This window comes from Halobacterium sp. MBLA0001 (genome assembly GCF_049705385.1).
Lineage (GTDB): Archaea > Halobacteriota > Halobacteria > Halobacteriales > Halobacteriaceae > Halobacterium > Halobacterium salinarum.
The window spans coordinates 947,841-1,000,672 of the sequence record NZ_JBNAMQ010000007.1 but is presented as its reverse complement, the minus strand read 5'-3'; the positions used below and the strand labels follow the sequence as shown (position 1 = coordinate 1,000,672).

Here is a 52,832-nt window from a genome sequence, read left to right as displayed (position 1 = left end):
CCCCGGGATCCCGGCCGGGGCGCGGTCGCGGCGGTGCGGAACGTCGCCGCGTCACGGGACGACTGGCAGACCACCCCCGAGGACATCGAGCAGTACGCGTACGACGACCGCTTCCACGGGTTCAAACTCGACCCCGCACAGGACGGGCTGCCGGATGCGGATGTGCTGGACGTGTTGGACGACGTTGGACTGCCGGTGCTCGTCGACGGTGGCCGCCAGTTCACGCCGGCCGCGCTGGCGGAGACGCTGCTGGATCGCGAGTTCCCCGTCGTGCTGGGGCATTTCGGGGGCCATCCACTGGATCGTGAGTTGATGACGGCCGCGGTGGAGCTGTTGGAGTCGCACGAGTCGCTGTACGTGGACACTGCGGGCGTCCGGTACCGGGAGATCCTGGAGCGCGCGATCAGGGAACACCCCGACCGGGTGGTGTTCGGGTCCGGCGCGCCCGCGACACACCCGAACGTCTCGCTGATGGAGGTGTTGACCCTCGATGTCACCGAGGACGCCATGGCGAAGGTGCTCGGCCAGAACCTCGCGCGGATCCTGCCGGCGGCCGCCAGCGGCTAGTCGTGGCGGGCGTGCACACGGTCCATGCGGGTCGACACGCCGTTGGGATTGCGGGTGGTGGTGCGGTCGGCGACGCGCGCCGACAGGCCGGCCTGGCTGCCCCGCCAGAGCCCGGGGAGGACGGCCAGCCCCGCGCCCACCCACGTCGAGAGGTCGGCGTCGCCGCGCAGGACAGCGCCGCCGACGCTGGCGGCGTCGCCGACCGCGTGGCGCAGAACGCGGGCGGTGATGGCGGCGGTTGCGCCGTAGTTCTTCGTGAGGCGGTAGGCGAGCGCGCGGTATTTCAACCCGCGGGCGGAGCTGTCGGCGTCCTCGGGCAGCCGGTGGATGACGTCGTCGGCGTCGGTGCGGAGCACGCAGGCGTTGGGGGCCCACGCCACCCGGCGATCCATGCCCGCCAGCCGGTGTGCGGCGTCGCGGGCGGCACCCGTCTGGAGCGCCTCGTCGAAGCCATCGAGTGCGCGCAGCGCTCGGCGAGTGATGGCGACGTTTGCGCCGTCGAAAAACGTCACGTCGCGGCCCGAGACCGTCGCCTCGTCGACCGATTCGGTGGTGACGCCGCCTTCGACAGTGCGGTGGACGGGGCCGGTGACGGCGTCGGCGCCGTCGGCGATGGCGTCGGCGACGGCGTTCGTCCACCCCGGCTGGATGTGTGTGTCCTGGCCGATGAACGCCACGACGGTGCCGTTGGTGGCGGCGATGCCGGCGTTCCGGGCGGCGTTGAGGTTGCGCTCAGAGAGTTCAAGCAGCGTGTCGACGGCGTCGTGGTCGCGCACCGTGCCGGAGGTGCCGTCGACCGACGGGCCGTTCGCGACGACGACCTCGGCGGCGGGTGCGTGGGCTGCGAGCGCGTCGAGCGCGTCGAGGAGGGCGTCGCGCGCGTTCAGGGTGGGCACCACCACCGAGAGGTCCATACGGTGTCAGTTCGGAGCCGGCGGTAAAAACACCCCGCCTCGCTGGCGCGGGTCAGAGGCGAACGTCCCAGTAGGAGACCGACGCCAGCGGCTCGCCGAGCGGCGTGTCACCGAGCGTCACGTCGGCGTTCCGGAAGGGGCGCGCGATCCAGTCCGGAACCTCCCGGTAGAAGCCGTAGGGGGCGATGAAGTCGTGGTCGGCGTCGGCCAGCGTGAGGCCGGCACCCGACACCAGCGCGCGCACCTCACGCGAGCCGTACAGCCGCGACCCCATGGGGAGCAGCCAGTTGTACAGCGACCGCGTGCTGAACCTGTTGAACGTGTCGAAAAACACCTGTTGCTTGGAGACACGCGCCATCTCGCGGAGATACGTCGCCGGGGAGTCCGCGAGGTGGAAAAACCGCATCGCGAAGACGCTGTCGAAGTGGTTGTCGGGGAACGGCAGCCGGCCGGCGTCCCCGCGCATGAACTCGATGGTGTCCGCGACTCCCGCCTGTGCGGCCTTCTGGCGGCCTTCCTGGAGCATCGGCCCGGAGATGTCGAGCCCGGTGATGTCCGCGCCGCGCTCCGCGAGCATCACGGTGAACCGACCGGTGCCGCAGGCGATTTCGAGGACGCGGTCGCCGTCCACGCGTCCGAGCGCGTCAAGTACTGCCCGCTTCTCGCGGCGGTCGATGTAGCGGCCGCCCCGAGAGAATCGCTTCTCGTCGTACTCTTCGGCGACCTCGGTGGCCTGGTACCACTCCTGTCCCTTCACGCTTATACGGCCACGTCGTGGGCGGGGATGTAAAACCGTACTGGAACGCCGCGGGACTCGTGGCGGGTCCGTGAGTCGGCGACTGCGGGGTGCTGAACGGCGGCGGGCCGGCCATAATATAATATAAGGTGTTTAGTTGCACGGGGGGACAACACTTACCTGCGACGGTGTGTCACGTCCTGACATGAGCGCGTCCGCGACCGAAGACAAGCCGGCCCCTGTCGACGACGAGGAGTTCCGGAGTCGACTGCAGGAGCTCCCGCCGAGCGCGAAACTCGTTGCGAAGGTCCTCGAAATCGACTCCCCGCTGTCCCAGGGCGAGCTCGCCGACGAATCGCTGTTGCCCGACCGCACAGTCAGGTACGCGCTCAACCGGCTCGACGAACAACACCTGGTTGACTCCCGGTACAGCTTCGAAGACGCCCGCAAGCAGGTGTACTATCTCGCCGGCTGACCCAGGGTTTTCCTCGCTGCCGCCCGTGAACGCGAGCATGATCGAGCGGTACCCAGTAGACGGTGCCACTCGTGCACCCCACGGCACGACCAACGCGTACCTCGTAGACGGCCAGGCCCGCGTGCTCGTCGACCCCGCCGGGCGGACGGCGGCCCTCGATGCAGCCGTCTCGCGGGGAGTGGATCACATCGTCGTTACGCACGCCCACCCCGACCACGTCGGTGCCGTGGACGCGTACGCGGCCGCGACCGACGCCACCGTGTGGGCGCACGCCGCGTTCACGGCGCGCTTCGAGCGCGAAACCGGCGTGGCACCCGACCGCGTGTTCCGCCCGGGGGACGCGATTGGCGACACGGCGCTCACCGTCACGGACACCCCGGGCCACGCTCCCGACCACGTGGCGGTGCTCGCCACCGTGGACGGCGAGTGCAACGCCATCAGCGGGGACCTCGTGTTCGCCGACAGCAGCGTCTTCGTGGGTGCCGTCGACGGCGACATGCGCGCGTATCTCGCGTCCCTGCGCCGGCTCGCAGCCGGCGCGCCGGCCCGACTCCAGCCCGGACACGGCCCCACGATCGAGCAGCCGGCCGATCGCCTGCACGCGCTGTACGCACACCGCCGCGACCGCGAGCGCCGCGTCCTCGACGCGGTCGCCGCGGGCTGTGAGACGGTCGACGCCATCCTCGATGCGGCCTACGACAAGGACCTGGCGGGCGTCCGCGACCTCGCCGGGCAGACCGTGCGCGCGCACCTCGACAAGCTCGCCCGCGAGCAGCGCATCGACTGGAACGGGTCCCGCGCGACCCACCAGCCTGCGTGAGCCGCGGGCGCGTGACTTTTGCGCGTCGGTGCCCTGGACGCGAGCATGCAGGACCTCGAAGCCGAACTGGAGCGCGCACGCGAACTCGACGTGGCCACGCTGGCGGACGCCATCGAGACCATCGGCTTCGAATGCACGCGGTGTGGGGCGTGCTGCAAGAGCGAGGCCGACGACCCCCACACGGCGACCGTCTTCCCCGACGAAGTCCGAGACGTGCAGGCCGCCGCCGGTGCTGAAACGGACCGCGACTGGCGGGACGTCGCGCGCCCGATGCCGTACGGCCTCGACGAGGACGGCGCGGGTGAAACCTTCGAGTGGGCGCTGCAGGCGGACTCCTGTGGCGACTGCACGTTCTACCGGGAGGACGACGACGGCACCGGCGCGTGTTCGGTGCACGGCAGCCGCCCGCTCATCTGCCAGACGTACCCGTTCAGCGTGGCCCTCGGCGGAACGAGCCAGCCCATGGGCGAGGCCGTCGACGAGGCGGGGATGGTGCGCGCACACGAGTGTGAGGGGCTTGGCCGCGACATCTCGCGGGCGGACGCCGAAGAGCTCGCCGGCGCGCTCAAAGCGCGTGCGATCCGCGAGCTCGAAGAGGCAATCGACGTGCGGGAGGCGTACGCGCCGGCGAACCCGGAGCCCGGCGCGACGGTGGTGCACGATTCGGAGGGCGCAAAACGGCCGGACGGGTCGGCGTACCCCAACTGAACACCCCCGTGCGTCGCCGTCGCTGTGACAACGACTAAGTGGCGAGGGGGTGACACACCGATGGAGGTATTCGACATTGGAGATATCTGACGAACTGCTCTGTCTGTTCAACGCCGAGGTAACGGTCAAAGACGACGAGTACGTGGTTGAAGTGCCCAAAAGCGAGATCGAGACGGGATCCGTCGATCCGGGCGACGTCTACCGTGTCGCGCTCATCGAACGCCATGGCGACGCGGACAACACCTCGACGACGTCTTCGGCGTCGTCGTCGTCATCCTCGACGTCGACTGGGGCGTCGTCGGAACCCCAGCCGCCGGTCGAGGAGGGTGAGATCCGCTACGTCGAGATCGAGGACATCGGCAAGCAAGGCGACGGGATCGCGCGCGTCGAGCGCGGATACGTCATCATCGTGCCGGACGCCGAGATCGGCGAGCGCGTCAAAGTCGAAGTGACGGAAGTGAAGTCGAACTTCGCGGTCGGCGAGATCATCGACGAGGAGTACTGACCGCGGACGCCACGCGTCCCTCTCGACATCCGCGTCTGACATCCTCCCACGGCTAAAGCCGTGGGGTTCCCCCACTGGGGGTTGAATCCACGGAAACGGAGAGGTTCGCAGGTTCGTCGTCACGGTGGACGATGACCTGCGTTTCGGGCTGTGCCAGTACAGCCCCCGCCTCGGACAGCGGTTTCGAGAACTTGCCCAAGGCTCGTTTGCCGATGTTCAGCGCACCGTTCTTGTCTGCGTTATCATCCAGTCCGCACTCGGGACACTCGAAGCGTCCCTGCGTTGCTCGGACTCCCTCGCAGGCACAGCGGTTGCACGTCTTCGACGTGTCGTACTCGTTGACCAGCTGCACGTCGATACCCGCGTCGTGGGCCTTGTACTCGATACAGTTGAGCAGGCGGGCGAACGGCATCTTGTGGGTCTTGTCGTTGACGTACCGCCCCTTGTCGTTGTCCTTGCGAATCCCACCGAGGTCGCCCACGACGATAACCGCGTTCCGCTCCTCGGCATCCTCTACGATTTGCCGAGCAATCTTGTGGAGCCGGTCGTCCACTTTCCGTGCCTCGGCGTCACCGATACGCTCGACCACCTGCTGTCCTTGTCGGGGTTTCGCCTTCCCGATAGACTTCCGCAGTTGTTTGTAGTGTTCGCGGATGCGGCGAACTTCCTCGCCGTAGAACGTGGTTGTGCGGTCGGAGAGGAACGCGCAGGTGGCGACCCATCGTGCGCCCATGTCGATAGCCAGTACGTCGTCGTACTCGTCGGCCACGGTCACAGACCGTTTGACGACGAGATGGACATACCAGTCACCGTCACGGCGCACTAACTCGCTGTCCCGAACATCGCCCTCACGGACGAGTTGTTCGTCCTTCCGGGGGATGTGGGCAGGACACCAAATTGAGTTCCCCCGTCCCCGTTCGGGATCGTAGACGGGGACGTTGACCCACCACGACGAGAGAACAGTGTCCTCGTCGTGAGACACGTCGAACACGTCGTTGCGGAGAACGACAGGCTGTTCAGTGCCGGGATTCGGGTCTTTTTGTCGCTGAACTTTCGACGCCTGCTGGTCGGTCGCAGAGTAGAGGTCGGCGTCTCCGTCGTGAACCTCAGTCTGGAACGCCTCGTACTCGCGGGCGAGAAGGTCGGCTTTCCTGTTGGTCAGCGAGTGGAGTTTGACCCGCACCGTGGTTGAGACGTTCCGCTGCATACTACTCACCTGCTTGGGCGTCGATGTACTCCTCGATGACCTCGCTGGACACGTCACCCGCACTTGATACGAAATACGAGCGCGTCCACAGTGACGGCAAGCCGAAGTCGAACTCATCACGCAGGTGGCGCGAGGAGTAGCCCTTGATCTGTTGCATGATCTTGTTCGGAGCGAGCGTTGGATCGCCCGTGATGAACAGGTGTACGTGGTCGGGTCGAATCGCCAACTCCAGTATCTCTACACCGAGTTCGTCGGCTTTCTCCTTGATGAGTTCTTCGAGCCGGTCGCGTACCTCGCCCGTTAGTACCGATTTGCGGTACTTCGGACACCAGATGAAGTGGTACTGGAGTTTATGGACGTTGGTACGTTCCCTGTCGAACCCACGAGGCATCGTCAGTATATAGAATAGCTTCACCTAAAGATATTACGCAAACATCCAACCCCAGCCGTGGCTACGGGCGTGTATAGATTCCCAGTTGTCGGCTTCATCCCACCCGTAAACGGGTGGGCTTTCGCCTTGCTACCGCTGTCACTGTGTCGGAGCCACGCGTACGACGACCCGAGTCGCCCGTCCTGTGGGTCGTATTCTCCGGCCTGGCGCGGTGGCGCTCGCCTACTGCGTGAACTTCGCGAGGTCCGCATCGGCGACAGGCGGCGCGGAGTCGTGTGGGCGGGCGACCAGGATGTCGCCGGCAGTGCTGGAGCCGATGCCGGGGATCGCAGTGAGTTCGTCCATCGACGCGTCGTTCAGGTCGAGCGGGTGCGGGACGCCCGTGACGGAGCGGTAGCCGTGGTCCGTGATGGCGACGTCGATGGTCTGTCCGAGTTCGCGCTCGCCCGGGATCGCGACCAGCAGCGAGTACGTGCCGAGCTGGCGGCCGAACGTCTTGCCGTCCTGGTGGTATTCGAGGGTGACGTCTTTCAGCACCGTGCCCGGCGGGACGACGCGCTGGAGCATCGCGTTGTCGATGGTCTCACGCACGTCGGTTTTGTACTGTTTGAACAGCTGTTTGTGGTTCTGCGCGAGGTCGACGCCGGTGTCGGCCATCTCGGTGCCCTCGAAGGCCATGACCTGCCGGATGTTGATGCGCCGCACCATCAGCCCCTCGTCGAGCAGGGAGTGGAGGAACTGCTTGTTGTGCTCGAAGGTTTCGGCGCGCTCGCCGGTGAGGCCGTGGAGGAGGTTGATGCCCGGCAGCAGCTTCGGGAGCCGGTCGGGCGACCCCTCGCCCCACGACGGCGCGTCGGCGGGGGATTCGCCGGGCCGCCACCCGCCCACCTCGTTGACGATGCGGACCGCCTCCAGGCATTCCTCGGCGCTCACCAGGAGGTGGTTCTCCTCTTGGACCAGCGGGTCCGCGGACTCCAGGCCGAAGGCCGCGGTGTCGCCGGGCGTGTTGTGCTCGGCGATAACGCGGATCGCGTCCCGTGATTTCTCGGGGTAGTCCACGATCGTCACCGGGTTCATGTTGTCGAGGTGCAGCGTCCCCAACTCGGGGGCGACCTCTCGGATGCCGCCGTAGAGGTCGCGGAGCGCGTCCGGGTTGGGTGCCTCGCCGTCGCCGCCGAACGCGAGAATGTCGGCCTGCCTGCCGAGCCGGAAATGCCGGGCGCCGTGGGCGTAGAGTTCGCCGACCTCCGTGACGACGGCGTCCGCCGACCGGAACGAGGGGTCGCCGTACATCGGCTCGGTGCAAAACGAGCACCGGTACGCACAGCCCCGCGAGGTCTCCATCTCGCAGATGAGGTATTCGGGGTAGTTGGGGTGTTGTTCGACGACGAACGCGCCCTTCGCGGCCCAGCGGTTGATCTCCTGGTTGTCCCGGTAGCGGTCCTCGAACCCCTCCAGTCCGTTGTCCACGAGGTCGTAGGCGGCCGCCTCGATGTCCGCCATCGCGAGGAAGTCGAAATCCAGGTCCGAGCGCTCCATCTCCTGTGCGCCGGCGTTCTCCTCGCCGACGCCGAACCGGACGGGGCCGCCCATCACGCTCGTGCCGTCGGCCAGCCACGCCAGCTCGCGGACTTCGTCGGGTTCGGCGGGCGTTCCGCCGACGTACTTGCCGGGCACGGTCATCCCGCCCACGTAGACGAACAGGTCGGCGTCGGCAACGTCGTTGAACTTGGCGGTGTCGCCGCGGAGTTCGTCGATGGTGTGGTAGGTGACGTTGGCGGGGTCGACGCCCGCGTCGACGAGCGCGCCGGCGGTGTACCGGGGGTACGTCGAGATGTACGGCGGCACCCCGAAGTGGGCCGGCTCGTCGACGTAGCCGTCCACGAGCGTCACGTCGAGGTCCTCGGGGGCGATCATACACCGGGGTTCGGTGTCGATCCGTAAGAACGTGACTACACGTAGATGTGGCCGGTCAGTGAGGACGGCTCGTGGCCCCAGGCGTCGCGGCACCCGGAGACACCCAGCGCCGCCAGCAGGCTGTCGAGGGCGTCGCCGCCGGTGTCGTCGCGGTAGGTCGCCCGGATGGCGTCCGGGATCGCCACGCTGGACTGGTCGGCGAGACCGTCGAGGATGCGCACGCGGCGCTGTGTGTGGGCCTGCTCGGTGCCCTTGTACTCCGTTCGGGGGAGGCCACGCGCGTCCAGCACGCCCGCCGGATACGTTTCCGCGACCACCGGACCGCCGGCGGCGGGCGGGTCGAACGGAACGATCCGGGCGGCATCGTCAAGCGGCGCAAGCACGCTGGCGATGCCGTGGTAGGTCTGGTGTGCGACGAAGAAGTGGTACGGGGAGAGGGCGTCGTGTTCGCGGTCGGTCGCCCGCCGCAGGTAGGTCGCACCGTCGGCGTTGGCGGTCGCCCACTCGACGCACGTCGCGGCGAAGTCGTCCCCGTCGTCGTGGGCGGCGACCGCGGCGACGACCGCCCGGTGGGTGGTCGCGCCGAGGGCGTCGGTGGCGATGGCGCGCGGAACCGCAAACGGGAAATCGAGGCCGAAGACGGCGTCGGGATGGCTGCGGATGAACGAGACGAGCGCGGCCAGCGTCGGCGCCCGGTCGGTCGTCGGGGGGCCGTCGTAGTGGGCGGCCAGGAAGTCATCGGCGCGCGCGCAGTCCCGGACGCGGAGCGTGCCGGCGTCGGCGTGCGCGCTGGTCACCCAGATGGTTCGGCCCGCGGTCGCGGCGCCGCTGAAATCCACGCCGTAGCAAGTGTGGGCAGCCACAGCGCCCGCTTCGGGCTGGCGCGGCGTAGCTGTTGTGGGCCGGAGCCGCCGCAGCCATCCCCTTTTTGGCTTCGACCGCCCAACGTGGAGGCATGCCCGCTACCTTGGAGGTTCGCTGCGACAACGGCGACTGCGAGATGGACATGTTCGAGTTACACTACACGTACGACATGCCTGACAGCGTCGGGGTGTCGGATTTCTCGTGTCCGTACTGTGGGACGACCGAGGAGCTCGCGGAGATCCAGCTATGAACGGTCGGGAGTTCGCGGACTGCGTGGGCGCCGGGCTCTTAGAGCGGGCGGGGCGCGCCGCCGGCCGGGTCCAGGAGAACGCGCCGCTGCCCGTCGACGTGCTGGAGAGCGACGACGAGTACCTGCTGGTGTTCGATACGCCCGGCGCGGACGCAGGCGACATCGACGTGACCTACGAGGGCGACAGCGTCCACGTTCGGGTGGATCGGTTCCGCGAGTTCGACGCGGACTTCGAGGTGGTGTTCCCGGGGCGCGGGCTCACCCTGGAGGGGCACGCGACGCTGCCCGCGAACGCCGTGGTGAACGCCGACGCGGGGCGCGCGGAGCTGAACGAGGACGGCACGCTGCACGTGTTCCTGCCGAAACACGGCACCGCCGAGGCGGACATCCACGTCACGGCGACCGACGACAGCGACGACGAGTCGGCGTAGGTCACTCGACGACCATGCCTTCGGCGATGGCGAACTGTTCGGTGCCGTCGAAGCGCGTCGGGTCGAACGCGGGAACGCCGTCGCCGCCCAGGACGTCGTCGGCGAGCGCCGCTCCGGTCGCGGGGGCGCGCATGAACCCGTGGCCCTGCCAGCCGGCGGCGACGTAGAGGCCGTCGCGGAGCTCGCCGAGCAGCGGGTCGCGGTCGGGTGTGGCGGTGCAGAGGCCCGCCCACGAGCGCTCGACGGCGGGCTCGTAGCCGGGGAACCGATCCCGGAGCCGGTCGTCCATCGCGTCGACGAACCAGTCGTCGCCGTCCCGGCCGTAGTCGTCGGGGTCGGCCTCGACCGGTTCGGTGCCGTCGCCGGCGAGCACACCCTCTGGGTGGGGGCGGACGTAGTAGCCGGCCGTGGCGTCGTACACCGTCGGCAGCTCTGCGGCGGGCGCATCGGCGGTCAGCGCCTGCACACGGTAGGGTTTCAGCGGCACCGGGACGCCGGCGTCGGCGAGCACGCGGGCGGTGTGCGCGCCGGCCGCGACCACCACGTCGTCGTACGCGGTGTCGTTGACTCGAACCGGATCGGTGGCGACGCTGGCCGGTTCGTGTGTGCGGATCTCGACACCGCGGTCGCGTGCGCGGTCGGCGATCAGGCGGGCGTACGCGGTCGTGTCCACGACCGCGGCGTCCCGCGCGATCGCGGCCGCGACGATGTCCGTGGTGTGGAGCGCGGGGACCGCCGCCGCGAGCGCGTCGGCGTCGGCGTGCTCGACCGCGCGCCCGTGGCGCTGCATGGCGGCCACCTGCTCGCGGATGGCGTCGGCGGTCGCGCCGGGTTCGGTGGCGAACCAGACGTACGGCGTCTCCGCGACGGTGAACGCACCGTGGCCGGAGAACTCGCGGAACCGCTCGATGGCGCGGGCCGCCACGCGGGCGTCGACGGCGTCGGCGAACGCGTCGTAGCAGATGCCGGCCGCGCGCCCGGTGCTTGCGGCGGCGACGGTGTCGCGCTCGTAGACGGTCACATCGACGCCGCGCTCGGCGAGGTCGTGGGCAGCCGTCAACCCGACTGCGCCGGCTCCGATCACGGCGACGCGGCGATCCGACGCAGCGTCGGTGCGTGTCATACTCGCGGGTGGACACCCGACCCGGATAACTGTCGGGGAGGCGGCAACCCGGCCGGCGGTTTCACTTTCACCGTGGACGGCTGAGGTTGAAGCATGTCGGGGCTGCATCCACGAGCATGCCAGTCCAGACGCGCCACGCACGCCCGGAGGCAGCGACCAGCGGCCGCCGCGTCGAGGTGTCGGCGATGACGACCGCCGGTGTCGCAGCGTACGCGGCCACCCACCGCACCGAGCACACCTACATCGAGCGCCGTGGCGGCCGCACGTACGTGGTCACGCGCGAGTGAAGGCGTCGAGTCCGCGGGCTGGGTACGCGACCACGTGGTCGGCGCCCGCCGCGCGCAGTCCGGCGACGCGCTCGCGGACCGTCTCCGAGTCCCCCACCAGCGCGAAGTCCCGGACGGCCGCCGACAACACCTCGCGAGCGCGGCCGGTGGCGGTGGCGTCGGTGGCGGCGTCCTCGGGGAGCGCGCGCCGCACCGGCCCCCGGCGGGCGGTGTACGCTCCGACTGCGTCCAGAATGGCGTCCTCGTCGTCGGTCAGCACGGTGGGCGCGTACACCGCGATGTCGCCGTCGAAGCCCGCGGCGCGCAGGCCGTCGAGGTCGCGCTGGGTGCCCCGGGAGAGGAGTTCGAACTGCGTCCCCCCGGTCGCCAGGGCGGCGCGCTCGACGCCCTCGGTGCCCACCCAGGGGTCGCCATCGAGGGCGTCGACGGCGGCACCGAGGCGGGGCGCGACGGCGCGCTCGGCGGCGTCGTCGGAGAGGTATGCGCCGTGGCCGGCGACCAGAACCCGGCCGAGCTCGGGGGGCATGTCGGCGGCCAACGAGTCGTCGCCCAGTGGGTCGAAGCCGTCGACCCGGACGGGCGTCGTCACGCGGATGGCGCGGCCGTCGTCGACGCACGCGGCGAGCGCGTCGAGGTCGGGCATGTGGGCGTGGCCCTCGTAGTCGACGGTGACGGTGCTGACCCCCGCCACGAGGTCGGTGATGCGCCGCCAGTCGTGTTCGGCGGGTTTCACTGCGACTGCGTCAATGCCGGCGACCGCGGCGTGGGCGTCGCTGCTGGAACTCAGCACGACGACCCACCCCCGGCCGCGAGACAGAGTGTAGTACTAGAACAGTGCCGGAACTCGATCCATCGTCTCTGCGACCATACCCGCCGTACCACGCCCGCGGGCAAAAGGGTTGCTGTCAGGGGCGGAGTGTGCGCGCGAACGCCCAGGCGTCGTGGCCCACCTCGCCGGGATGGGGCAGCCCGAGCTTGAACCGCATGCGGTCCTGGCGTTTCAGGGGGTCGAACGCGCGTGGCTCGGACAACCCCCAGACGTCCACGCGGGGCGCTGCCGCGCCGGCGGCGTCGAGCACCGCGTTGGCGGCGCGCCGCCCCGCCTCGTTGGCGGCTTCCATCGTCGCGAGATCCGTCTCGACGCGGGCGTAGTCGCCGGCGACCGCGAGGTTCGGCGCGTCCGTGTCCGGCCGCGGGCGGTGTTGGAGGCTGCCGACGGTGTTGATCACGAGCGGGGCGTCGTTGCGCAGCCCGTCGTCGGTTTCGGCGAGCTCGGGGTCCAGGAAGTGCGCGACGCGGGCCTCGTCGGGCAGCGTGTCCGCGCCGAGGTGGGCCTGGAGTTGCGCCCAGATCTCCGCGACGGCTTCCTCGCGGGTGCACTCCCGGCCGGGCTTGTCGTAGAGCACGCCGGGCGTGTCCCAGTCGGAGGCGATGACCGACACCACGCCCTGCACGTCGCCGTCAGAGCGCGCGCCGAGGTCGTGGTCGGTCCAGAACTGGCGCTGGCTCACCGACGTGATCGCCCACGGCGAGTCGGCGTAGACGGCGTGCCCGTTGACGATGGGGATGTCCCGGTCGAGGTAGAACTGGACGCCGTTCATCCACGCCGTTCGGATGCGGTCGACGCCGCGCAGCGAGGGGGCGGCGCGCCGTAGCGCGGGCGTGAGGAGGGCGGGCAGCACGTCCACGGGGAGCGCGGCCACGTAGTGGTCGGCGGTTACTGACTCGCCGTCGATCACAGCCCCGGTGACGCGGTGGCCGTCGCTGTGGAGTTCGGTCACGGGGCTGTCGAGGCGGACGTCGACGCCTTGGGCGTCGAGGTAGTCGTGCCAGTGATCGAGCCACACCTCGCTGGTGGGGCCGTCGAGGACGCGCTCGGCTGGCGCGCCCGGGTCGAACTGGCCGAACAGCAACTGCAGGTAGATGGTGCCGACGGTGCGCGCGCTGCCGATCTCGGGGCGAAGCGCCACCAGCGCCTGCGTGGACTGCGCGAGGTGTTTCCGGTACGCCGGCGACATCGCGTCGGCGTCGATGAACTCCCACCACGACTGGTGTTCGAACGCCTGCTCGCGGCGGTCCTCACAGCTGGTCAACAGCACCGCCAACCGGGAGACGAAATGCGCGAGTTCCCGCCGGGGGACCTCCCCACCGGCGATCTGGGGCTGGATGGCGGACACCCACTCGCGGGGGGTGTCGGGGGACTCCGTGGACGCCACCGCGCCGTCACCGTCGGCGCTCGCGATCAGGGTTTCGCTGGTCGACACCAGGTGGTCGGCGACGGAGCCGCCGGTGCCGTCCGGGATGCGCGCCATCGTCTTCACGACGTTCGTGTAGTACGCCGGGAAGAACCGGAAGCCGTGCTCGCCGAGCAGGCCGTCGGAGCCGTCGACGGGTATCGAGCGCGCTTTCCCGCCGAGGCGGTCGTTGGCCTCGTAGACGGTCACGTCGAGGCCGCGCTCGGCGAGCTCCTGGGCCGCGGTCAGTCCTGCGATGCCACCACCAAGCACGGCCACGCGCTGGGACGCTGTCATGGCCGTCTAGTGGGCCTACCCGGACTTCAGGCTACCCCTCACGAGGTCTCCGGGTAGTCGGGGTCCAGCTCCACGACCGTCGGGTCGCGGTCCGGGGGCGTCCAGCCCGCGGCGAGATCGAGGAACTGCACGAGGATGCGCGCCGTTGCTCCCCAGACGGTGTATCCGTCAACGTGGAAGAAATGCACCAACGCCGTCCCGTACTCGGGGTGGCTGCGTTTTTCGAGGTCGTAGTTCGACGGGTCGGTCAGCGCCGAAACCGACAGCACGGCGACCTCATCGACTTCGCGCTCGTCGGGGTCGAACTCGCGGTCCGGGACCCGGCCGACGAACGGCGTCACCGCGTACTCGGTGATGGTGGCGATGTCGTCCAGTTGGCCGGCGAACGCGACCTCGTCGCGGCCCAGGCCGATCTCCTCGTTGGCCTCGCGGGCGGCGGTGCTGCGGCAGTCGGGGTCGCGGGGTTCGCAGCCGCCGCCCGGGAAGCTCATCTGACCCGGGTGGTCGCTGAGGTCGGCGGCGCGCTTCGTGAACACGAGCGCCGCCCCGTCGGCGGCGTCGACGACCGGCACGAGCACGGCGGCGGCGCGGTCCTGGTCGGTGACCCGGACCGGCCGGTGTGCAGCCACCCCGGAGAGGTCCATGGTCGACGCCACGGCTGCGACGAACTTAACTCACGCGCCCGCGGCGGCGGCCGGTTCAGGCGTCCTCGGAGGGGCCACCGGTGTGGTCGGTGAGGGTGTTCCGGACGCCGGACAGATCAACGGCCACCCAGGCTTCGGCGTCGTACGTGACGTCGACGAGCCTGCGGGCGTGCTCGCTGCCCGGGTCGGCGTCGGCGGCCGCCGCGGTGAGGCGCCGGCGGACGGCGTCGGCGCGGGCGGCTGCGGGGACCGTGCGGCGCTCGGTGTCCGCCAAGATGTGTGGCAGGTCCTCGGCTCCCGCAGGCGGCTCGGGAAACGCTGTCGGCCCGGGGACCAACACTGTCGTTCCGTCGTGGGCGACCGCGAGCAGTTCGTAGGCGTCCTGTGCCGCGTCGATGGCGTCGTCCGGGTGTTCGGTTCCGTCGCCGTGCCGGCCCGCGTGCTCGCGGACCGCAGTGCTGAGCTCGGCCCGCGTGAGGCCGCCGAACAACGCCACGATGCCGGCCAGTGCGTCACCGTCCATGTGTCACGGTGGCTGCCCGAAGACGGGTCACTCTTCGGTGTCGGCGGCGTCGGCGCGCGCCGCCGCCGCCACGTCGCCGGGGGTGAGCGAGACCGTCGACCACGCGGGCAGTCGGGTGTCAGCGCCGGGCGGCTGTACCGCCTGTGCGTACGTCGTGATCTGGTCGCGCTCGCGCTCGGCGTCGTAGCTGAGATCGTTGAACGCGGCGTCGGCGCTGTAGGCGTCCACGAGGCGGGTGGCGTGCTCGCGGTAGCGCTCCCGGACGGTGTCGTAGGCGATGTCGACGCCGGTGTCCGCGACGGCGCGCAGCAGCGCCGCGCCAACCCCCCGGCTCATCTCCGAGAGCCCCGTCGGGCCGGAGACCGCGCGGTGGTCGTGCTCGTACCGCCCCAAGTCGACCTGTGCGACGCCGGCCGCGCCCGCCAGCCGGAACGCCTCGCCGAGGGTGCCGACCTCCAGGCCCCACTCGCGTTGCACCCGCAGTCCGCGCGCAGCCTCGCTGGTGAGCCCACACTCGCCGGCCAGCGCGTACCGGAACGACCCGAGGAAATCGAGCACGTCGTGGTCGTGGGTGTCCTCAAGCGCCGCCACCAGCGGCGTGTAGAACAGCCGGAACAACCGCCCGTACAGCCGGTCGTTCTCCACGCGAGCGTAGTAGCCCTTCGAGAACTCGAAGCCGTCGGCGAGCGGGAACAGCAGCTTGTTGACGTCCCGGGCCTCGTAGGTGTCCGTGTCCGCGTCGTGGAGCACGACGAAGTCGTGGCGGGCCGCGACGCCCAGCGCCAGCCAGACGTCACGCCCCTTGCCTCGGGGGCCGTCGAGACCGGCGTCGGCGAGCAGTCCCTCGACCCGGGGGCCGTCGCACCACAGCAGGGTGAGATCGAGGTCGAAGCCGGCCAGCCACTCCCGGAACGCCGGCACGCGCTCTGCGGGCGCGCGCAACGGCACGACGACCGCTGCGGGGTCGACGCGCTCAAGCTCCGAGAAGACGCGCTCGGTCGCGAGGCTGGCGTACTCGCGGTCGGTCATCGGGACGACGACCGCGGCACGGCCTGCCGGGGCGGGCGGGTCGGCGTCGCCGTAGTCGTGGAGCGTCGCCACGCGCTCCTGGGTGTAGTCCATACGTCGACGGCAGTGGCGGCAGGGGAATTAGCTTGCGCCCTGCGGCAAGCGCCCCGCCCACTGCAGTGCCACGAGGCAGACCGCGAGTACGCCCAGGCCGGCGGCGCCGGTGCGGAAAATGGTGTCGTAGGCGAACCCGGTCCCGCGAAGCGTGCCCACGACGACGCTGCCGAGCGCCTGCACGAGCATCATCGACGCGCTGTAGCCGGCGTACGCCGACCCGCGGTCGCTGTCGGGGAGGCTGTCCAGCAGGAAGGTGTCGATGGCGGGAAAGAGGCTGTGGATGGCGTACCCCAGGCAGAGCGAGACGGCGGCGACAGCGAGCGTGGCGTTGACGACCGTGATCGCGAACAGCGTGACGACGAACGACCCGAGGATGGCGAGCATCAGCGGGACGTGGCGGAACCGGTCGGCGAGCCGGCCCGTGTACCAGAACGCCGGCACGCCAGCGGCGAACACGACCGTCAGGAGGAGGTTGGCGGTGCGCTTGGTGACGCCTTTCGTCTCGATGAGGTATTTCGGGTAGAAGTTGAAAAAGCCGTTCCAGACGAGGCCGGTAATGCCGACGGTGACGACGCCGAGCGCGACGATGCGGTACTGGCGGCGGACGGACCCGAGGAGGTCGCGGTCGGCTCCAGCGGCGTCGGGCAGATCGGCGCGCTCGGCGGTGACGTACAACACGACCGTGACGACGGCGGCGGCCGCCGACAGCAGGTAGAACGGCGCACGCCACGTGTAGCGGACGAGCAGCACGCGGACGACCAGCAGCGGCGCGACCGCGGCCGCGAGCTGCGAGGCCGTGCCGTGGATGCCGATGACGCGACCGACGCGATCGGGGAACAGCTCACTCACGAGGGGGCTCGCGGCGACGAAGTAGACGCCCGACGCCAGCCCGACGAACAGCGCGCCGACCATCACCAGCTCGATCGTCGGCGCAAGCGTCATCCCCCCCGAGGCGACAGTGAGCAGGCCGCCAGTCCCGAGAACGACCCGATGGCGGGCGACTCGCGTGAGGAGGTAGCCGGCCGGGAGCCGGGGGAGCGCGCTGCCCAGCCACGCCAGCGTCGCCACCAGCCCGACTGCGGCGTTGCTCGTCCCGACGAAGAACTCCTGGAGCGGCACCACGAGGGGCGCGAACACGACCCGGCCGAAGTTCACGAGGAAGACGAGCGCGCACAGCGAGCCGAACAGGGGGAGCCGACGCGCGCCGCTGTCGCTGGATGGGGCCACACGGCGGCTTCTCGGCGGGCAGCAACAACCCTTCGGGTTCCGGCGACCGACGCGCGCCGCTACTCGAAGATGGCGTCGAAGGCGTTCGCGCCCAGCGGCTCGAACGTACCGGCGTCGGCGTTCTCCGTGACGTGGTCGGCGTCGGTGGTGCCGGCCAGCGCGCTGGTCACGCCGGGCGCGCTGCGCGCGAAGTTCATCCCGCGCTGGGCGGGCGTCTCCCCCGCCAGTTGGGTGTCGACCGCCGAGGGGATGCCGGACACCACCTCGCCCTGCCCCAGGCTCGCCGACGTGAACACGTTCAGGCCGGCCTCGTGGGCGTACCAGAGCACGCTCTGGGGGCCGTCGGGGCCCTCCTGGGCGGCGACGGTGAACGCGTCGGCCATGTAGACGTTGAACGGCACCTGGATGGCGCGCAGGTGGGTGGCCGTGTTCCCGACGGTCTTCGCGGCGGCGCGCGCCCGCGAGATGATCTCGCCGAGGTCCAGGTAGTGGTCGTGATCGGCGGGCACCCGGAACGCCTCCCAGGTCGCCACCCCGTAGTGGGTGATGTCGCCGGCCGCCACGCGCTGTTCGAGGCGCTCGAAGGTGGCTTCCAGGTGGTCGTAGACCGCCGACGCGGGGCGCTCGTCGAGTTGGGTTTCGGGGTTGTGGACGTAGTAGAGGTCGATGGTGTCCACGCCGAGGTTCGACAGCGACCGGTCGACCATGGCGTCGATGTACCCGGGCGCGATGCTGTGGCTGCCGGCCGCGAGGTCGTCGCCGTCGACGACGCCGCGATCGACGAACTCGCGGCGAACGTACTCGCCGGGGGCGTCGGGCTGCTCGCCGTCGAACGGCACGAACCCGCCCTTGGTCGCGAGGAACACGGCGTCGCGGGGGATCTCGCTGTCCCGGATCGCGCGCCCGACGACGCGCTCGCTGCGCTGGTGGCGGTAGTTCACGGCCGTGTCGATGACGTTCACGCCGGCCGTGAGACCGGCGCGCACCGTCTCGTAGAGCGCGTCGTCGACGGCGGCCGTCGGCGCGCCGAGGTACGTGCCGAGGCCGACGCTGGAGACCGCACAGTCGCCCACGCGCCGGAAGTAGGTGCGGGCGGTCGCGTCGCCGAATCGCTGCTTGTACTGGAAGGTCGCGTCGGCGGTGGCCATGCCGGCAGTTCGGCCGGGCGTTACTTGTACTCGCCGCGTTCGTGCGCCCGGATGGCGGCCTGATACCCCGACCGGAACGTCGGATGCGCGAACGAATACCCCAGCTCGGTGAGGCGGTCGTTCGAGCAGCGCTTGCTCGTGCGCAGTCGGCGCTCGGCGGGCGTCGAGAGGTCGCCGGCGGCGATGCGCTCGGCGACGGTCTGCTTGGCGGGCTGCGGGACGCCCGCCTCGTCGGCGAGCCAGTCGGCGAACGCCCACTTCGAGACGGGGTCGTCGTCGACCGCCAACAGCACGTCCGCGTCGGCGTCGGTGAGCGCGAACGCCACCACGCCGGCGGCGTCGTCCCGGTGAATCATGTTCAGGTAGCCCTCCGTCACCGGGCCGTCGAGGTACCGGGTCAGCCGATACCGGTCCGGGCCGTAGAGGCCGGCGAACCGCACCACCGTGGGGTCCAGGCCGTGCTCGGGGGCGTCGGTGAGCGCGACGCGCTCGGCGTCCACCAGCGCCGCGGTCTTCTCGGTGGTCGGATCGAGGGATGTCTCCTCGTCCACCCAGTCGCCGTCGTGGTCGCCGTAGACGCCCGTGCTGGACGTGTAAACGAGCTGCTCTGGGGGGTCGTCGCGGCCGCCGAACTGCTCGACGACGGTCCGCAGGCCGTCGACGTACACCTCGCGGGCGGCGTCGGCCCCCCGACCGCCGGACGACGCCGCGAACACCACCGCGTCGGCGTCCGGGACCGCGGCCAGCGACGCGGCGTCGGTGACGTCGGCGCGCACCGCGGTCGCGCCGGTCTCCCGGACCGCGTCGAGGCTGTCCGGGGAGCGACACACGCCGACAACGTCGTGGCCGGCGGCGAGCAGGCGGCGCGCGAGCGCGCACCCGACGTAGCCACAGCCCAGGATTGCGACCCGCATCAGTAGGGGTTCTGGGCGGCGACGTAGCGGTGGATGCGCGCGTACTCCGCGAGGGTCATGGGCTGGCGGCCCTCCAGTTTCTGCTGGAGGGGTTTGGCGTCGTGGTCGCCGTCGAGGCCGCGCGCCAGCGCGTCCACGTCGAGCACGGCGGAACTCATCTGCAACATCACGTGGTCCTGGAGTTCGGCCTGGAGGGTGTCCGCGGGCGGGTAGTCGTCGCTGGCGGCCAGGATGTCGGCCGCCTCGGTGACCGTCAGCGTGGGCGAATCGCCGGCTGCGAGCGCGGCGATCGTGTCGGCGTCGATGTCGGCGTGGGCGGCGACGGCGTCCGAGCCGACGGTTTCGATGACGTCGGCGAGCGTTGCCTCGTACTGCGCCCGGACCGCGTCGGCGGTCGTCTCCGCGGGCGTCTGGATCTCGTCGGTGAACACGCACGCCGGTACGACCCCGAGGGTCAAGGACACTGCGCTCCCGGTGTCAGGTCGTGTGTTGCGGCCACACATGTCACCTGCGGGCACAACGTTGATACGGATGCCGTGAATCCCGTGACATATGAAGGCCGCCCTCATCGGCGTCGGTCAGGCCGGCGGTAAGGTGACCGAAGCCCTCCTCGCCGAGGACCAGCGCGCGGAGTACGGTGCCGTTCGCGGAACGCTCGCCGTCAACACCGCGAAGACGGATCTGGAAGGGCTGGACATCGACACGATGCTGATCGGTCAGGAGCGCGTCAAAGGACACGGCGTCGGCGCCGACAACGAACTCGGCGCGGAGGTGATGACCAACGACGTCCGGGAGGTCATGGGCGGGCTGGACGGGGTCGTTGATCCACACACCGAAGCGATCTTCGTGATCGCGGGGCTGGGCGGCGGCACCGGATCGGGGGGCGCGCCGGTGTTGGTGAAAGAACTCCAGCGCGTCTACGAGATCCCCGTCTACGCGCTGGGGATCCTGCCCGGCCGTGACGAGGGCGGCATCTATCAGGCGAACGCCGGCCGGTCGCTGAAGACGCTCGTCAGGGAGGCCGACTCCACGCTGCTCGTGGACAACGACGCGTGGCGGTCGACCGGGGACAGCGTCACCGAGGCGTTCGACGAGATCAACAGCCGGATCGCCAGACGCGTGGGCATCCTGCTGGCGGCCGGGGAGAACATCGAGGGCGTCGGCGAGAGCGTCGTGGACTCCAGTGAGGTGATCAACACGCTGCAGTCCGGGGAGATGTCCGCGATCGGGTTCGCGTCCGCCGAGGCGGCCGCCGACGCCGGGGAGAACATCAACACCATCACCTCGACGGCGCGCAAGGCCTTGCTGTCGGGAATGAGCGTGCCACAGACCACGGAGGCCGGCGCGGCGCTGGTGGTCGCCGCGGGGGAGAGCGAGCGCGTCTCCCGGAAGGGCGTCGAGAAGGCGCGGACGTGGGTCGAAGACGAGACCCGCAGCATGCAAGTGCGGGGCGGTGATTTCCCCTTGGACTCGGATAAGATCGCGGTGCTGGTGTTGCTCGCGGGGATCTCCCGGAGCCAGCGCCTCCAGGAGTTCATGGACCGGGCCAAGGAGGCAAGCAAGGAGGTCGAGGCCGAACAGGAGACGGAGAACTTCCAGGCGGACGAACTCGACGACCTGATCTGATCGCGGACAGCGACGGTCAGTCGTCGGCAGTCACGAGGGTGTCGCCGTCGAACTCGCGGCTGTCGTACTGGACGTCCATGAGGTCAAGCAGCGTCGGCGCGATGTCGTAGAGGTTCGTCGACGACGGGATCGACACGTCGGGGGCGTCGGTGACCAGCGTCGCGTTCTCGAAGGAGTGCATGCCGTTGCGGGGGCCGTGGCGGAACACGTCGCCGGGCGTCGAGAACCCGGCTTTGAGGTCGAAGCCGTGGTTCGGGATGGCGACCAGGTCCGGCGCGATGGCGTCGTGGTCGCCGTCGAAGACGGCGTCGCCCTCGACGACACGATCGACGACCTGCCGGCCGTCCGGCGATTCGAGCGCGGTCAGCGCGTCGCTGACTTCCGCAAGCACCGCGTCGGCGTCGTCGGCGGCGACGCTCCCGCGGGGCTCGCGGCCCTCGCGGTTGAGGTAGAACCGCCCGGGGATGAACGAGTACACCTGCGTGTCGTCGCTGATGTCGCCGAGCCCCTCCGGATCGGGGCTGTCGAAGGACAGCCAGCCCTGGTCGGCGAGCCACGAGTTCAAGTGGACTTCGTAGTCCTCGCTGGTGAACCCGTGATCGGAGGCGACCACGAGGGTCACGTCGTCGGCGATCGCCGCCCGGATCTCGCCGATGTAGCGGTCCACTTTCTCGTAGAACTCGAAGAACGCCGCCTCGTTGTCGCCGTGTTCCTCGTAGTCCTTGAACAGGAAGTGGTTGACGCGGTCCGTGGACATGAACACGCCGAAAAAGAGGTCCCAGTCGTCGGCGTCGATGTACTCCAGGAACGCCTCCTGGCGGGCGTCGATGGTCTCGTGGGCGTCCTCGATGAACGCGGCTTTGTCGTCGTCGTGGCCGAGTTTCGCGTTCACGTCGATGCGGTAGTCGGTGGCTTCGAGGGCGTCCGCGAACTCGGGGGGGTGGGCGGCCTTCTCGATGTCCGGGGAGAGGAACCCCGAGCTCATGCGCTGGACGTTGCGCTGGGGCGGGAACGTCACCGGGACGTTCATCACGGTGGCGTCGCGGCCGGCGTCGGTGACGCGATCCCAGACGCGGGTCGCCTGCACGTCCTGTCCCATGGGGACGTACGTCTCGTAGCTCCCGGTTTCGCGGTCTTGGAAGCCGTAGACGCCGGTTTCGCCGGGGTTGACGCCGGTCGTCAGCGAGGGCCAGCAGGCGCTGGACTCCGGGGGAACGATGCTCTCGATAGCGCCGCCCGACCCCGCGGCCATCGCGTCGTGGAGGTTCGGGAACGTATCGGGATGATCGCGGATGAGGCTGAACGGCACGCCGTCGATACCAACGAACGCAACCCGGCCAGCGTCGCTTCCGCGAAGTCGGTCGAACAGACCCATACCGAACCGTCTCCGCTCCGCCACTAAAACGTTGGTTTCCAGGGACGAACGGCGGCTACGCGTGTTCGAACGCCGAGAACAACGCTTTCCGGGTGCTGGCGTCGATGAGGTCGTCGAGGGTCGCCCTGCGGTCGGCGCTGACGCGACTGAACAGGCCGAGTGGGACGCGCGCGGTGGCGGTGTCGGTGTCCCCGCCGAGGCCCTCGGGGTGGTCGAACGCCGACGCCAACACGTCCATGGCGCTCGTGCGCACGTCGTCGGCGCGACACGCCGTCACGACGGTGTCCTCGTGGACGCCGAAGGCGGCCGCCGACGACACGCCGTCGAGGCGCAACAGGGTGTCGGCGGCCTCCTCGAGGGCGCTGACTGCGGGGACGGACCCGACGTTCGTGACCGCGAAGCTGGCGCGGCGTTCGCGGTTCTCGATGGCCGCCCCGATCACGTCGAAGGTCTCCCCGCTCATGCCGGGGGCGCGCAGCGTGTCGATGGTGCCCTGGTCGACGAACTCTTCGAGGAACGTCGCCGCCCGAAAGTCGTCGGCCGACCGGACGCGGCGGAACTCCCGGGTGGCGGCTCGGATGCCGTGCTGGAGGGCGGTTGCGACGTCCTGGTCGGGGGTGTGGTTGGCGCGCTCGAAGAACCGGGAGACGATGGTCGCGGTCGCACCGGCGTCGCTGCCGGTGATGACGAGTGGGTGGTCGACGGCCGCGGGGCGGTGGCGGATCACCGCGACGACCGGCGGCTGGTTGGCGAACGACGGAACGGTGCCGCCGCCGCCGACCGCGACGGCGCCGTCGTAGTCGTCGAGTGGGTCGTCGGCGATGCCGAGCGTGAGGTCGAAGAGGTTGCAGAAGGCTTTGGCGTCGTCGCTGGTGACGTCGCCTTCGGCGAACACGCGTCCCGTGACACCCCATTCTTCGCAGAGGTCACAGAGCCCGGTTGCGGCGGCGAGCGCGTCGACGCTGGGGTTCTCGGGGACGACGAACGCGGCCGATTCGACGGAGGCGATGGCGTCGCGGAGCCGCGCGTAGTCGTCGTTGGTGGTGGTGGCCGCCCGCCGGCGGCGGATCAGGAGACGGACGACGTATGCGCCGATCCCGCCGACGGCGGCGGCGACGCCGGCGAGCACTGCCAGGGAGCGTGGCGCGAGGAGGCCCACCTCAGGGAGCATGTGGGCGAGAGTCACCGCGAACCGTTAAGTAGCTTATCCCGGGTCAGTGGGTGTGATCGGTGTCCGCGTCGGCGTCGGCGGTGTCCGCGGCGTCAGCGTCGAAGTTCAGTGGGACGACCGTGGGATGGTCGACGCCGACGGTGGGAGTGTCAGTGCTCATTGCGACTGGACGTACGGCTGCACGCCTCAAGTAATCGTCCATGCGCTTGACAAATCCGCGCTGGGAGGGAGATGCGCCGGAATAATACGCCGGGAATGGCGTTACGCGAACTGCTCGTCGTAGAGGTCTTGAGCGTGCTCGATGGCGTCTTTGGCGGCCTGCGCGTCGCCCCAACCGAGCACCGCCGTCTCCTTGTCCGCTTCGAGGTTCTTGTACGTCTCGAAGAACTCCGCGATCTCGGCTTTCTGCTGGTCGGTGAGGTCGTCGACGTCCTCGACGTCGTCGTAGCGGGGGTCCTCCTCGGGGACGGCGATGACCTTGTCGTCCTGCTCGCCGTCGTCGTCCATCTCCATCAGCGCGACCGGGCGCGCTTCGATGACGCAGCCGGGGAACGTCTGGTCTTCGACGAGCACGAGCACGTCGAAGGGATCGCCGTCGTCGTAGTACGACTGCGGGATGAACCCGTAATCCGACGGGTAATGGACGTTCGAGTGCAGCACGCGGTCAAGCACCACGCCCGGGATGTCTTTGTCGTATTCGTATTTGTTCCGCTCGCCTTTGAGACACTCCACGACGGCGTAGATGACGTCCGGAGCGTCGGGTCCGGTTTCGAGGTCTTCCCAGAGGTTTGCCATGCTGTTGGAGGTGTGGGGCGCGCCGAAAAAGGGTTTTCGTATCGCCGTTCGGCCGCGAAACGGGGAGTCAGGTGAGAAGTGTTTAAATGTCCGGGCCACTTCACTTCAGCTATGTCAGAGGCGCAACCCGATACACGGAGTGACGCACGTGACCTGACCGCGTTCCAGAAGAACATCCTGACCGTCCTCGGCGAGGAAGCCCGATACGGTCTCGCAATCAAGCGCGAACTCGAAGAGTACTACGGCGAGGAGGTCAACCACGGCCGTCTGTACCCGAACCTCGACGATCTCGTCAACAAGGGCCTCGTCGAGAAGTCCGAGTTGGACAAACGGACCAACGAGTACGCGCTCACCAACGAGGGCTTCGACGCGGTCGTCGACGACCTCGAATGGACGCTCTCGAAGTTCGTCGCCGACGCCGACCGCCGCGAGCGCGTCGAGACCATCGTCGCCGACGACTGAGGACTGGGCATCCCCAGGCAGTTTTTTCGGCACACACCACACCGCCAGCAGCAGCGTTACGCCGTGTCCTCGTCGGTGGTGGCTGCGATGTCGTCGATGATCGCAAGCGACGCCTCGATGGCGTCGCGCTGATCGGCGCTGGGCCACGCGTTCCGGGGGAAGAACTCCTCGCGGAACCGCGTGCGCTCCGCGTCGGTCGCGGTGTCCATGGGGCGCGCGTAGTGGTTGTTCATGAACGCCGCGAACGCGGCCGCGTTCTGGGCGTGCACGTCGTCGTGGGCGGCCGCAACGCGGTCGACGATGGCGGCGTTGCGGGCGGCGGCGTGCTCGTAGTCGCCCTGTTCGCCGCCGCCGGCGAGCGAGCGTTCGACGGCGCGGTCGGGGTCGTCGATGTCGCCGGGGTGGACGGTGCCGTCGGTGAGCCAGTCGGTGGGATAGCAGACCAGCGTCGCGTCGGCGTCACGGACCCGCGCGAGGAAGCCGTGGTCGGCGAGCAGTTCGTCGCGGCGGTCGCGGTAGGCGTCGGCGGCGGCGGGGTCGGTGGCGTCGCGGGCGAGCCGCGTGAGTCGCTGTGCCTCGGCGGCCGCGTCGGCTGGCAGCTCAGGCATCGTCGAGGGCCTCGTTGGCGAGGGCGTCGGCGCGCTCGTTGGTCGCCCGTGGCACGTGGGTGATCGACCAGTCGTCGAACCCCGTGAGGAGTTCGCGGGCGCGCACTCGTTTCCGCCTGAGGTCGGGGTCGTTGGTGTCCCACGCGCCGGTGAGCTGTTTCTCGACGAGCTGGGAGTCCCCCCGGAGTTCGATGTCGTCGAACCCGAAGTCGGCGGCGGCTTCCAGGGCGGCGATCAGGGCGTCGTATTCGGCCTGGTTGTTGGTGGCGCGGCCGATGGTGTCGCCGCCCTCGGCGACGATGCCGCCGTCGCCGGAGACGAGCACCCAGCCGACCGCGGCGGGGCCGGGGTTCCCGCGGCTTGCGCCGTCGAAGTAGGCGTGCACGCGGCCGCCGCGGTCGGGTTGGACGACGGCCGTGATGTCAGTGGGCGACCCCCCCTGGACGACGAGTTTGTCCGCGTAGGCGACGGCGTGGGCGTCTCCGAGGTCGGCGTGCCACAGTTCGTGCTCGGAGTTCCCGTCGCTGAACGATGCGCCGGCGTCGGCCAACGCCGCGCGGGCGGTCTGGATGTCGCACTCGACGACTGGCATTGAAGTCAGGTCACCCCGCGTCCCGTTTATGGGTTACTGTTCGGGGCGGCGTGCCTGGCGCGGGGAAACGCGGCTGAGCCGGTGGTTCTCGCCGACAACCGCGTGGTATTGTGTTGGATTGAAGACCGCTCAATACTGCCAATGGGTTTATGAGTGTGCGCGACACTAATATAAAAATGCGATGACACGGTCCACCCGCCAGCGGGAGCGAGAAACGGCGGCAAAGCAGGAGGAGGAGGAGGACTCCGAGGAGGGGGTGCGGGAGTGCCCGGAGTGTGGCTCGGATAACCTCGTGAAGAGTTCGGACCGCGCGGAATTGGTCTGCAACGACTGTGGCCTCGTCGTCGAAGAAGAGCAGATCGATCCCGGTCCGGAGTGGCGGGCGTTCAACCACCAGGAGCGACAGGAGAAGTCCCGCGTCGGCGCGCCGACGACCCAGACGATGCACGACAAGGGACTGACCACGACGATCGACTGGAAGGACAAGGACGCCTACGGCCGCTCTATCTCCTCGAAGAAACGTTCGCAGATGCACCGACTGCGGAAATGGCAGGAACGAATCCGAACGAAAGACGCCGGCGAGCGCAACCTCCAGTTCGCGCTCTCGGAGATCGACCGGATGGCGTCGGCGCTCGGCGTGCCCCGGTCGGTGCGGGAAGTCGCATCAGTCATCTACCGGCGCGCGCTCAAAGAGGACCTGATCCGGGGTCGATCCATCGAGGGCGTCGCCACGAGCGCGCTGTACGCGGCCTGCCGGAAGGAAGGCATTCCGCGCAGCCTCGAAGAGATCTCGGAGGTATCCCGGGTCGAGCGCAAGGAGATCGGGCGCACGTATCGGTATATCTCCCAGGAGCTCGGCCTGGAGATGAAGCCGGTCGATCCGAAGAAGTACGTGCCGCGGTTCTGTTCTGAACTCGAACTCACCGAGGAGGTCCAATCGAAAGCCAACGAGATCATCGAAACGACCGCCGAGGAGGGACTGCTCTCGGGGAAGTCACCCACCGGATACGCGGCCGCAGCCATCTACGCCGCGAGCCTGCTGTGCAACGAGAAGAAGACCCAACGCGAGGTCGCCGACGTCGCGCAGGTGACGGAGGTCACCATCCGGAACCGCTACCAGGAGCAGATCGAAGCGATGGGCATTCACGGCTGAGCCCTGGCCGTGGGCCGCCCACGTGGCCCCGTGTTCCGCCGTTTCGGAGGTGAATGGGCGCATCGAAGGGGTTTTGCGGACGCCACGGGAACGCCGTAGATATGACTGCGCCGTGGGCGGACTGGGATCACGTCCTCAAGATCGATCCGGACAAGTCGCTGGTGGACGGTGAGACGTTCGACGACGTCGCGCAGACGGGCACGGACGCGATCGAGATCGGCGGAACACTCGACGTGACCACCGAGAAGATGCGCCGCGTCATCGACGCGTGTCGGACACACGAGGTGCCGCTGTATCAGGAGCCGTCGAACCCCGCCGTCGTCGTCGAGGACGAGGCCCTGGACGGCTATCTCGTGCCGGTGGTGTTGAACGCCGGGGATCCGTTCTGGATCACGGGTGCGCACAAGGAGTGGGTGCGGATCGCGGACCTCGACTGGGAGCGCACCACGACGGAGGCGTACATCGTGATGAACCCCGACGCGAGCGTGGCCGAGTACACCGGCGCGGACTGCGGGTTGGACGCCGACGAGGTGGGGGCGTACGCCACCGTGGCTGAGCGGTTGCTCGGCCAGGAGGTCGTGTACGTGGAGTATTCGGGGACGCTGGGGGATCCGGCGGTGGTCGAGGCGGCCGCCGGCGGGGTCGACGACGCGGCCGTGTTCTATGGTGGTGGGATCGACGGCTACGACGCGGCGTACCGGATGGGCGCACACGCGGACACGATCGTGGTCGGGGATCTGGTACACGAGGCCGGGGTGGACGCCGTCAGAGAGACCGTATCGGGGGTTCGGGACGCGCAGGCCGAGGAGTGAGGGGCGCGTGCCGAGACTGTAATGCTTACAGTGCCGCGTCGCCGAGAGCGGTGCAATGAGCGACGGTGAGTCGGCGGTCGCGTTCGCGCCGGGGCACGTGACGGGGTTTTTCAGCGTGGACGCGGGCGCGACCGAGGCGGCGGTCGCGTCGGGGTCTCGGGGTGCGGGAGTCGCGCTCTCTGCGGGCGTCACCGTCACCGTGACGCGGGCCGAGAACACGGGCGTGGTGTTGAACGGAACGCCGACGGAGATCGCGAGCGTGCGGGGCGTCCTCGATGCGCTTGGCGTGACCGCGCGCGTGACCGCGGAGACGCCGCTGCCGCTGGGTGCGGGGTTCGGCGTGTCGGGTGCGACCGCGCTGGCGGCGGCGTTGGCGGCCAACGAGGTGTTCGGGTGTGGGTGCTCGGAGAACGAGTTGGTGCAGGTGGCCCACGTGGCCGACGCCGAGGCGGGCACGGGGCTTGGCGACGTGGTGGCGCAGGCGCGCGGTGGGCTTCCCGTTCGGGTGGAACCGGGAGCGCCGCCCCACGGCAGCCTGGACGGGGTGCCGGCGAGCGGGCGCATCGAGTACGTGTCGTTCGGCGGGCTGTCGACCAGTGACGTGATCGGTGGGGAGACGAACGCGCTGTCGGCGGCCGGTGCGGACGCGCTGGCGGCCCTGCGCGCGGATCCGACGGTGGCCGAGTTCGTCGCGGCGTCGCGGCGGTTCGCGCGGGCGGCGGGGTTGGTGGATGCGGCGGTCGCGGACGCCATCGCGGCGGTCCAGGCGGCTGGCGGTGAGGCCGCGATGGCGATGCTCGGGCGGACGGTGTTCGCGCTCGGAACGGGGTTGAGCGACGCGGGGTACGACGCGGCGTCGTGTGCGATCCATCACGGCGGCGCGTCGCTGCGGTGAGAGCGGGCGATTTTTGCCCGCCAACGGTGTTGGTGGGGTATGACCGAGATTCCCGACGACCACCCGCGACACGACTCGCTGGTGACCCGCCACCGGATCGAGGACGGGGTGGACGACGGTATCACGAGCCGACAGGGGTTGATCGCGCAGGGCCGCGGGGAGGCGTACGACTACCTGTTGGGCGAGGAAACGATCCCCAGCGCGGACGCCGCCGAGCGGGCGGCCGCCGCGCAGTTGTTGACTGCGGACCACCCGGTGGTGTCGGTCAACGGGAACGTGGCCGCGCTCGTGCCCGACGCGCTCGTGGCGTTGGCGGCGGCGACCGGCGCGGATCTGGCGGTGAACCTGTTCAATCGGACCGAGGAGCGCGTCGAGCGGATCGCGGACCACTTGCGCGAGCACGGCGCGAGTGGGGTGTTGGGGACGAAGGCGGACGCGCGGATCCCGGGGTTGGACCACGAGCGCGCGACCGTCGACAGCGACGGGATCTACGACGCCGACGTGGTGTTGGTGCCCTTGGAGGACGGGGATCGGGCGGCGGCGCTGGCCGAGATGGGGAAGACGGAGCTGGTGATCGACCTGAACCCGCTGTCGCGGTCCGCGCAGGCGGCGTCGGTGCCGATCATCGACAACGTGGTGCGGGCGGTGCCGAACATCACAGCACACGCGCGTGATCTGTCAGAAGCAGAGAATGCTGCCCGTGAGGAGTGCATCAAAGAGTTCGACCGGCAGGCCGCCCTGCGGGCGGCAGAGGAGCGAATCAGGGGCGGTGTGAGTGGTGGCGCGGAGGTGGGAGCGCGCTGACGTACACTATTTTTGGTGAGCCGAAAACCGAACGTCTTTTGAATCTTTAGGTTGCCCTAAACCCTATGCAGCGACGACGAGAATTCCTACAGGCAACGGGGGCAGCACTCGCCGCAGTCGGACTCGCCGGCTGCAGCGACTCGGGAGGCACGACCGACGGCGACGCGACGACGGCGGCCGACGCCGGCAGCGGTAACGGCGGAGGCGACGACGTCGGCGTCGACGCCGCCGTGGCCGCCCAGTGGAACGTCTACCGTGCGCGCCTCGCGGACGCCGCCGCGCTGGGCGCACACGGCGCGTCCGACGTGGGCGCACAGCTCGCCACCACCACGTTCGAACAGGACTTCGAGAACGCCGGCGGCGAACACGGTGCCCACGAAACCCTCGAAACGACCAGCGAGAGCGCCTACGAGGGCTTCGAGCAGGCCGCGATCGGCGTCCGGGACGCGCTCAGGGAGGGGGACAGCGCCAGTGCGATCGAGCAGGCCGAATCCGTCGCCGCGAACCTGCGGGACGCCCAACAGCGCCTCGTCGGGGAGACCACGATGCACGCCCTGGACGCGCTGGCGTTCGCCGACCACGCCGCGACCGCGCGCGCGCTCGCCGCCGCCGGTCAGGCCGACGCCGCCGCGGTCGCCGCCAACACCGCCCTCTCGGCGTTCGAAACCGCGCCCGCCCACGAGGCCATGGAGTCCGCAGCCACGGACGCCTACGAGTCCTTCGAGAGCGGGCTCGGGGACACCCTGTCGGCCGGACAGCGCGGCAACGCCGACGACGCGAACTCCGCCGCCGCCACCGCCGTGTCGGCGGCCGTCGACGGTGCGTACGCGATCGCCGACACCGCCGGCACCGAAGCGGGCCACATCGCTAGCCTCCAGTCCCGCGCGTACGACGCCGCCGCGCTCAACGCGATGGGTGGCCCGTCATCGGACTTCGGGCACGCCGCCGTGCTGTCGGCGTACCGGGCGCGCGCCCAGGACGCCGCGTGGGTCGCCGACGCCGGCGCGTCGGACGCGGCCGCATCGATGGCGATCAGCGTGCTCGAAGACTTCGAAGGCGCGGCCGCCCACGAACCCCTCGAAGAGACCGACCACGACGCCTACGAGGGCTTCGAGGGCGGCGTGGAAGCGCTCCAGGAAGCGATCACCGCCGGCAGCGGCGTTTCGGATGCGCTCTCGCAGGTCGACACCAACCTGGTCGCCGGCATCAAGGCGCTGACCACGGACACCGAAGCGGTCATCCTGGAGACCGGGTTCCTCCGCGCGCTGCTCGGCGACGCCCGCGAGCAGTACCAGCGCGGCAACGCCGAGCGCGCCGCCGCGAGCGTCGAAGCCATGTTCAAGCGCTTCGAGCGCGACGAGCTGGGCGCACACGAGACCCTCGAATCCACCAGCGAATCCCTCTACGAGACGTTCGAGGACGAACACGTGGGCGCGCTGCCGGCGGCGATGCGGAACGGCAACGACGACGCAGTGACGACGCACCTCGACGGCGCGCGATCCGCGCTCGCGGAGTTCGCGGCGCAGATCGCGCCGACCGCGCGGGTCGCAGGCGGCGAATCAGTCACCATCACCGCCCGCGCGTTCGACGCCGCCGGCGTGGCGGCGCTGGACGACCGGACGCGCGCGGCGACGATCGCCGACGACGCGATGGCCTACTTCGAGGGCGGCGCGGGCGGGTTCCACGAGGCCGTCGAAGCCAGCAACGAGGAAACCTACCACGCCTTCGAGGAGGCGCTGGTTGGCGTGTCCTCGACGGCGAGCGACAGCGGGAGCGTGTTCGACGCCGCGACCGGTTTCGGCGCGCAGTCCAGGACCGCGGTCTACGACGTGATCGGGAACGCGGGCGGCGACCTCACGGCGGCGGCGGCGGCCGTGGCTCGGGGCGCGCTCCGTGACTTCGAGGGGGCGCGCGCACACGAACCGCTGGAGGAGGCCGACCACGACGCCTACGAGGCGTTCGAGTCGTCGTTCGAAACGTACGCCAGCGGCCTGGAGTCCGGGACCGGCGACGTCTCCGTGGTGCGGCGGGCGTCCCTGCGGGCGCAGTTCGCGGTGGCGGGCGACGCCAGCGCGGCCCCGGTCGGCGACGCCGCATCCAGTGGCGAGGGCGACTCCCAGCCCGAGCTGAGCGGCGGGCCGAACGTCGTCTCCGGCGTCCCCGATGACGCCGACCACGTGATCGACATGAACGCGGTCGCGTACGATCCCGCGGAACTCACCGTGTCCGCCGGGGACACCGTCGCGTGGACACACGCCGACGGCGAGGCGCACTCGGTCACGGCCTACGAGGACGACATCCCTGCGGACGCAACGTACTGGGCGTCCGGCGGCTTCGACAGCCAGGACGCGGCCAAGACCGGCTGGGCGAACGGCAAGGGCGCGGTCACCGAGGGCGAATCGTACGTCCACACGTTCGAAACCACCGGCGAGCACGAGTACTACTGCATCCCCCACAAGAACCTCGGGATGGAAGGCACGATCGTCGTCGAGGAGTGACAATGGTTGGAACCGACCTCGCTACCATCCGCGACCGGCTGGAAGGCCTCGCGGAGTCGGACGGCAGATTCGTCGTTGCGTGTGCGCGGACCGGCGAGCAACCGTTCCCCGTGGCGGGGCTTCGGTTCGCCGACCGCGACACGGCAGCCGACGCGCTCTCGCTGGCGACCGCGTACCGGGAGACGCTGGCGCGATACGACCCCTGGGCCCCCCAATACGACCTGGTCGTCCACGGCGCGCCCGTGCCGTCGCCGACCGACGGCCCGGACCGCTCGGACATCTGCCACGACATCGTCGGCGCGGTGTTCGAGGCGCTGTCAGCGGCCGACCGCGACGCCGCCGAGCGCGCCGTGCTCGACGGGTATTTCGCCGCCGCGGAGGCGACCACCGACGTCGACGATCTCTCGATGGTGTTGTTGTCCTGCGCCGCCGACGCCCTGGACGAACACCTCGCGCCGGCGGCCCAGGAGGCGATCCTCAGCGACGCCGCCGACCGCGTCGACTTCGTGACCACCGACGCCACGCCGGGCGAAGCGCTTGCGACCGTCGTCGCCGCGGACCTCGCCAGCAGCATCACGTGCACCGACGGCGGGTGGCGGTTCGCCGCCGAATCCACGGGCGACCGCGGCGCAGTGACCCTCCCGGTTGCGGTTGCGCTGCTCGCCACCCACGCCGTCGACGCGCCCGCGTTCGCGCCGATCGGCGACCGCATCGACGTGCAGCCGTCCGGCGGTCCGGCGGGGCTCGCGACGGCGGCCTCAGAGTAGGCCGCGGGCCATCCGCACCGCGTCCGGCGCGTTCTCCGCGAGCACGTAGACGATCGGTTCGACGCCGTAGCCACCGGTCTGATAGAGCACGTCCACCGCGTCGGCGTCGCGGACCGCGTCCCGGATGTGGTGGTCGTCGGTCGTCGACTCTCCCTCCGGCTCGAACTCGACCACGGCGTAGCCTGCGTCCGCGAGCGCGGCGACCGTGTCCGCACTGTACGCGATGTTGAGCGCGGCGTGGGCGTCCACACCGGCGGCGCGCGCGTCCAACAACACCGTTGCGACGTACGCGCTCACGCCGAACTCGGGCTCCGCTGGGATCTCGGTGCGCCCCATCACGTCCAGCACCCGGCCCGGCACGCCGGCCACGTCCTCGACGGTGTCCGCCTCGGGCGTACACTCCACGAGGTTCGCGCCGACCGCCGGGATCTGGGTGGCGAAGCCGCTGGTGCGTTCGAGCATGCGCACCCCACGGCGCACCGACGACAACACGTGCTCGCGCACCCGCACCTCGCTGTCCGCGTCGTGAACGGTGAAATCGCCGTCGTAGTCGGCCAGCGCGGGGTTGGCGGCCTCGTGGCGCTCGGCCAGGATGTCGCTGCTCGTGGACAGCTCCCGCACGAGAACCTCGGCCTCCACGAGCGCTTGTACCTGGGAGACGTTGCCGGTTGCGAGCCCGCTGCCGGTGCGCTCGACGAGTTCCTGGACGCGGTCGTCGGCGGCGATCTCGTCGTCGGTGGTCACGTCGCCGTGGGCGTATTTCGAGACCGCTGACTGGCTGACCCCGAGCAGTTCGGCGACCTCGTGTTGGGTGAGCCCGCGCTCCCGCAGGTCGGCCGCCAGCAGCGACCGGAACGTCGGCAGGAACTCCTCGACGACGACCTCCTCGATGAACTTCATTGTGTCCCCCCGAACTCGCGGTCCCCCCGAATGCGGGAGGCCTGTGGGCCGTCCTGGTCCTGGTATTTCGACCCGCGCTCGTCGCCGTACGGCCGGTCGGCGGGGCTGGTGAGTTCCGTGAACACGAGCTGGCTGATGCGCATCTCGGGGGTGAGTGCCACCGGCACCTTCCCGAGGTTCGAGAGTTCAAGCGTCACCCGCCCGTTGAACCCGGGGTCGATGAAACCGGCCGTGGCGTGGACCACCACGGCGAGGCGGCCCAACGAGGACCGCCCCTCGACCTGCGCAACCAGGTCCCGGGGCACCTCCACGCGCTCTTTGGTGGTGCCGAGCACGAAATCCCCGGGGTGGAGGATGAACTCGTCGCCGTCCTCGACGACGGTCTCGGTGACGTACTCATCGACTTCGTCCTCGCGGTTCGGATGGATGCAGGGGACGTTCGCGCGCTCGAACTCCAGGAACCGCCGGCCAAGACGGACGTCGACGCTCGCCGGCTGCACCTGGAGGTCGACGTCCTCCAGGGGCTCGATGGCGAGGTCACCGTCCGCCAGGCGTGCGAGAATGTCCTGGTCGGAGAGTATCATACCCGAACAGTGTGCTCGGGATGCCTAAAGGTTTCAGAACAGGGTCAACAGCCAGCTGCCGTAGGCGATCACGCCGCCCGCCAGCCACGGTGCTTCCGAGTCGTCGTCGAAGGCCACCGCGAGACCGTGGGCGTAGAGGTACGTCTGCCAGCCCGCCACCGCGAACGAGATCGCGGTCCGGACGGCGCTGGTCCGCTGGAGGGTCGCCTGGAACTGTTCGAGGAACAGCTCCGGCGAGGACACGGTTGCGCCGTCGACGGCGACCGCGAGCGCCACGAACAGTGCCAGTCCGGTCAGCGCCGTCGGCGCGGTCCCCCACCCCACGATCGCAAACGTCTCCGTGAACCGGCCGTCGTGGCCGACGACAGCGCGCGCGAACACGTGGAGGACGCCCGCGATCAGCACCCACCCCACCGCCAGCGCCAACACGAGGCCGACGATGGACGCCCCGACGAGGGGCCAGATGGTGCTGGCGGCGTCGGCTCCGCCGGCGGCGGCGAGTTTGTTCGAGAGCAGGACGCCGAAGCCGATGAGCACGAGCGCGAGCGAGAGCGCCGCGACGCCGGCGACGACGGCCGCCGGCCGCAGGTCGAAGCCGTGCTGGTCGAAATACTCGCGGGGATGGAGGAAAGGCGTGCGGGGAGCCATGCCGAATGCTGCAGGGTGGACCGACGTAGTGGTTTCGGCCGCGAGTAGCCAGGGCTATGCCGGAGCCGGCCGTCCGTCCGGCCATGAAACAGGTCATCGCCGCCCGCACGGACATCGGAATGGGGCAGGGAAAGCTCGCCGCGCAGGTCGCCCACGCCTCGCTGAACGCCTACGAGTACACCGACGATCGCGCCGTCCGCCGGTGGAAAGACGAGGGGCAGACGAAAGTCGTGGTGAAAGTCGGCAGCGAGCGCGAGCTCTACGAGCGCTCCGAGGAAGCCAAACGCGCCGGGCTGCCCACGGGGCTCATCTCGGACGCCGGCCGCACCCAACTGGAGCCGGGGACGCCGACAGCGCTCGCCATCGGGCCCGCGCCCGACGCCGACGTCGACCGGATCACGGGCGACCTCTCGCTGTTCTGATGCGCGAGGCACACCCCATCGAGCGCGCCGTCGGGATGGCGTACTACGCGAGCGACAGCGACGGCACTGGCGGCCGGCTGCGGGACTCCCCGGCGGACTTCCGCGTGCGCGAACTCGAAGCGTTCGACACCCAGCCGGCGGACGCGCCGACCGGCGACTACCCGTGGCTCGTGGTGCGCGCGACCCTCCACGAGTGGGACACCAACGACTTCGCCCGCGAACTCGCCAACACCGTCGGGATGAGCCGCGAGCGCGTGCGGTGGGCGGGCACCAAGGACCGCCACGCGGTCACCACTCAGCTGTTCGCCGTCCGCGATCTGGACGCCGCCCAGGTGCCGGAGATCCGGAACGCCGACATCGAGGTCGTCGGGCGGGCGGGCCGCGGCCTGGAGTTCGGGGATCTCGCCGGCAACGCCTTCGAGATCGTGGTGCGGGACCCCGACGCCCCCGAGCGGGCCGCCGCCGTCGCCGACGAGTTGGCGGCGTTCGGCGGCGGAACCGTCGGCACGCCCAACTACTTCGGCCAACAGCGCTTCGGGAGCAAGCGCCCGGTCACCCACGAGGTCGGGCTCGCCATCCTGCGCGACGACTGGGAGGCGGCCGCCATGGCGTACCTGGGCGCGCCCACCGAGCACGAACCCGCGGACTCCCAGCGCGCCCGCGAGTACGTCGCGGAAACACGGGACTGGACGGGCGCGCTCGCGGAGTTCCCACAGCGCCTGCGCTACGAGCGCACCATGCTGCACGAGCTGGCCGACGGCGGGAGCTTCCGGGACGCCGTCGAGACGTTCCCGTCGAACCTCCAGCAGCTGTTCGTGCACGCCGCCCAGTCGTACGTCTTCAACCGAATCGTCTCGGAGCGCATGGCGCGCGGGCTGCCGTTCGGCGAGCCGGTCGCGGGCGACGTGGTGTGGTTCGCGGACAGCGACGCCGACGCCGCCGTCGCCCAGCCCGACGCCGCACGCCAGCAGCGGGTCACCGACTCCCGGGTGGACGTGATGGCCCGGCACTGCGAGCGCGGCCGCGCGTTCGTCACCGCGCCGCTCGTCGGCACCGACACCGAGTTCGCGGACGGCGACCCCGGGGAGATCACTCGGGGCGTCCTCGACGACCTCGACCTTTCGCGCGCGGATTTCGACCTGCCCGGCGAGTTCGACTCGGCGGGCAGTCGCCGCGCGATACTCCTCCAGCCGGATCTCACGGTCAGCCACGACCCGCTGGCCTTCGAGTTCGCGCTGCCCTCCGGCAGCTACGCCACGGTCGTCCTGCGGGAGTTCCTGAAACCCAGCCCGCTGGCCCTCTGAGCGGGGTGGCTGAAACACCGGGTTTTTGCGGTCGCGCCGCGTCCCATCGGGCATGGACTGTTCGCGGTGTGGCACGCCACTGGATAAACCGGGCGACTACTGCCTGGTGTGCCGCACCGAGAACTGCGACGCGGTGGTGGCTGACTGCGGGCGCGACCGGGCGACGCTGACGTTTCTGACCGACGAGGACGTCGTCGGCCGCACCGACATCACGACCGTGCCCGAGGACGGCGACGAGACCGGCGTCATCGAGCTGCGGAACTTCGCCGGACGCATCGCGGACGAGATCCGCAGGAAGCGCCCGGAGGACGTCTTCGTCGCGGGCGCTCACGAGGTGATCCGGGCGGTGCGCGCGGATCTCCACCACGACGTCTACCGCGTCGAGCCCGACGACCCCGTGGCGTCGGTGCTGGATCGCCGCGGTGACCGCGCCCTGGACGTCGTCGAGAAGCCCGTCCGGGAGAAGATCGGTGGCCGCCACTCGACGCTCATCGGCGACCGCGACGGCCAGCAAGCCATCCGCACGGTTGCGGGCCACCCGAACGTCAAGAAAGTCATTCCCGGCCCCATCGACGCCGGCGGCTCGGGCTCCCGCACTGGCGTCCGCGCGAAGGTCACGCGCGCCGACACCAACGGCAACCTCCGGCTGCTCGTGCGGGACGGCTCAAGCGTCCAGGAGAACCGCGTGGTCACCACGGCGATGAGCCGCGACACCGGCGAGCGCGTTCGCACCGATCTCAACGACGCGCTCGAAGACGAATCACTCCGCGAGTGAGGACGGAGGTCGGTCCTGCCGACGCGGGTGGCCGACGAAACCGGAAACAGTTTGTGCGCTCCGGCAGACCGGCTGTTGTCCCCATGATCGACTCGAAGACAATCCAGCTGACGACGCTCTGGTTCGTCGTCATGATATTCATCCAGACGATGAGCGCCGACAATCCGCCGATAAATGCAATTGGCTTCCTCGCATTGCTCCTCGTGTTGGTTCTCCCGGTCGTGATTCTCGGTCGACTCGCGGCGACCGTGTTCGCGGACCGGGGCTGGTCGCTCCGCGCTCGTTGAGTCAGTGTCCTCCCTTCGGTCGGACACGCGACTGACGGCTCACGGGTCGCTACGCTCCCCGCTCGCGTTCCTGTGCCCTCGACTCGGGCACACAACTCGTAGCGTTTATGTACGCGACGGCGGTAGACGCTGGCACTATGGCTAACCAGAGCTCCACCGGGAGCGCCGGCCGGTTCGGTGCGCGCTACGGGCGCGTCTCGCGCCGCCGCGTCTCCGACATCGAGGGCACGATGAACGAAGACCACGCCTGCCCGGACTGTGGGTCCGAGGCCGTCTCCCGCGAGGGGACCGGCATCTGGCAGTGCGGGAAATGCGGCTACAAGTACGCCGGCGGTGCCTACCAGCCCCAGACGCCCAGCGGCAAGACGGTCACGCGCTCGATCCGGACCGCCCTGGGTGAAACCGGCGACAGCAACAGCGAGTAACAGTTCAGATGTCGTATAAGTGTTCGCGGTGCAAGCGCGACGTCGAACTCGACGAATACGGCGGCGTGCGGTGCCCGTACTGCGGGCACCGCGTGCTGTTGAAAGAGCGCAGCCGGGACGTGAAGGAAGTCAGCGTCCAGTAACCGACGTGCCGTCGCACTCGACGGAGCTCGTTTTCCGGTACGATTCGACGGCGGTTGCGTCCATCGTCGCCAGCAGCGTCGCCGTGTCGGCGGGCGACATCGACGGCGAGCGCAGCCGGGCGACGGTCAGCCGCGACGGCGCGACGGTGACCGTGGTCGTCGACGCCACCGACCTGACGGCGCTGCGTGCCGGCCAGAACACGTGGCTGACGCTCGTCGAGGTGGCCGAACGAGCGGCCGCTCCGTCCGCGGCCGGACCCTGATTCGGGGCGTGGCGTGGGACCCGCGAACTCCATCCGATCCGGCGGCTCGGGCTGTCACACCCCCAGGTCCGGTGTGCAACCACAAAGCGGGGGTTTTTCCGTTGGGCGCGCAACCGGATACGTATGCAGGGTAACCTACCACCGGAAGCGCAGGAGAAACTCGAGCAGCTCCAGGATCTGCAGGAGAAAGCGCAGAACGTCGCCACGCAGAAACAGCAGGCCGAACAGCAGCTGTCCGAGGCCGAAACGGCCCTGGACGCGCTCGGCGACATCGAGGAGTCGACCACGATGTACCGTGAGGTCGGCGAGTTGCTCGTGGAAACGGAGTACGACAACGCCCACGACGACCTCGACGAGAAGGTCAGCGACCTGGAAGTGCGCGTCGAAACCCTCCAGAAGCAGGAAGACCGCGTGCAGGAGCAGTTCGAGAGCCTCCAGGAGGAGCTGCAGGACATGCTCGGCGGTGCGGGCGGCGCGATGGGCGGCGGTCCGGGCGCGTAACGACCGATGCCGAACGATGAGGAGGTCGTGGAGACGGCCGCCGAAGCCGCCGAGGGGCTCGTCCTCGACCGGCTGCGGACCAGCGACGTGGACGACCTCGATATCACGGTGACGTTCGAGGACGGCGTCCTGGACGTGGATATCTACGTCCGGGCGCCGGACGCCGACGCGGACGTCGAGCAGGTCGCGGACGACGGCGCGCTCGCCGCGCAAGCAGCCGTCGACGACCTGTTCGCCGACGAGTAGGCGGGGAGAACTTCTCGCCGTTCGCGATGTTCGCCAGCGGCGGCGTTCGGCTAGCGCTCACGGGAGTGTCTCGGCGAGCCGGTCGTCGCCGTCGGGGAGCGGCGGTCCGTGTCCGGGACACGCGTACTCGAAGGCGGGCGCACGACGACACAGCGACCGCACACTGGACTCAACCGCGGCGGCGTCGTGGCTCGTGAGCCAGCCAGTGGGCTTCAGCCTGTCGCCGAGTCCATAGGCGAGGTCACCGAGGAACGCGACGGACAGGTCCTCGTGGACGTAGGCGACGTGTCCGGGCGTGTGACCGGGGGTGTGGTACGCGTGGAAGCCGCCGACGTCGTCCCCGTCAACGACGGCTCGAATCGGGAGATCCGGCAGGTCGAGCCGGCGATAGTAGAGCCGGTGGAGCGCCCCGATGCCGTTCCGAGCAGTCCACGGCGGCAGTCGGTCGCCGGCGACGTACGGCGCGTCCCGCTCGTGGACGTACACCGGGGCGTCCAGTGCCGGCGTGAGTCGCGCGAGCGTGCCGACGTGGTCGGCGTCGTAGTGGGTCACCAGCACGCGGTCGATGTCGCCGGGTTCGACGCCGGCAGTGCGCAGGCCGTCTCGGACGGTCTGCTCGTCTCCCGGCCACCCGGCGTCCACGAGCGTCGTCTCGTTGTCGTCGACGACGACGTAGGCGTTCGGCATGTCCAGAGTCGAACAGTCGACGTGCGTCACGCCGGGTGGCAACTGCGCCGTCATTGCCGGAACTGCCAGACGGAGTGCGATGAGTGTTTCGGCGGGCTACGTGAGGAAGAAGACGAGGACGCTGATGGTGACCGTGGCGAGAACGGCGAGTCCCGCGACGGCGCCACCCATCGCGATGACGGCGTTGGCGTGGCTGGCAAGCGTCTCGGTGCGGTCGTTGCCGAAGACGGTGACTTCCGCGCGCTCGGTGGCCACGCCGGCCTCGACGGGGTCGAGGTCGTCCGTGGCGGCTTCAGTGAGCGCGACGACCACGTCGGTGAGGGCACCCCAGTCGATGGCGGCACCGACCTGGTTCGAGGACTCGACGGTGTTGACGATGTGCGTGTCCGTGGTCATGACTTCGGCGTGGTCGATGCCGAGGCCGCCGACGGCGTCCAGGAGGCGCTCGCGGAGCCCCGGTTCCATGTTGTTCCCGTCGATGAGCACGTAGGCGGTGCGCGTGGTGCCGGTTTCGACGACCGCGACGCGGACGCCGAGGGGGCCGATGCCGTCGCATGGCTGCCAGTCAGTGGGGTCCCAGGCGACACCCATGCGGAGCGCGTGCTCGGGTGCGTCGGCGAGGTCGCGGGCGGCGCTGCCGGCGGCCTGGATCAGCTGGAACGAGCGCTCGCTGCCGGGGTAGATGTGGCCGAGGTCGTCGCCGTCGAGGCCGTTGTTGCAGTTGTGCGCGTCCGCCAGCAACACCGTCTCCAGTCCCGCGACGCGGGCTTCGGCGGCCGCCGACAGGCCGACGGCGTACGAGATGTCGTCGGCGAAGTTGGGGGCGTACGTCGAGACGAGGAACGCGTCGTCGTCGAAGGCCTGCCCGAAAAGCGTGGCCTCGCCGTCGGTGGCCCGCACCGGCGCGGTCGCGGTGTCGGTGTACGCGATGCGGTCGTGGGCGTCGGCAGCGGCGTCGACGAGCGTGTCGACCTCGCGCTCGGTGACGAGGTTGAAGTCGTGGCCGGCGGTTGCGTGGGGCGGGAACGCCAGCCCGTCCGTGGCGTCGGCGACCCGCTGGGGGAGGTTGCCGCCGCCGATCTCGCCCATCGGCCCCGGGTGGATCATCGGCAATACGAACCGCGCTTTCTCGGTTTCGTCGCTCGTGCGGCGGAACGACAGCACAGTCACGGGGACGACGGCCTCCTCGCCGATCTGCTCGAAGAAGTCCTCGAGCTCCCGAGTGCCCTCGGCGATGTGGCCGATGAACCCGCCGATGAAGTCGAGCACGCTCACGCCGAGGCTGCGCTGCCACGGGCGGTCGATGACGACGACGAACCCGTAGGCCACAGAGCCGTACAGCGCGGTCATCGCAACCAACAACAGGAAATCCCGGGGGGCGAACGCGTACTGGATCTCGGGGGGTGCATGCGAGGGCCGCGCGAGGAACGCGCCCAGCAGCGACCCGCCGCCGGACGTGACGTAGTTCAGTGTGCCGCCGTAGACGAACAACAACACGCCGGCGGTGGCGGTTTGGATGCTGGCCGGCAGCACCGACACTGCCAGCGTGTTCCGCGACACCGCCAGGACGACCAGAAACCGGACAGCGAACACGAGCGCGAGCGCCGCGATGAGCGCGTCGAACACGAAGTTCTGGCTGAGCCGCGGTGTGAGGATGGCGGCGACGCCGGCGGCGACCAGCACGGTGACGACGACGATCTCGCAGGCAACGGCGAGCAGCGAGGAGCGGTTGTACGTGAGCTGGCCGCCGAAATACCGGTCGACGGTCGTCGTTGCCATGCTCGCGACGGCCGTGGGGACGCCGATGAAGAACACGCCCTGCCAGGCGTCCTCCAGGACGTACTGGCTGTCGAAGGCCGCAACCCCCGCCAGCGCCGCGATGACCAGCGAGAGCGCGACGCTGGAATACCAGCGGGGAGCACGGAAGATGTACTTCGAGAGGCTGGCCAGTTCGCCCTGGGTTTCGGTCATGCGGCGTTACTCGCAGATGGCCACGAAGTTCTCGAAGACCGCCTCGCCCTCCTCGGTGTGTGCGACTTCGGGGTGCCACTGCACGCCGTAGAGGTCGCGGTCGGTGTCGCCCATCGCTTCGACGCCGCAGATGTCGCTTTCGGCGGTGATCGTGAAGCCGTCGGGGACGGCGACGACTTCGTCGGCGTGGCTCGCCCACACGCGCGTGTCCGGGGCGAGCGACCCCACGAGGGGGTCGTCGGCGTCGCTGATCGAAACCGTGACGTCGGCGTAGCCGCCGTAGTCGCCGGCCTCGATGCGGCCGCCGAGCTCGTCGGCGATCAGCTGGTGGCCGAGGCACACCCCCAGAATCGGAACGTCGAGTGTGAGGTACTCCCGGCAGTGGCCGATGTCCGCCATGGTGGGGCCACCGGAGAGCACGAGGCCGTCGGCGTCGATGTCGGCCGGCGGGGTGGTGTTGTCGGTCAGGTCGACGGTCACGCCATCCATGTCACGGAGCAACCGGTGCTCTAGGTGCGTGAACTGGCCGTGGTTGTCGACGACGAGGATGTGCGTCATTGCCGGCGGGTAGGCAACACCGGCGTAAAAACCCACTCGTTCGCCGGGCGGCCGGGAGAACGCTTTTCGGGCGCGCCGTCCGACTGCGACTGTGCACGTCCGCCACGATCCCGACGACGGCGACGGCGCGCGAACGCTCGCCAACACCGTCGAGACGGCCGAGTCGTTCCTCTCGCAGGCCCGCGGGCTGATGTTCCGCACGTCGATCCCCGACGACTACGCGCTCGTGTTCCCGTTCGGCGACCCCGAGGTGCGGGACGCCCACATGGTGTGTGTGCCGTTCGACATCGACGCCATCTGGGTGGTCGACGAGGAGGTCCAACACGTCGAGACCATGGCCGCGTGGACGGGGCGGGCGAGCGCGGACTGTGACACGCTGATCGAGTTGCCGGCGGGCGCTGCGAGCGGCGTCGGCGTCGGCGACCGCGTCCGGGTGACCGAGGAGTCAGCCTGAGGGGCGCGCGCCGAGTTCCACGTCGACGGTTCGGCGGTCGCCGTCCCGAAGCAGCCTGACGCTGACGGTGTCGCCGGGACTGGTGTGTAACGCCAGCAGGCTCAACACGTCTTCGAGCGTGTGGACGCGGGTGCCGTTCACCGCGAGCACGATGTCGCCGCCGACGCGAACGGCACCGCCGTCGACGATGGTCGTGGCGTCGCTGCCCACCAGCCGGCCGGCGGACGGTCCCGAAGGGTCGACGGACATCACGAGGAGGCCGCGGGACTCCGTGAGCCCGTTGGCGTCCGCGACGGTGGGGGTGACCGGGGTGAACGACACCCCGAGGTAGGCGTGCTCGTAGTCGCCGGTGTCGATGAGGCTGGGAACGACCCGGTCGGTGAGCGCGGCGGAGATGCCGAACGCGATGTTGTCCCCGCCCCCGGAGTTCACGACCGCGACGACGTCGCCGTCGAGCGACACCAGGGGGCCGCCGCTGTTCCCGGGGTTCACCGCGGCGTCGGTCTGGACGGCGTCCGGAATGCGGTAGCCGGTCGGCGCCGGGATGGCGCGGTTCGTGCCGCTGATGATGCCCGTTGTCACAGTGCCGTTGAGCGCGAACGGGTTGCCGATGGCGACGACCTCCGTGCCGGCGACCGGCGACGCGGTGCGCAACGCCAGCGGGGTGGCGGCGGCCGGGGTGTCGGTGACGGTGACGGCCGCGAGGTCGCTGTTCGGGTCCGTCCCCCGCACCCGGCCGGTCTCCCAGGTGCCGTCGTTGAACCGGACGTTGACCGTCTCCGAGCGCCCCACGACGTGGGCGTTGGTGACGAGTGTCGTGTCGTTGTACAGCCAGCCCGTCCCCTGCCCGGACTGCGTGCGGATCATGACGACGGAGTCGATAACGTCCCGATAGACCGCCGTGTACGGGCTCTCGGAGCGCGAGTCGGTCGTCGTCTCTCGGGTGGTCGTGGCCGCCGTCTCGGCCGCGGCCACACGGTTCGGTGCAGTGTCGGTGCAGCCAGCGGTGCCTGCGGCCAGCACTCCGGCTCCGAGCCGGAGCACGTCGCGTCGACTCGGCATCGGATCAGTCACGAACGGATCGTACGCGTGAGCGACACGAATAGCTTGTGGGCAGCCCCCTGGCGGCGCGGGGCGAGACGGGGGCACCGCTGTCGGCGTGGTGGTCCGAGAAGCGCCGAGGAGGAGATTTGAACTCCTGAGTCCGTGTGGACAGTTGCTCTCGAAGCAACCGCCTTGGCCAGGCTAGGCTACCTCGGCTCGTTCGATACGATGCCGGCCGCGAGTTTAGTGGTTTCGGTTCGGCGAGCGGGTGGCGTGTGACCGGTACGCATAACCCACCAGCGGGGGAGGTCGTGTGGTATGGACGCCAGCAGTGTGCGGGATGGCTGCAGTGCCGTTGTGGACGAGGTGGCGGCGGCGGTCATCGCCGACCGTGAGTTCCTCGAAACGGTTCTCGTCGGGTTCCTGGCTGACGGGCACGTGCTCCTCGAAGACGTCCCGGGGACGGGCAAGACGCTGACTGCGCGCAGCGTCGCGACAGCGCTCGGTCTCGAATTCAGCCGGGTGCAGTTCACGCCGGACCTGTTGCCAACGGACGTGTTGGGGACCCACGTGTTCAACGAGCGGAGCCGGGAGTTCGAGTTCCGGCCCGGCCCGGTGTTCGCGAACGTCGTGTTGGCCGACGAGATCAACCGCGCACCCCCGAAGACGCAGGCAGCGTTGCTGGAGGCGATGGAGGAAGGACAGGTGACGATCGACGGCGAGACGATGGCCCTGCCCGAGCCGTTTTTCGTCATCGCGACCCAGAACCCCGTCGACCAGGAGGGGACGTTTCCCCTGCCGGAGGCGCAACTCGACCGGTTCGTCGTGTCGGCGGCCATCGGCTACCCCGACGCGGCCGGCGAGCGCGAGCTGTTGGCGCGGCGTGCCAGCCGGGACGCCCGGAGTCCGACCGTCGACGCCGTGCTCGACGACGAGCGCGTGCGGGCCCTGCGGCGCGCCTCCGAGGACGTGCGCGTCGGCAGCGACCTCCGCGAGTACATGGTGGCGGTGGCACGCGCGACCCGCGAGCACCCCCGCGTCGAGGTGGGCGTCAGCCCGCGGGGCACCCAGCGGCTGTTCGAGGCGGCGCGCGCTCGCGCGGTCGTGGCGGGCCGCGAGTACGTCGTGCCGGCGGACGTGAAGGGGCTGGCGGGGAGCGTGCTCGCACACCGGCTCGTGTTGACGCCGGACGCGGCCGTCGAGAACGTCGCCAAAGGCGGGATCGTCGAGGGCGTGCTCGACGAGGTGCCGGTGCCCACCGTCGACGCGGCTTAGGTCCGGAGGGCGGCGGCCAACAGCACCCCGCCGAACAGCAACGCGAGCAGCGCCGCCACCGGGCGCGTGCTCGGGCCGAGCGTGTAGGCGGCCAGCGCGACGACCGCGGCCGTCAGTGCCAGCGCCGTCGTCGAAAGCACGTGGACGACGACGGACTGCGTGACGCGGGCGTGCCGGCCGACATCGACCCCGAGTCCGACGGCGTGCTCGGCGGCGTCGTACGCGACCACAGTGCCGACGCCACCGACGAGCGCGTACCCCGGGTCGATGCCGGTCGCCGCGCCGAGGACGACCCCGACGGCGAGTGTCGCTGCGCCGGCCGAGACGAACAGCCGTCTCCCACGGAGGCCGCCGCCGACGACGAGCAGTGCGCCCGAGGCCCCGACAGCGAGGCCGACGCCCGAGCTGAGCGCCGGAACCAGTGCGAGGACTGCGGCGAGAGCCGCAGGAACGACCGCGCGAGCCGGCGGGCGCGCGTCGAACTCGCTCACGCGGACCACCCGCGTTCGGCGTCGGCGACCGTCACTGCCAGCGAGTCGCCCGCCTGCCAGTCGATGACGCGGACGCTCGCCGCGCGCAGCGATCGGACGCGGACAGCGCGCGCCACGCCCGCGAACCGCTGGCCGAGCGTCTCTGCCCCCGTGACGTCGGGCGACACCACCGTGACCGGGTGGCCGCTGGCCTCCAGCCGGCGGACGTACTCGGCGGCGGTGTCATCCACCAGCGGCGAGCAGAAGACCACCTGTGCGTCGTCGGGGAGGTGTGTGCGGAGCCGGCGGAACACGAGCGCACCGAGGAACCGCCGGTCGGGCGGCGACACCGAGAAGCCGCGGTCGCGCGCGAGCAGTGCTTCGAGGCGAGCGCGGTGCTCGCGGCCGAGCCCGGGCGCGAGCCACGCCCAGTGTGGGCCCAGCGACGCCACGCCGACCTGGTTGCCGGCGTCGAGGAGTGCTGACGCGACCCCGCCCGCGGCTTCGACGCCGTACTCGACGGCGTTCGTGCCGTCGGCGTCACTGACGTGGGCGACGCGCCGGGTGTCGACGACGGCGACGGCGGTGACGGCTCGCTCCGCCCGGAACTGGACGGTGGCGAGTTCGCCGTCGCGGGCGAGGCGCGTCCAGTCTACTCTGCTCAGCGGGTCGCCCGAGCGGTACTCGCGGGTGGCGTGGAACGCCACGCCCGAGCCGCCGGTCGGCGTTGGGGTGGGGCCGGCGCGCTGGGTGGGCTGTCGGCGCAGCGGGAACGCGGCCAGACGGGGGAGGTCGGGGACGCAGGTGAGCGTCGCCGCGGCGGGGACGGTGGTGCGCGTCTCGTGGCTGCCGGAGATGTCGCGGGCGATCACCGCGACCGGGTCGAACTCGTGGTCGCCCCGGGTGGCTTCCACGGTGTACGTGACGGTCGCCGACTTGCCGGCCCGGAGCGCGGTCGCCAGCCGGGGCGTCCCGTCGGCGATCGCCAGCGTATCGGGAACGCCGTCGATGAGGCGGAGGTCGGGCAGAAACGACCCGTCGTTGGTCACCGTCAGCGTCACGTCGACCTCGTCGCCGGCGGCGGGGGCGTCCTCGGACACCGACCGTTCGACGGACAGCGACGGCGCTGGGGGCGCGAACAGGGTCGCGTAGCCCGCACCGGCGACGCCGAGCACGCCGAGCACGAGGACGGCGGGTACGCGTGTCGTCGCGCCGGCGGCGATCACGGCGAGCGAGAGCGCGACCGCGCCCCGCCAGCGGTGGGTGCGTTCGGACACCATCAGTGTACACCGCCCTCGATCCCGGTGAGCCGCTGGAGTTCCGCGACGACGTGGCGGGCCTGGCGCTCGCGGGCCGGGTCGGCGCTGACGACTGTCGTGATGACAGCGGGTGCGGGCGAGTCCACGTCCTCGGCGAAGAACGCCGCCGCAGTCCGGTCGTCGGTCCACGTCCCCTCGTCGAGTCGGCGTTCCGCTTCCGCCGGGGCGATCCCGTGGGCGTCGGCGAGCGCGCGCACGGTCACGGTCCGGAGGCGGGCGCTGAACTGCGGGCCGCCAGCGCCGGCGTCCCGGCGGTCCGCGCGCTCGTGGCGCCGGGCGTCGATGTCCGCCCCCGGTCGCGGCGCTTCGATCCGGGGTTCGAGCGTCTCGTTGCGCGCCTCGTCGGCGGTCCGGAACGCGGTGTGATGGCGGTCGATTCCCCTGGTGAGCGCGAACACGGCCGCCAGTCCGGCGACAGCAGTCGTCGGGGTGGGTGGGAGCCCGAGGACGGCAGCCACGCCCGGCTCGACCGTGACTGCGAACCCGGCGGCGGCGAACAGCAGCCCGGCCAGCAGCAGGAAGCGCCGCAGCATCACTGGCCACCGTCCGTGTAGCGCGCTTCGATCGCACGCAGCGCGTCGACGGCGCGCGCCTCGCGGGCGGGTGACGGGTCGGCGTCGCCGTACCGGACTGCGCGGAACAGCGCGGTGAGCGCGTCGACGTGGCGGGCGTCCATGCCGGCGTCGCGGGCGGCGGCGGCGAACTCCCGGGGCGTGCTCGCCTCGGGGTTCGAGACGTCGACGTGCGCGGCCATCTCCCGCCACGCGCGGTAGACCTCGTTGTCGACGTCGGCCACGGTCTCGATGCGGGCAGCCGCCTGGCCGGCGGCGGCACCGACGGCCGCCAGCCGGGGTTGGGCCGCGGGCTCGCGTGTCGCCGGGTCGGGCGACCGGTCAGTGGCGGTGTCGTCGCCGGTGGCGTGGTAGGCGAGCACGACGAACAGCACGGCGACGACGGCGAGCACGCCGACGGCCAACGACGGGGAAACCAGTTGGGTGACCGGCTGTCCGCCGGCGGTGCCGCCGCCCACGCTGCCGTTTGCAGGGGGAGACTGCGCGGAGCCGGCGGCCCCGGCGTGCTGCGGTGACATGCTGGCGGGCGCTCGGCAGTCCGTGAGTGCGCCGTACGAGAGCACGAGAAACGGCACCACCGGGATCACGACGGCGAGCGCGTAGGCAAGGGGGTTGCGGCGTGCCAGCAGCCAGACCGCGCCGACGAGCGCGACCCCAATGCCGATCAGGACGGCGGGGGACTGCAGGACCGGGACACAGAGCGCGTCGAAGGGCGTGGGGGTCGTGGCGGTCGCTCCGGACTGGCCGCCGGTTGCGGACGCCGCGGCGCCACTGGTGTGGCTTGGAGCGGCTCCGCCGGACTGGGCGTTCCCGCCGGTGCCGGGGCCAGCGCCGGACTGGGGGCGCGGCGCAACGAGCGTGGACGCCGCCAGGGAGATGGCAAGCACACACAGCACTGCGATGACCGGACCGCGCGCGTTTCGACCCACGCGCCAGGGGTTGACAACTCGAATCCATAGGTTTTGCGAACAGGCATCGCGGTACGCGATGGCACGATACTGGCGTCGTGGAGTGGCCCCCGCCCCCAGCTTTAAATCCGGGAGCGAGGCAGCCGGGCGTAATGGCTCCCTTCGTTCCCCCGCCAACGCCGCCCGGCAGCGACGCGGCGTGGTACGCCCCGGCGGTCACCGCCCAGTACACCGTCCATCCCGGCATTGTGGCCACCGTCACCGCGCGCGACGGGGCGCGCCCGACCTACGCGCTGCGACGGCCGCAGCTCTCCGCGCGGGACGCAGACGCGCTGGCGGACGTGTGCGAGCAGTTCGCCGACGCGACGCTCCCACCGCCGCTGACGCGCGCCGACGCCCGGGACCGCCTGGCGGCCGGGTTCGAGGCCAAACACCGGCGGGTGATCGCGGCGCTCACCGACGCCACGCCGGCCGCACGCCGCCGCATCACGGTGCACGCGCTGTGCGAGGCGCGCTGCCTGGGGGACCTGACCGGGGTGGCGGCCGACGACCGCGTGACCGCGGCTGTCGCCGACGACGAGACGGTGGTCGTGCACACCGACGCGCAGCCGCCCGCTGCCACCGGGTTGCCCGCGAACACGCCGGCCCACGACCGGCTTCGTGCCACACGGATCGCGGCGTACACGGTGCCGTTCCGCGGGTTCGACGTGCCCGTGCGGATCTACCGGACGCCCGCGGACGACGCGGACGCGTTCACCACGACGTACGCCGTCCGGGAGCCCGACCGGCTGCCCGGCGACGACGCCCGCATCGCCGCCTGCAAGGACCGCATCTGGACCAACGGCGTCGCGACGGGCGACAGCGACGCCGGCGACGACCACGCCGCGGCGATCGCTGACCGCGCCCGCAGTCTGCTTGCGCGCCGCCACACGGCGCCGAAAACGCGGCACTGGTGTGGCGCTGTCGCCGACCGGGTCCGGGAAGCGGTGGCCGACCGCGGCCCCGCGGTGCCGCCGGTCGGCGACGACCACGTCGCGGATCTGGCGTACTACGTGGTGCGTGATCTCGTCGGCGACGCCGAACTCACGATCCCGATCCGCGACCCCAACCTCGAAGACGTGGAGGCGAACCGGGTGGGCGAGCGCGTGAAAGTGGTGGCCCGCGACCGCGTGCACGCGGCCGACGACCGCATCCCCACGAACCTCGTGCTCGACGACGAACAGCGGTTCGTGGACCTCGTGACGGGGCTGGCCGCCCAGGACGGCGTGGAGCTGAACGCCGCCACGCCGGCGGCGAAGGTGAACCTCGAACCGGACGGGGTCGCCGACGACGTGACCATCCGGTGTGCGGTCGCGCTCCCCGCGATCAGCGAGGGCGGCCCCCACGTCTCCATCCGGAAGCAGGCCGCCGACGCGCTCACGCCGGTCGACTTGCTCCGGCAGGGCAGCCTCACGGCGGGCATCGTGGCGCTGCTGTGGCTGGCGTACGAACACCACCGCGTGGTGCTGTTCTCCGGCCCGACGGGCGTGGGGAAGACCACGCTCATGAACGCCCACATGCCGTTCGTGCCGTTCGACGACCGCCCGGTGAGCATCGACGAGGGCAGCCGGGAGGTCCGGCTGCCCCACGAGACCGGCGTCTCGCTGAGCACCCGCGAGCACGAACAGGCGTTCAAGCGCGTGTCGATGGCCGACCTGATGACCGCGACCAACTACCTCAACCCGGACATCGAGGTGATCGCGGAGATCAACACGCGGGCCAGCTTCGAGAGCTTCGCGCAGATCCTCAACACCGGCCACGGGGTCGTGGGCACCACGCACGCCGCGGGCGTCGACCCGCTGGTGAACCGCGCCGTCGAACAGGGCGTTCCGGCGCACCTGCTCCGAGAGATCGACCTCGTGGTCTTCCCGCGACGCACCGACGGCGACCGGTACGTGGGCGAGGTCGTGGAGTTCGTCGACGACGCCGGCCCGGCGACGACGGCCGTCGAAACGGACGCCACGACGGTCCACGTGCGCCGCATCGCCACCCGCGGCCCGGCGGCCGCCGACGAGGGGCTGCACTCCAGCGGCGAGTACGCCGTCCGGGACGCCGAGGACGTGCGGTTCTTCGACGCGGTGGCGGCGCGCACGGACCGCACGCCGGCGGCGGTTCGCCGCGAGTTCGCGCGCAAACGCCGGTACGTTCGGGCGCTGGATCGCGCCGGTGTCACCGACTTCGAGGCGCTGTTCGAGCGGGTGGCGGCCCGACGCAGGACGGCGTCCAGTGCTGAGCCGGACGGGGGCGGGCCGGCGTGACCCTGGGCGTCGTCGACCGCACGCTGTGCGCGCTGTTCGCCCGCCACGCCGACCGCGACCGCCACACCACCACCCGCACGCGGTACCGGGAGGCGCGGCCCGGTGTCGGGTTCGGTGCGTTCGTCGCACGTGTGTACGCAGTGTCGTGGCTCGCGTGTGCGGCCGTCGGGGCCGCGGTCAGTGTCGGCGGCGTCGCGTCCGGGGTGCGCGTGCCGGTGCTGAACGAGGGCCAGCAGGTGGCGGGCTGGCTGGCCTGTGGGGCGCTCGTCGGCGCGGCGGCGAAGCGCGCAACCGTCCGGGCGGGCGACCGGTATCTGGCCTGGCGGGCGGGCCTGCGGCGGGCCGCGATCCGCGCCACGCTCCCGGGCGCGGTCCGGTATCTGTCGGTGTTGGCGTCGGGCACCCCCAGCGAGCGCGATCTGCTGGCGCGTGCCGCGGCCCGAACCGGGGCCTACGGGGAGACGGCGGCGGCGTTTCGCGGCGTGCTCGCCACCGCGGACCTCACCGGCAGCGTCGACCGCGGACTCCGCGTTGCGGCCCGCGACACGCCCAGCCAGGCGCTGCTCGCGCCGTTTCTCGTGAAGTTCCGGGAGCACGCCGCCCAGGGACCGGACGCACTCAGGCAGTATCTCGACATGGAGGCGCGGATGCTCGCTGACAGCCGCGAGCGCGCCCAAGAGCGCGCCGCAAGCGCCCTGGAGTTGGTCGCAGAGCTGTTCGTGGTGGTGTTGGTGCTCCCGGTGTTGGTGGCGATCATCACGACCGTGGTGGGCGTGCTCGCGCCGGGGTTCAGCGCGCCGGTCGCGGTCCCGCACACCGCCCACACCACGACGGTGCGGGCGCTGCTCGTGTACGGCAGCGCGGCGTTCGTCCTGGGTGTGGGCGCGCTGGCGGCGTGGCTGGTCGGTGCGCTGCGGCCGCGCGGGCTCACCTGGAACGCGCACCGACGGTCGCGGGGGGTCGCCGTGCTCACGAACGCGCCCCGGAACCCGGCGGACACGGCGGTCGTCGCCGCGCTGCCGAGCGTCGGGGTCGCGTGCTGGCTGGCGGCCCACGAACTGGGCGCGGTGAACGCAGTTCTGATGGGGTACGTGGCGTTCGCGCTCCCGGTCGGGGCGGTGGCCGCCCGGCGCGCCCGCATCGACGACGCGAAAGACCGCGAGCTGCAGGCGTTCGTGCACGCGGTCGCGGGCCACGTCGGCCTCGGTCGGCCGTTCGGCGGCGCCGTCTCGCGGGTCGCCCGCGGCGTCGACCTGGGGGCGCTGAACCCCGACGTCGACGACCTCGCGGTCGCGCTCGCAGCGACCACGACGCCGCGGGCCGGCGGGGTCAGGCGCGCCGCGCTCGCGGGGTTCGTCGAGCGCGTCGACACCCAGCTTGCGGCCCAGACGGTCGGCCTCGTTTCGGGGGCCCTCGACGCGGGCAGCGACGCCGACGCCACGTTCGAAGCGCTCCAGTCGGAGGTGGGGCGGCTCTACCACGAGAAGCGGTCGGTGCGCTCGCGGCTGCTCGTGTACGTCGCCGTCGGCTGGACGACCGCGCTGCTGGTCGTCGGCATCACTGTCGCCGTCAGCCACACCGTGCTGGGGAGTTTCACGCAGCTGTCGGCGGTGTCGGACGCCGCCAGCGCGGGCGGGCTGTCGATCGACCCGCGCGCCGTGGACGTGGCCCGCGACCGGTTCCGGTTCTACGTCGTCACGCAGGCCACGATGCTGGCCTGTGGCTGGTTCGCGGGCGCAGCCAGCCGTGGGCGGTACAGCGCGGTGCTGCATTCGGGGGTGCTCGTCGCGGTCGCGTACGCCGTCTTCACCGGGGTGGGGCTGGGATGACGCGCGGACAGTCGGCGGTCGTCGGCGTTGCCGTGTTGGTGGCTGCGACCGTGGTCGCGGTGGCCGCGCTCACGGCGAGCGTCGG

General features: G+C 70.5%; 62 protein-coding genes and 1 tRNA gene (2 of these 63 cut by a window edge). 30 read left to right on the top strand and 33 right to left on the bottom strand.

The features are described 5' to 3' along the window. A protein-coding gene (locus tag ACOZ32_RS06380) for an amidohydrolase family protein (protein WP_010902174.1) crosses the window boundary here: on the top strand, nucleotides 1-567 show its 3' portion. Its footprint begins 252 nt before the window's first position; only the last 567 of its 819 coding nucleotides appear in the window; its start codon lies off the left edge, out of view; its stop codon occupies nucleotides 565-567. Here the strand turns inward: ACOZ32_RS06380 and ACOZ32_RS06375 are convergent. Together ACOZ32_RS06375 and ACOZ32_RS06370 are read right to left on the bottom strand one after the other, a co-directional pair. Then, complete coding sequence (locus tag ACOZ32_RS06375) at nucleotides 564-1,481, bottom strand: glycosyltransferase family 2 protein (protein WP_010902173.1); 918 nt, start codon at nucleotides 1,479-1,481, stop codon at nucleotides 564-566. The genes ACOZ32_RS06380 and ACOZ32_RS06375 overlap by 4 nt on opposite strands. Before the next feature lie 52 nt (nucleotides 1,482-1,533). Beyond that, a complete protein-coding gene (locus tag ACOZ32_RS06370) occupies nucleotides 1,534-2,238 on the bottom strand; it encodes a class I SAM-dependent methyltransferase (protein ID WP_012289133.1) in 705 nt (234 codons plus the stop codon). Nucleotides 2,239-2,422: 184 nt separating this feature from the next. On the opposite strand from ACOZ32_RS06370, the gene ACOZ32_RS06365 reads away from it, so the two are divergent. From ACOZ32_RS06365 to ACOZ32_RS06350, 4 genes are all read left to right on the top strand, one after another. After that, nucleotides 2,423-2,692: a MarR family transcriptional regulator gene (locus ACOZ32_RS06365; protein ID WP_010902171.1), complete on the top strand. Its 270-nt coding sequence runs from the start codon at nucleotides 2,423-2,425 to the stop codon at nucleotides 2,690-2,692. Nucleotides 2,693-2,729: 37 nt separating this feature from the next. Then, nucleotides 2,730-3,512 carry an MBL fold metallo-hydrolase gene (locus ACOZ32_RS06360; RefSeq protein ID WP_010902170.1) on the top strand — a complete coding sequence of 261 codons (783 nt, stop codon included), beginning with the start codon at nucleotides 2,730-2,732 and terminating at the stop codon, nucleotides 3,510-3,512. 45 nt (nucleotides 3,513-3,557) lie between these two features. Then, nucleotides 3,558-4,220: a YkgJ family cysteine cluster protein gene (locus ACOZ32_RS06355; protein WP_010902169.1), complete on the top strand. Its 663-nt coding sequence runs from the start codon at nucleotides 3,558-3,560 to the stop codon at nucleotides 4,218-4,220. A 76-nt stretch (nucleotides 4,221-4,296) separates the two neighbouring features. Continuing rightward, nucleotides 4,297-4,725 (top strand): TRAM domain-containing protein, encoded by a 429-nt coding sequence (locus ACOZ32_RS06350; RefSeq protein WP_010902168.1) that lies wholly within the window; start codon nucleotides 4,297-4,299, stop codon nucleotides 4,723-4,725. Between the two features lie 52 nt (nucleotides 4,726-4,777). On the opposite strand, the gene ACOZ32_RS06345 is transcribed toward ACOZ32_RS06350, so the two are convergent. The 4 genes from ACOZ32_RS06345 to ACOZ32_RS06330 all read right to left on the bottom strand — a co-directional run bounded on the left by ACOZ32_RS06345 (nucleotide 4,778) and on the right by ACOZ32_RS06330 (nucleotide 9,103). After that, nucleotides 4,778-5,932: an RNA-guided endonuclease InsQ/TnpB family protein gene (locus ACOZ32_RS06345; RefSeq protein ID WP_010902167.1), complete on the bottom strand. Its 1,155-nt coding sequence runs from the start codon at nucleotides 5,930-5,932 to the stop codon at nucleotides 4,778-4,780. A 1-nt stretch (nucleotide 5,933) separates the two neighbouring features. Continuing rightward, a complete protein-coding gene (tnpA, locus tag ACOZ32_RS06340; RefSeq protein ID WP_010902166.1) occupies nucleotides 5,934-6,323 on the bottom strand; it encodes an IS200/IS605-like element ISH22 family transposase in 390 nt (129 codons plus the stop codon). A gap of 222 nt (nucleotides 6,324-6,545) precedes the next feature. Next, nucleotides 6,546-8,240: a radical SAM protein gene (locus ACOZ32_RS06335; RefSeq protein ID WP_010902165.1), complete on the bottom strand. Its 1,695-nt coding sequence runs from the start codon at nucleotides 8,238-8,240 to the stop codon at nucleotides 6,546-6,548. Between the two features lie 35 nt (nucleotides 8,241-8,275). Further along, nucleotides 8,276-9,103, bottom strand: coding sequence for a DUF429 domain-containing protein (locus ACOZ32_RS06330; protein WP_285270380.1), 828 nt, complete (start codon nucleotides 9,101-9,103; stop codon nucleotides 8,276-8,278). A gap of 92 nt (nucleotides 9,104-9,195) precedes the next feature. Here ACOZ32_RS06330 and ACOZ32_RS06325 point away from each other — a divergent pair, with 92 nt between their 5' ends. After that, a complete protein-coding gene (locus ACOZ32_RS06325; protein WP_010902164.1) occupies nucleotides 9,196-9,354 on the top strand; it encodes a DUF7559 family protein in 159 nt (52 codons plus the stop codon). After that, complete coding sequence (locus tag ACOZ32_RS06320; protein WP_424335083.1) at nucleotides 9,351-9,785, top strand: Hsp20/alpha crystallin family protein; 435 nt, start codon at nucleotides 9,351-9,353, stop codon at nucleotides 9,783-9,785. Before ACOZ32_RS06325 ends, ACOZ32_RS06320 begins: the two co-directional genes overlap by 4 nt. A 1-nt stretch (nucleotide 9,786) precedes the next feature. Here the strand turns inward: ACOZ32_RS06320 and ACOZ32_RS06315 are convergent, their stop codons facing one another. Then, nucleotides 9,787-10,908 carry an NAD(P)/FAD-dependent oxidoreductase gene (locus tag ACOZ32_RS06315; protein WP_424335082.1) on the bottom strand — a complete coding sequence of 374 codons (1,122 nt, stop codon included), beginning with the start codon at nucleotides 10,906-10,908 and terminating at the stop codon, nucleotides 9,787-9,789. Nucleotides 10,909-11,024: 116 nt separating this feature from the next. Between ACOZ32_RS06315 and ACOZ32_RS06310 the strand changes: the two genes are divergently transcribed. Beyond that, nucleotides 11,025-11,195 (top strand): hypothetical protein, encoded by a 171-nt coding sequence (locus ACOZ32_RS06310; protein WP_157849916.1) that lies wholly within the window; start codon nucleotides 11,025-11,027, stop codon nucleotides 11,193-11,195. On the opposite strand, the gene ACOZ32_RS06305 is transcribed toward ACOZ32_RS06310, so the two are convergent. The 9 genes from ACOZ32_RS06305 to ACOZ32_RS06265 form a co-directional block, all read right to left on the bottom strand. Further along, nucleotides 11,182-11,985 carry a DUF7388 family protein gene (locus ACOZ32_RS06305; RefSeq protein WP_012289131.1) on the bottom strand — a complete coding sequence of 268 codons (804 nt, stop codon included), beginning with the start codon at nucleotides 11,983-11,985 and terminating at the stop codon, nucleotides 11,182-11,184. The two genes, ACOZ32_RS06310 and ACOZ32_RS06305, sit on opposite strands and share 14 nt — an antisense overlap. Before the next feature lie 115 nt (nucleotides 11,986-12,100). Next, a complete protein-coding gene (locus ACOZ32_RS06300; RefSeq protein WP_285270382.1) occupies nucleotides 12,101-13,726 on the bottom strand; it encodes a hydroxysqualene dehydroxylase in 1,626 nt (541 codons plus the stop codon). A gap of 38 nt (nucleotides 13,727-13,764) precedes the next feature. After that, on the bottom strand, nucleotides 13,765-14,370 hold the full coding sequence (locus ACOZ32_RS06295) for an NUDIX hydrolase (protein ID WP_205252405.1): 606 nt from the start codon (nucleotides 14,368-14,370) through the stop codon (nucleotides 13,765-13,767). Between the two features lie 55 nt (nucleotides 14,371-14,425). After that, complete coding sequence (locus tag ACOZ32_RS06290) at nucleotides 14,426-14,893, bottom strand: DUF7109 family protein (protein ID WP_285270383.1); 468 nt, start codon at nucleotides 14,891-14,893, stop codon at nucleotides 14,426-14,428. 27 nt (nucleotides 14,894-14,920) lie between these two features. After that, entirely contained in the window at nucleotides 14,921-16,015 is a 1,095-nt protein-coding gene (locus tag ACOZ32_RS06285; RefSeq protein WP_205251421.1) for a glycosyl transferase family 2, read from the bottom strand. A 27-nt stretch (nucleotides 16,016-16,042) separates the two neighbouring features. Then, the gene (locus tag ACOZ32_RS06280; protein WP_012289129.1) at nucleotides 16,043-17,245 is read right to left on the bottom strand and encodes an MFS transporter; all 1,203 of its coding nucleotides are present in this window, start codon (nucleotides 17,243-17,245) and stop codon (nucleotides 16,043-16,045) included. A 59-nt stretch (nucleotides 17,246-17,304) separates the two neighbouring features. Next, nucleotides 17,305-18,393 (bottom strand): aldo/keto reductase, encoded by a 1,089-nt coding sequence (locus ACOZ32_RS06275; RefSeq protein WP_285270384.1) that lies wholly within the window; start codon nucleotides 18,391-18,393, stop codon nucleotides 17,305-17,307. Between the two features lie 20 nt (nucleotides 18,394-18,413). Beyond that, nucleotides 18,414-19,307: an SDR family oxidoreductase gene (locus ACOZ32_RS06270; protein WP_205252402.1), complete on the bottom strand. Its 894-nt coding sequence runs from the start codon at nucleotides 19,305-19,307 to the stop codon at nucleotides 18,414-18,416. Continuing rightward, the gene (locus ACOZ32_RS06265; protein ID WP_205251418.1) at nucleotides 19,307-19,738 is read right to left on the bottom strand and encodes a DUF5791 family protein; all 432 of its coding nucleotides are present in this window, start codon (nucleotides 19,736-19,738) and stop codon (nucleotides 19,307-19,309) included. Before ACOZ32_RS06265 ends, ACOZ32_RS06270 begins: the two co-directional genes overlap by 1 nt. 121 nt (nucleotides 19,739-19,859) lie before the next feature. On the opposite strand from ACOZ32_RS06265, the gene ACOZ32_RS06260 reads away from it, so the two are divergent. Next, entirely contained in the window at nucleotides 19,860-20,933 is a 1,074-nt protein-coding gene (locus tag ACOZ32_RS06260; protein ID WP_010902152.1) for a tubulin/FtsZ family protein, read from the top strand. 16 nt (nucleotides 20,934-20,949) lie between these two features. On the opposite strand, the gene ACOZ32_RS06255 is transcribed toward ACOZ32_RS06260, so the two are convergent. From ACOZ32_RS06255 to ACOZ32_RS06245, 3 genes are all read right to left on the bottom strand, one after another. After that, complete coding sequence (locus ACOZ32_RS06255) at nucleotides 20,950-22,308, bottom strand: alkaline phosphatase family protein (RefSeq protein ID WP_010902151.1); 1,359 nt, start codon at nucleotides 22,306-22,308, stop codon at nucleotides 20,950-20,952. 55 nt (nucleotides 22,309-22,363) lie between these two features. Next, the gene (locus ACOZ32_RS06250; protein ID WP_285270386.1) at nucleotides 22,364-23,479 is read right to left on the bottom strand and encodes a DHH family phosphoesterase; all 1,116 of its coding nucleotides are present in this window, start codon (nucleotides 23,477-23,479) and stop codon (nucleotides 22,364-22,366) included. A gap of 261 nt (nucleotides 23,480-23,740) precedes the next feature. Further along, nucleotides 23,741-24,274, bottom strand: coding sequence for an inorganic diphosphatase (locus ACOZ32_RS06245; RefSeq protein WP_010902148.1), 534 nt, complete (start codon nucleotides 24,272-24,274; stop codon nucleotides 23,741-23,743). 111 nt (nucleotides 24,275-24,385) lie between these two features. On the opposite strand from ACOZ32_RS06245, the gene ACOZ32_RS06240 reads away from it, so the two are divergent. Next, a complete protein-coding gene (locus tag ACOZ32_RS06240) occupies nucleotides 24,386-24,736 on the top strand; it encodes a PadR family transcriptional regulator (RefSeq protein WP_205251416.1) in 351 nt (116 codons plus the stop codon). Nucleotides 24,737-24,792: 56 nt separating this feature from the next. Here the strand turns inward: ACOZ32_RS06240 and ACOZ32_RS06235 are convergent, their stop codons facing one another. Together ACOZ32_RS06235 and rnhA are read right to left on the bottom strand one after the other, a co-directional pair. Next, nucleotides 24,793-25,344 carry a DUF7108 domain-containing protein gene (locus ACOZ32_RS06235; RefSeq protein WP_285270387.1) on the bottom strand — a complete coding sequence of 184 codons (552 nt, stop codon included), beginning with the start codon at nucleotides 25,342-25,344 and terminating at the stop codon, nucleotides 24,793-24,795. Continuing rightward, nucleotides 25,337-25,936, bottom strand: a complete 600-nt coding sequence (rnhA, locus tag ACOZ32_RS06230) for a ribonuclease HI (protein WP_010902145.1) — start codon at nucleotides 25,934-25,936, stop codon at nucleotides 25,337-25,339. The genes ACOZ32_RS06235 and rnhA overlap by 8 nt, the downstream gene beginning before the upstream one ends. Before the next feature lie 181 nt (nucleotides 25,937-26,117). Between rnhA and ACOZ32_RS06225 the strand changes: the two genes are divergently transcribed. The 6 genes from ACOZ32_RS06225 (at nucleotide 26,118) to ACOZ32_RS06200 (ending at nucleotide 32,865) form a co-directional block, all read left to right on the top strand. Then, nucleotides 26,118-27,089 (top strand): transcription initiation factor IIB, encoded by a 972-nt coding sequence (locus tag ACOZ32_RS06225; protein ID WP_010902144.1) that lies wholly within the window; start codon nucleotides 26,118-26,120, stop codon nucleotides 27,087-27,089. A gap of 101 nt (nucleotides 27,090-27,190) precedes the next feature. Next, a complete protein-coding gene (locus ACOZ32_RS06220) occupies nucleotides 27,191-27,901 on the top strand; it encodes a phosphoglycerol geranylgeranyltransferase (protein WP_205251413.1) in 711 nt (236 codons plus the stop codon). 55 nt (nucleotides 27,902-27,956) lie between these two features. Beyond that, entirely contained in the window at nucleotides 27,957-28,796 is an 840-nt protein-coding gene (locus ACOZ32_RS06215; RefSeq protein WP_285270388.1) for a pantoate kinase, read from the top strand. Nucleotides 28,797-28,835: 39 nt separating this feature from the next. After that, nucleotides 28,836-29,600, top strand: coding sequence for a 4-phosphopantoate--beta-alanine ligase (locus ACOZ32_RS06210; protein ID WP_285270389.1), 765 nt, complete (start codon nucleotides 28,836-28,838; stop codon nucleotides 29,598-29,600). A 65-nt stretch (nucleotides 29,601-29,665) separates the two neighbouring features. Next, complete coding sequence (locus tag ACOZ32_RS06205) at nucleotides 29,666-32,098, top strand: DUF5059 domain-containing protein (RefSeq protein ID WP_285270390.1); 2,433 nt, start codon at nucleotides 29,666-29,668, stop codon at nucleotides 32,096-32,098. A gap of 2 nt (nucleotides 32,099-32,100) precedes the next feature. Beyond that, a complete protein-coding gene (locus tag ACOZ32_RS06200; protein WP_285270391.1) occupies nucleotides 32,101-32,865 on the top strand; it encodes a DUF7551 domain-containing protein in 765 nt (254 codons plus the stop codon). On the opposite strand, the gene ACOZ32_RS06195 is transcribed toward ACOZ32_RS06200, so the two are convergent. From ACOZ32_RS06195 to ACOZ32_RS06185, 3 genes are read right to left on the bottom strand one after another with little or no spacing between them, the layout of a single operon-like run. Then, complete coding sequence (locus ACOZ32_RS06195; protein ID WP_010902138.1) at nucleotides 32,857-33,765, bottom strand: thiamine-phosphate synthase family protein; 909 nt, start codon at nucleotides 33,763-33,765, stop codon at nucleotides 32,857-32,859. The two genes, ACOZ32_RS06200 and ACOZ32_RS06195, sit on opposite strands and share 9 nt — an antisense overlap. Next, nucleotides 33,762-34,349 carry a dCTP deaminase gene (dcd, locus tag ACOZ32_RS06190; RefSeq protein ID WP_010902137.1) on the bottom strand — a complete coding sequence of 196 codons (588 nt, stop codon included), beginning with the start codon at nucleotides 34,347-34,349 and terminating at the stop codon, nucleotides 33,762-33,764. Before dcd ends, ACOZ32_RS06195 begins: the two co-directional genes overlap by 4 nt. Before the next feature lie 33 nt (nucleotides 34,350-34,382). Then, nucleotides 34,383-34,997, bottom strand: coding sequence for a YIP1 family protein (locus ACOZ32_RS06185; RefSeq protein ID WP_285270392.1), 615 nt, complete (start codon nucleotides 34,995-34,997; stop codon nucleotides 34,383-34,385). Nucleotides 34,998-35,080: 83 nt separating this feature from the next. On the opposite strand from ACOZ32_RS06185, the gene pth2 reads away from it, so the two are divergent. The 9 genes from pth2 to ACOZ32_RS06140 all read left to right on the top strand — a co-directional run bounded on the left by pth2 (nucleotide 35,081) and on the right by ACOZ32_RS06140 (nucleotide 39,363). After that, nucleotides 35,081-35,419 carry a peptidyl-tRNA hydrolase Pth2 gene (gene pth2, locus ACOZ32_RS06180; RefSeq protein ID WP_205251408.1) on the top strand — a complete coding sequence of 113 codons (339 nt, stop codon included), beginning with the start codon at nucleotides 35,081-35,083 and terminating at the stop codon, nucleotides 35,417-35,419. Beyond that, on the top strand, nucleotides 35,419-36,723 hold the full coding sequence (gene truD, locus ACOZ32_RS06175; protein ID WP_285270393.1) for a tRNA pseudouridine(13) synthase TruD: 1,305 nt from the start codon (nucleotides 35,419-35,421) through the stop codon (nucleotides 36,721-36,723). The genes pth2 and truD overlap by 1 nt, the downstream gene beginning before the upstream one ends. A 52-nt stretch (nucleotides 36,724-36,775) precedes the next feature. After that, nucleotides 36,776-37,498: a DUF2103 domain-containing protein gene (locus tag ACOZ32_RS06170; RefSeq protein WP_205251406.1), complete on the top strand. Its 723-nt coding sequence runs from the start codon at nucleotides 36,776-36,778 to the stop codon at nucleotides 37,496-37,498. An 83-nt stretch (nucleotides 37,499-37,581) separates the two neighbouring features. Then, a complete protein-coding gene (locus tag ACOZ32_RS06165) occupies nucleotides 37,582-37,785 on the top strand; it encodes a hypothetical protein (protein WP_205251405.1) in 204 nt (67 codons plus the stop codon). Nucleotides 37,786-37,922: 137 nt separating this feature from the next. Next, entirely contained in the window at nucleotides 37,923-38,210 is a 288-nt protein-coding gene (locus ACOZ32_RS06160; RefSeq protein WP_012289127.1) for a 50S ribosomal protein L37ae, read from the top strand. Between the two features lie 8 nt (nucleotides 38,211-38,218). Further along, nucleotides 38,219-38,353 carry a DNA-directed RNA polymerase subunit P gene (locus ACOZ32_RS06155; RefSeq protein ID WP_010902130.1) on the top strand — a complete coding sequence of 45 codons (135 nt, stop codon included), beginning with the start codon at nucleotides 38,219-38,221 and terminating at the stop codon, nucleotides 38,351-38,353. A gap of 5 nt (nucleotides 38,354-38,358) precedes the next feature. Next, entirely contained in the window at nucleotides 38,359-38,616 is a 258-nt protein-coding gene (locus tag ACOZ32_RS06150) for a KEOPS complex subunit Pcc1 (RefSeq protein WP_012289126.1), read from the top strand. 123 nt (nucleotides 38,617-38,739) lie between these two features. Further along, complete coding sequence (locus ACOZ32_RS06145; RefSeq protein ID WP_010902129.1) at nucleotides 38,740-39,117, top strand: prefoldin subunit beta; 378 nt, start codon at nucleotides 38,740-38,742, stop codon at nucleotides 39,115-39,117. 6 nt (nucleotides 39,118-39,123) lie between these two features. After that, nucleotides 39,124-39,363 (top strand): DUF3194 domain-containing protein, encoded by a 240-nt coding sequence (locus tag ACOZ32_RS06140; RefSeq protein ID WP_010902128.1) that lies wholly within the window; start codon nucleotides 39,124-39,126, stop codon nucleotides 39,361-39,363. A 57-nt stretch (nucleotides 39,364-39,420) separates the two neighbouring features. Here the strand turns inward: ACOZ32_RS06140 and ACOZ32_RS06135 are convergent, their stop codons facing one another. The 3 genes from ACOZ32_RS06135 to ACOZ32_RS06125 are packed head-to-tail and all read right to left on the bottom strand — an operon-like array spanning nucleotide 39,421 to nucleotide 42,579. Then, entirely contained in the window at nucleotides 39,421-40,104 is a 684-nt protein-coding gene (locus tag ACOZ32_RS06135) for an MBL fold metallo-hydrolase (RefSeq protein ID WP_205251404.1), read from the bottom strand. 42 nt (nucleotides 40,105-40,146) lie between these two features. Next, the gene (locus ACOZ32_RS06130) at nucleotides 40,147-42,021 is read right to left on the bottom strand and encodes a DUF2070 family protein (RefSeq protein ID WP_285270394.1); all 1,875 of its coding nucleotides are present in this window, start codon (nucleotides 42,019-42,021) and stop codon (nucleotides 40,147-40,149) included. 6 nt (nucleotides 42,022-42,027) lie between these two features. Further along, nucleotides 42,028-42,579, bottom strand: coding sequence for a GMP synthase subunit A (locus ACOZ32_RS06125; protein ID WP_010902125.1), 552 nt, complete (start codon nucleotides 42,577-42,579; stop codon nucleotides 42,028-42,030). A 91-nt stretch (nucleotides 42,580-42,670) separates the two neighbouring features. Between ACOZ32_RS06125 and ACOZ32_RS06120 the strand changes: the two genes are divergently transcribed. Then, a complete protein-coding gene (locus ACOZ32_RS06120; protein ID WP_205251402.1) occupies nucleotides 42,671-43,033 on the top strand; it encodes a DUF192 domain-containing protein in 363 nt (120 codons plus the stop codon). Here ACOZ32_RS06120 and ACOZ32_RS06115 read toward each other — a convergent pair. Further along, nucleotides 43,025-44,095, bottom strand: a complete 1,071-nt coding sequence (locus ACOZ32_RS06115) for a S1C family serine protease (RefSeq protein ID WP_010902123.1) — start codon at nucleotides 44,093-44,095, stop codon at nucleotides 43,025-43,027. The two genes, ACOZ32_RS06120 and ACOZ32_RS06115, sit on opposite strands and share 9 nt — an antisense overlap. A 113-nt stretch (nucleotides 44,096-44,208) precedes the next feature. Next, nucleotides 44,209-44,293 (bottom strand) — tRNA-Ser (locus ACOZ32_RS06110). Between the two features lie 102 nt (nucleotides 44,294-44,395). Between ACOZ32_RS06110 and ACOZ32_RS06105 the strand changes: the two genes are divergently transcribed. Continuing rightward, a complete protein-coding gene (locus tag ACOZ32_RS06105) occupies nucleotides 44,396-45,352 on the top strand; it encodes an AAA family ATPase (RefSeq protein WP_010902122.1) in 957 nt (318 codons plus the stop codon). On the opposite strand, the gene ACOZ32_RS06100 is transcribed toward ACOZ32_RS06105, so the two are convergent. The 4 genes from ACOZ32_RS06100 to ACOZ32_RS06085 are packed head-to-tail and all read right to left on the bottom strand — an operon-like array spanning nucleotide 45,349 to nucleotide 48,642. Further along, the gene (locus ACOZ32_RS06100) at nucleotides 45,349-45,843 is read right to left on the bottom strand and encodes a DUF7519 family protein (RefSeq protein ID WP_285270395.1); all 495 of its coding nucleotides are present in this window, start codon (nucleotides 45,841-45,843) and stop codon (nucleotides 45,349-45,351) included. The genes ACOZ32_RS06105 and ACOZ32_RS06100 overlap by 4 nt on opposite strands. After that, nucleotides 45,840-47,102 carry a DUF58 domain-containing protein gene (locus ACOZ32_RS06095; protein ID WP_424335081.1) on the bottom strand — a complete coding sequence of 421 codons (1,263 nt, stop codon included), beginning with the start codon at nucleotides 47,100-47,102 and terminating at the stop codon, nucleotides 45,840-45,842. Before ACOZ32_RS06095 ends, ACOZ32_RS06100 begins: the two co-directional genes overlap by 4 nt. Next, on the bottom strand, nucleotides 47,102-47,674 hold the full coding sequence (locus tag ACOZ32_RS06090) for a DUF7269 family protein (protein ID WP_424335080.1): 573 nt from the start codon (nucleotides 47,672-47,674) through the stop codon (nucleotides 47,102-47,104). Before ACOZ32_RS06090 ends, ACOZ32_RS06095 begins: the two co-directional genes overlap by 1 nt. Then, nucleotides 47,674-48,642 (bottom strand): DUF4129 domain-containing protein, encoded by a 969-nt coding sequence (locus tag ACOZ32_RS06085; RefSeq protein WP_424335079.1) that lies wholly within the window; start codon nucleotides 48,640-48,642, stop codon nucleotides 47,674-47,676. The genes ACOZ32_RS06090 and ACOZ32_RS06085 overlap by 1 nt, the downstream gene beginning before the upstream one ends. A gap of 131 nt (nucleotides 48,643-48,773) precedes the next feature. Between ACOZ32_RS06085 and ACOZ32_RS06080 the strand changes: the two genes are divergently transcribed. The 3 genes in view from ACOZ32_RS06080 to ACOZ32_RS06070 are tightly spaced (each overlapping or abutting the next) and all read left to right on the top strand, a layout consistent with a single transcriptional unit that may run on beyond the window. Further along, complete coding sequence (locus tag ACOZ32_RS06080) at nucleotides 48,774-50,918, top strand: type II/IV secretion system ATPase subunit (RefSeq protein ID WP_424335078.1); 2,145 nt, start codon at nucleotides 48,774-48,776, stop codon at nucleotides 50,916-50,918. After that, the gene (locus ACOZ32_RS06075; protein ID WP_205251395.1) at nucleotides 50,915-52,747 is read left to right on the top strand and encodes a type II secretion system F family protein; all 1,833 of its coding nucleotides are present in this window, start codon (nucleotides 50,915-50,917) and stop codon (nucleotides 52,745-52,747) included. The genes ACOZ32_RS06080 and ACOZ32_RS06075 overlap by 4 nt, the downstream gene beginning before the upstream one ends. Then, nucleotides 52,744-52,832 carry the 5' end (the start) of a DUF7289 family protein gene (locus ACOZ32_RS06070; RefSeq protein WP_205251394.1) on the top strand. Its footprint extends 634 nt past the window's final position, so 89 of the gene's 723 nt are visible here — the first part of the coding sequence; the start codon lies at nucleotides 52,744-52,746; its stop codon lies beyond the right edge, outside the window. Before ACOZ32_RS06075 ends, ACOZ32_RS06070 begins: the two co-directional genes overlap by 4 nt.

Coding starts and splice junctions, on each gene's coding strand:
- ACOZ32_RS06375 (WP_010902173.1), bottom strand. CDS start 1,481: ATGGACCTCTCGGTGGTGGTGCCCACCCTGAACGCGCGCGACGCCCTC.
- ACOZ32_RS06365 (WP_010902171.1), top strand. CDS start 2,423: ATGAGCGCGTCCGCGACCGAAGACAAGCCGGCCCCTGTCGACGACGAG.
- ACOZ32_RS06360 (WP_010902170.1), top strand. CDS start 2,730: ATGATCGAGCGGTACCCAGTAGACGGTGCCACTCGTGCACCCCACGGC.
- ACOZ32_RS06355 (WP_010902169.1), top strand. CDS start 3,558: ATGCAGGACCTCGAAGCCGAACTGGAGCGCGCACGCGAACTCGACGTG.
- ACOZ32_RS06345 (WP_010902167.1), bottom strand. CDS start 5,932: ATGCAGCGGAACGTCTCAACCACGGTGCGGGTCAAACTCCACTCGCTG.
- tnpA (WP_010902166.1), bottom strand. CDS start 6,323: ATGCCTCGTGGGTTCGACAGGGAACGTACCAACGTCCATAAACTCCAG.
- ACOZ32_RS06335 (WP_010902165.1), bottom strand. CDS start 8,240: ATGATCGCCCCCGAGGACCTCGACGTGACGCTCGTGGACGGCTACGTC.
- ACOZ32_RS06325 (WP_010902164.1), top strand. CDS start 9,196: ATGCCCGCTACCTTGGAGGTTCGCTGCGACAACGGCGACTGCGAGATG.
- ACOZ32_RS06320 (WP_424335083.1), top strand. CDS start 9,351: ATGAACGGTCGGGAGTTCGCGGACTGCGTGGGCGCCGGGCTCTTAGAG.
- ACOZ32_RS06315 (WP_424335082.1), bottom strand. CDS start 10,908: ATGACACGCACCGACGCTGCGTCGGATCGCCGCGTCGCCGTGATCGGA.
- ACOZ32_RS06310 (WP_157849916.1), top strand. CDS start 11,025: ATGCCAGTCCAGACGCGCCACGCACGCCCGGAGGCAGCGACCAGCGGC.
- ACOZ32_RS06300 (WP_285270382.1), bottom strand. CDS start 13,726: ATGACAGCGTCCCAGCGCGTGGCCGTGCTTGGTGGTGGCATCGCAGGA.
- ACOZ32_RS06295 (WP_205252405.1), bottom strand. CDS start 14,370: ATGGACCTCTCCGGGGTGGCTGCACACCGGCCGGTCCGGGTCACCGAC.
- ACOZ32_RS06290 (WP_285270383.1), bottom strand. CDS start 14,893: ATGGACGGTGACGCACTGGCCGGCATCGTGGCGTTGTTCGGCGGCCTC.
- ACOZ32_RS06285 (WP_205251421.1), bottom strand. CDS start 16,015: ATGGACTACACCCAGGAGCGCGTGGCGACGCTCCACGACTACGGCGAC.
- ACOZ32_RS06275 (WP_285270384.1), bottom strand. CDS start 18,393: ATGGCCACCGCCGACGCGACCTTCCAGTACAAGCAGCGATTCGGCGAC.
- ACOZ32_RS06270 (WP_205252402.1), bottom strand. CDS start 19,307: ATGCGGGTCGCAATCCTGGGCTGTGGCTACGTCGGGTGCGCGCTCGCG.
- ACOZ32_RS06260 (WP_010902152.1), top strand. CDS start 19,860: ATGAAGGCCGCCCTCATCGGCGTCGGTCAGGCCGGCGGTAAGGTGACC.
- ACOZ32_RS06255 (WP_010902151.1), bottom strand. CDS start 22,308: ATGGGTCTGTTCGACCGACTTCGCGGAAGCGACGCTGGCCGGGTTGCG.
- ACOZ32_RS06250 (WP_285270386.1), bottom strand. CDS start 23,479: ATGCTCCCTGAGGTGGGCCTCCTCGCGCCACGCTCCCTGGCAGTGCTC.
- ACOZ32_RS06245 (WP_010902148.1), bottom strand. CDS start 24,274: ATGGCAAACCTCTGGGAAGACCTCGAAACCGGACCCGACGCTCCGGAC.
- ACOZ32_RS06240 (WP_205251416.1), top strand. CDS start 24,386: ATGTCAGAGGCGCAACCCGATACACGGAGTGACGCACGTGACCTGACC.
- ACOZ32_RS06235 (WP_285270387.1), bottom strand. CDS start 25,344: ATGCCTGAGCTGCCAGCCGACGCGGCCGCCGAGGCACAGCGACTCACG.
- rnhA (WP_010902145.1), bottom strand. CDS start 25,936: ATGCCAGTCGTCGAGTGCGACATCCAGACCGCCCGCGCGGCGTTGGCC.
- ACOZ32_RS06225 (WP_010902144.1), top strand. CDS start 26,118: ATGACACGGTCCACCCGCCAGCGGGAGCGAGAAACGGCGGCAAAGCAG.
- ACOZ32_RS06220 (WP_205251413.1), top strand. CDS start 27,191: ATGACTGCGCCGTGGGCGGACTGGGATCACGTCCTCAAGATCGATCCG.
- ACOZ32_RS06215 (WP_285270388.1), top strand. CDS start 27,957: ATGAGCGACGGTGAGTCGGCGGTCGCGTTCGCGCCGGGGCACGTGACG.
- ACOZ32_RS06210 (WP_285270389.1), top strand. CDS start 28,836: ATGACCGAGATTCCCGACGACCACCCGCGACACGACTCGCTGGTGACC.
- ACOZ32_RS06205 (WP_285270390.1), top strand. CDS start 29,666: ATGCAGCGACGACGAGAATTCCTACAGGCAACGGGGGCAGCACTCGCC.
- ACOZ32_RS06200 (WP_285270391.1), top strand. CDS start 32,101: ATGGTTGGAACCGACCTCGCTACCATCCGCGACCGGCTGGAAGGCCTC.
- ACOZ32_RS06195 (WP_010902138.1), bottom strand. CDS start 33,765: ATGAAGTTCATCGAGGAGGTCGTCGTCGAGGAGTTCCTGCCGACGTTC.
- dcd (WP_010902137.1), bottom strand. CDS start 34,349: ATGATACTCTCCGACCAGGACATTCTCGCACGCCTGGCGGACGGTGAC.
- ACOZ32_RS06185 (WP_285270392.1), bottom strand. CDS start 34,997: ATGGCTCCCCGCACGCCTTTCCTCCATCCCCGCGAGTATTTCGACCAG.
- pth2 (WP_205251408.1), top strand. CDS start 35,081: ATGAAACAGGTCATCGCCGCCCGCACGGACATCGGAATGGGGCAGGGA.
- truD (WP_285270393.1), top strand. CDS start 35,419: ATGCGCGAGGCACACCCCATCGAGCGCGCCGTCGGGATGGCGTACTAC.
- ACOZ32_RS06170 (WP_205251406.1), top strand. CDS start 36,776: ATGGACTGTTCGCGGTGTGGCACGCCACTGGATAAACCGGGCGACTAC.
- ACOZ32_RS06165 (WP_205251405.1), top strand. CDS start 37,582: ATGATCGACTCGAAGACAATCCAGCTGACGACGCTCTGGTTCGTCGTC.
- ACOZ32_RS06160 (WP_012289127.1), top strand. CDS start 37,923: ATGGCTAACCAGAGCTCCACCGGGAGCGCCGGCCGGTTCGGTGCGCGC.
- ACOZ32_RS06155 (WP_010902130.1), top strand. CDS start 38,219: ATGTCGTATAAGTGTTCGCGGTGCAAGCGCGACGTCGAACTCGACGAA.
- ACOZ32_RS06145 (WP_010902129.1), top strand. CDS start 38,740: ATGCAGGGTAACCTACCACCGGAAGCGCAGGAGAAACTCGAGCAGCTC.
- ACOZ32_RS06140 (WP_010902128.1), top strand. CDS start 39,124: ATGCCGAACGATGAGGAGGTCGTGGAGACGGCCGCCGAAGCCGCCGAG.
- ACOZ32_RS06135 (WP_205251404.1), bottom strand. CDS start 40,104: ATGACGGCGCAGTTGCCACCCGGCGTGACGCACGTCGACTGTTCGACT.
- ACOZ32_RS06130 (WP_285270394.1), bottom strand. CDS start 42,021: ATGACCGAAACCCAGGGCGAACTGGCCAGCCTCTCGAAGTACATCTTC.
- ACOZ32_RS06125 (WP_010902125.1), bottom strand. CDS start 42,579: ATGACGCACATCCTCGTCGTCGACAACCACGGCCAGTTCACGCACCTA.
- ACOZ32_RS06115 (WP_010902123.1), bottom strand. CDS start 44,095: ATGCCGAGTCGACGCGACGTGCTCCGGCTCGGAGCCGGAGTGCTGGCC.
- ACOZ32_RS06105 (WP_010902122.1), top strand. CDS start 44,396: ATGGACGCCAGCAGTGTGCGGGATGGCTGCAGTGCCGTTGTGGACGAG.
- ACOZ32_RS06095 (WP_424335081.1), bottom strand. CDS start 47,102: ATGGTGTCCGAACGCACCCACCGCTGGCGGGGCGCGGTCGCGCTCTCG.
- ACOZ32_RS06090 (WP_424335080.1), bottom strand. CDS start 47,674: ATGCTGCGGCGCTTCCTGCTGCTGGCCGGGCTGCTGTTCGCCGCCGCC.
- ACOZ32_RS06080 (WP_424335078.1), top strand. CDS start 48,774: ATGGCTCCCTTCGTTCCCCCGCCAACGCCGCCCGGCAGCGACGCGGCG.